The following is a 55,332-nucleotide window of genomic DNA, read 5'->3' as shown; positions in this document are numbered from 1 at the left end:
CGAGGGTGCCCGGGAGACCGCGCGCGACGCCGCGTACGCCGCGCTGTCGGGACGGATCCGCGTCGCCGACGGCGTCGAGCGCACGCCCGAGGCGGTCATCGACGACCTCCTCGACGAGGTGTGGCCGGCGGACGGGCCGCCCCCGCAGGACGAGTCCGCCGACCCTTGAAGGACCCCCGGCGAGGCCGGCGAGGGCGGAGGTGGAGGCCCGCCGGAGTCCCCGGCGGGCACCGACGCCCCGTCCTCGCCACGCCGCGACCGCTCGGGCGCCGGCCGGCGCCGGCAGACCGGCCGGCGGGAGATGGCCGCCCGGCACGACTCCTTCGAGGAGGTCAGCCCGGAGGTCGGCGAGCTCGACAAGGAGGCCTTCGCCGCGCTGATGGCCGAGGACGCCGACGCCGCGGCCGCGCTGCTCACCGACCTCGCCGCGGCCACCGACCGCGAGCTGCGGATGGCGGCCCAGCGGCTCGCCACGCGGGTGTTCGTGCAGGTGGGCCGGGTGGGACGCGCGCGGACGCGCGGCACGCGGCGGCTGGTGCCCGACCGGCGCGGCGACGGCGACCTGGACCTCGACCGCACGCTGGACCGCTGGGACCTCGGGACGCCGCTGGCCGAGGGAGACCTGGTGACGCGCCGGTGGACCGGTCACCGCCGCACGGTGTGCCTCGCCGTCGACACGTCGGGGTCGATGACCGGCCTGGGCGTGGCGATCGCGGCGGTGGCCGCGGCCGGCGTCGTCCTCACCGGCGACGAGAAGCTGCGCACCAGCCTGCTCACCTTCGGCCGGGAGGTCGACGTCGTGCAGCGGCCGGGTCAGCGACGCGCCGCCGAGGACGTCGTGACGCACCTGATCGGCCTGCGCGGGCACGGGACGACCGACCTCGCCGCCGCGCTGCGGGCCGCGCGGCTGCAGCTGGCGTCCGAGGTGGCCGACGAGCGGGTGGTCGTGCTGCTCTCGGACTGCCTGCACACCACCGGCGACCCGCCCGAGACCGCGCTGGCCGGGATCGACCGGCTGGACGTGCTCTGCCCGCTGCCCACCCCCGAGGCGGAGGAGGTGGCCCGCGCCCTGGCCGCCCGCGGCGGGGGGACGGCGCAGATGGTGCGCACGCTGCGCGACCTCGGCCCCGCCCTCACCCGCCTGCTGGGCTGAGCCCCCGGCCGTGGGGCAGGGTGGCCGCATGGTGCTGGGACTCCACACGCCGATCGTGCAGGCGCCCATGGCAGGTGGGCCGTCCACGCCGGCGCTGGCCGCGGCGGTCTCCGCGGCCGGCGGCCTGGGCTTCCTCGCCGCCGGCTACCGGACACCGCAGGCCGTGCGGGAGGAGGTCCGCGCGACCCGGGAGCTGACCGGGGAGCGCTTCGGCGTCAACGTCTTCCTGCCGGGGCCGCCCGGCGACGACGAGGCGGTGCGCCGCTACGCCGGGCAGCTGCGGGCCGAGGCCGAGCGGTGGGGCGTGGAGCTCGGGGAGCCGCGCGCGGACGACGACGCGTGGGAGGCGAAGGTCGCCGTCCTCGCCGAGGAGCGGGTGCCCGTCGTGTCGTTCACCTTCGGCCTGCCGCGGCCGGACGTCGTCTCGGCGCTGCACGACGCCGGCACCACCGTGCTGGTCACCGTGACCACGCCCGAGGAGGCGGTCGCCGCCGCCGGGACCGGCGCGGACGCGCTCGTCGTCCAGGGCGTCGAGGCCGGCGGTCACCGGGGCGGCCTCCGCGACGAGGACGGCGTGGGCGAGTACGGGCTGCTCGTGCTGCTGCGCCTCGCCGCCCGGGCCGTGGACCTGCCGCTGGTCGCCGCCGGCGGGGTCGTGGACGGCGCCTCGGTGGCCGCGGTGCTGGTGGCCGGGGCGGAGGCGGCGCAGCTCGGGACGGCGTTCCTCGGCTGCCCCGAGGCCGGCACGAGCCCGGTGCACCGCGCGGCGCTGGCCGCGGGCGGGGAGACGGCGCTGACCCGGGCGTTCAGCGGCCGCCGCGCCCGCGGCCTGGTCAACCGCTTCCTCGCCGAGCACGGCCCGACCGCTCCGGCCGCCTATCCGCAGGTCCACCACCTGACGACGCCGCTGCGCGCCGCCGCCCGGTCGGCCGGGGACGCCGACGCGATCAACCTGTGGGCCGGGCAGGGGCACCGGCTGGTCGAGCCGCTGCCCGCCGGCGAGCAGGTGCGCCGCCTCGCCGACGACGCCCGGGAGGCGCTGACCCGCGCCGTCCGCTGACACCACACAGCCGGCCGACCGTGCCGGAGCACACGACCCACGACCGAGGAGCCGCCCGTGTCCGCCACGACCGCCTACCGCGCCGCCCGCGACCAGCTGCTCGCCCTGCGCGGGGACCCCGACCGGGCCGCCGCGGAGTTCCGCTGGCCGGCGATCGACGGGCCGTTCAACTGGGCGGTCGACTGGTTCGACGAGATCGCCCGGGGCGTCGAGCGGCCCGGGCTGGTGATCGCGCAGGACGACGGCAGCGAGGGCAGCTGGACCTTCGACGGGCTCGCCCGCCGCTCGGACCAGGTGGCCGCGTGGCTGCGCGAGCGGGGTGTGCAGCGCGGTGACCGCGTCGTCCTCATGCTCGGCAACCGGGTCGAGCTGTGGGAGTCGATGCTCGCCGTCATGAAGCTCGGCGCGGTGATCATGCCGACCACGACGGCCCTGCCGCCCGCGGACCTCGCCGACCGCATCGGCCGCACCGGCGCCCGGCACGTGCTCGCCGACGTCGCCGAGACCGCGAAGTACGCCGACGTCCCCGGCGACTACGGACGGATCGCCGTGGGCGGCGAGGCCCCCGGCTGGGCGCCCTACGCCGACGCGGCCGGCGCTCCCGACCGGCCGCTGGGCTCCCCCGGGACGGGGCCGGGCGACCCGCTGCTCCTGTACTTCACCAGCGGCACCACCAGCCGGCCCAAGCTGGTCGAGCACACCCAGGTCAGCTACCCGGTCGGCCACCTGTCGACGATGTACTGGCAGGGCCTGCAGCCCGGCGACCGGCACCTCAACATCAGCTCCCCGGGCTGGGCCAAGCACGCGTGGAGCTGCTTCTTCGCCCCGTGGGCGGCCGAGGCGACCGTCCACCTGCTCGACTACCGGCGCTTCGACCCCGCGGTGCTGCTCGGCCGCATCCGCGACGCCGGCATCACCACCTTCTGTGCTCCGCCCACGGTGTGGCGGATGCTCATCCAGGCCGACCTGTCCGGCGGGCCGGGGCAGCTGCGGGAGGTGCTGGCCGCCGGCGAGCCGCTCAACCCCGAGGTCATCGAGCAGGTCCGCCGGCAGTGGGGGCTGACCCTGCGCGACGGCTACGGCCAGACCGAGACGACGGCGTCGGTGGGCAACCCGCCCGGTGCCGAGGTGCGGCCGGGCTCGATGGGCCGGCCGCTGCCGGGCGTGCCGGTGGTGCTGGTCGACCCGGTCACCGGCGAGCAGGGCGACGACGGCGAGATCTGCCTGGACCTCTCGCAGCGGCCGGTGAGCCTGATGACCGGCTACCAGGGCGACCCCGAGCGGGCGGCCGAGGCGATGGCCGGCGGGTACTACCACACCGGCGACGTCGCGACCCGGGACGCCGACGGCTACATCACGTACGTCGGGCGCACCGACGACGTGTTCAAGGCCAGCGACTACAAGATCAGCCCGTTCGAGCTGGAGAGCGTGCTCATCGAGCACCCGGCGGTCGTGGAGGCCGCCGTCGTCCCGGTGCCCGACCCGGTGCGGCTGGCGGTGCCCAAGGCCTACGTGACGCTGGCACCGGGCTGGGAGCCGGGGCCGGAGACGGCGCTGGCGGTGCTGCGGCACGCGCGCGAGCGGCTGGCGCCCTTCCTGCGGGTACGGCGGGTGGAGTTCGCGGAGCTGCCCAAGACCATCTCGGGCAAGATCCGCCGGGTCGAGCTGCGGCAGCGCGAGGAGCAGGCCGCCCCGCGGGGCACCGGCACCGACTGGGCCGACACCGACTTCCCGGAGCTGCGCGGCAGCTGACGTCCCCGTGCCCGCCGGCCGAGCGCCGGCGGGCACGGGGAACGGGTCAGCGGTCGGAGTCGGAGTAGATGACCATCCCGCGGATGTTCTTGCCGTCGCGCATGTCCTGGTAGCCCTGGTTGATGTCCTCGAGCTTGTACTTCGTGGTGGCGAGCTCGTCGAGCTTGAGCTGGCCCTCCTGGTAGAGGGCGAGCAGCTCGGGGATCGCCGCCCGCGGGGCCAGGCCGCCGAAGATCGCGCCCTGCAGGTCCTTCTGCAGCAGCGTGAGCTCGAAGAGGCTGAGCTTGACGTCGGTGTTGGCGGCGTTGCCCATGCCGGTGACGACGGCGCGGCCGCCCTTGCCGGTCAGGGTGAGCGCGGCCTGGATGTCCTCGCCCTGGATGTCGCCGACGGTGATGATCGTCTTCTCGGCCATCCGGCCCCAGGTCAGCTCGTTGACCTTCTCGGTGGCCTCCTCGGCCGACTCGAAGACGTGCGTGGCGCCCATCTCCATCGCCCACTCGCGCTTGCGCGCCACCGGGTCGATGACCATGACCCGCTTGGCCCCGGCCGCCGCGGCGCCCTGGACGGCGTTCATGCCGACGCCGCCGGCGCCCATCACGACGACGTTCTCCCCGGGCCGGACGTCGGCGACCTTGGTGGCCGAGCCCCAGCCGGTGGTGACGCCGCAGCCGACCAGCGCGGCGATCTCCAGCGGGATGTCCGGCTCGATCTTCACGACCGACGCCTGGTGCACCGTGATGTAGGGCGAGAACGTGCCCAGCAGGCACATGGGGATGACGTCCTGGCCGCGGGCCTGGATGCGGTAGCTGCCGTCGGAGATCGACGTGCCGGCCAGCAGGCTGGCCCCGAGGTCGCAGAGGTTCTGCATCCCCTTCGAACACGGCGGGCACTGCCCGCAGGCGGGGATGAACGCGGTGACGACGTGGTCGCCCTCCTGCAGCCCCGTGACGCCCGGACCGACCTTGGTGACGACGCCGGAACCCTCGTGCCCGCCGATCACCGGGTAGAAGGCGACCGGCGTGCCGCCGGTGACGAGGTGCTCGTCGCTGTGGCACAGCCCGGAGGCGGCCACCTGGACCTGGACCTCGCCCTCCTTCGGGTCACCCAGCTCGATCTCCTCGATCGACCACTCCTCGCCAACGCCCCACAGGATCGCGCCCTTGGTCTTCACCCGGTGTCCTCTCGGTCCAGCCCGCCGACTCTGGCGGGCAGCCTGGTACGCACTCTCCCCTGGAGTGTGCGCCGGGCCACAGACTCAGTGCGGCACGGGGTGCCGTCAAGGGACCGCAACGGTGTGCAACGCGCCGTGACGTCACCGCCCGTCGACGGTCACCGCGGTGAAGGGGAGGTGCGGTTCCACCCAGGGGAAGACGACGAACAGCAGCAGCGCGGCCACGGCCAGCGCGAGCAGCAGCGACAACCCCGAGCGGGTCACCGTCCCCCCGGGCAGGCGCCGCCAGATCCACCGGTACACGCGGTCCCTCCTCAGCCCTCGGTCAGGGCCGGCGGCCCGTCGGGTGCCTGCGCGCGGGGAACGCCCGGGCCGTCGAGGACGGCGTGCACGACCAGCCGCTGCCGCGCCGAGTACCGCGGGTGGCAGGTGGTGAGCGTCAGGTAGGCGCCGGTGGGCGCGGCGTCGGCGGCGCCGCCGGGCGTCGGTGCGATGACCTCGACGTCGGCCGGCGACACGATCTGCCGGCCGGGGACGCCGTGGGGGTCCTGGCCGTCGGCGAGCACGCGGTAGGTGAACCACCCGTCGGCCACCTCGACGACGATCGGGTCACCGGGCTGCATCCGGTCCAGGTCCAGGAAGGGCGAGCCGCGGCCCACCCGGTGCCCGGCGAGGGCGACGTTGCCCTGCTGGCCGGGCATCGCCGTCCCGGCGTAGTGGCCCGGGCCCTGCGACAGCTGTTCCTCACTGGTCCCCTCGAGGACGACGCGCGACCAGTCCTCGCCCAGCCGCGGCACGTGCAGGACGGCGAACGGCTGCCCGACCGGCACCTCGGCGGGCGACGTCGGGACGCCGGCGGCCGGCTGCTGCGCGGACCACTCCGTCTCCAGTCGGTCGGCGAGCCGGTCCTGGTCGCGGGCGCTGGACAGGTCGGTGATCCACAGCTCGTAGACGACGAACAGCAGCAGCACGACGCCGGCGGTGACCAGCGTCTGCCCCAGGCCGCTGACGAGCGTGCGCCAGCGGCCCCCGCCCGTCCGGCCGTACCGGTGCCACTCGGAGGGTGCGGCGTCGGAGGGTGCGGTGTCGGCGGGTGCCGCGTCGGTCGATGGCATGGCGGGACCACGATGCCAGTCGCGGACGGCGGCGGTCGGCGACACTGGACGGCGTGTCGTCGCAGCCGGTGGTCCCCCCGGTGGTGGTGGTCGGCGCCGGACCCGTCGGCGCGACCGCCGCGCTGCTCCTCGCCCGGCGCGGGCTGCCCGTGCTCCTGCTCGACCGGCGGCCGCACCCCTCCGGGCTGCCGCGGGCGGTGCACCTCGACGACGAGGCGCTGCGGGCGCTGGCCGACGCCGGCGTCGTCGAGGAGTTCCTCGCGGTGAGCCGGCCCATGGCGGGGCTGCGGCTGCTCGACGCGCGGCACCGCACCCTCGCCGAGTTCCGCCGCACCGGGGGCGCCGGGCGGCACGGCTGGCCGCAGGCGTCGATGTTCCACCAGCCCGACCTCGAGCGGCTGCTGCGTGCCGCGATCGACCGCACCCCGGGCATCGAGGTGTGCGGGGGCGAGGAGATCGTGGGACTGGCGGACGCGGACCGGTCCGTCACGGTGACGGTGGTCGAGCGGGCCACCGGGCGCCGCCGCGACGTCGTCGCCTCGGCCGTCCTCGGCTGCGACGGGGCGAACAGCACCGTGCGCGGCCTGATCGGCGCGCGCATGCGCGACCTCGGCCGGCCCGACCGGTGGCTCGTGGTCGACCTGCGCACGCGGGTCCCGCTGCCGGTCTGGCCCGGCGTGCACCAGGTGTGCGACCCGGACCGCGCGGCGACGTTCATGCCGGTCAGCGGCGACCGGTACCGCTTCGAGACGCGGCTGCGGACGGGGGAGGACGCCGCGGACCTGACCGGCCCGGCGCTGACCGAGCTGCTGGCGCCGTTCGGGGCGCAGGACGCCGAGGTCGTCCGCGCGGCCGAGTACGTGCACCGCGCGCAGGTGACCGACCGCTGGCGGCGTGGCCGGGTGCTGGTGGCCGGCGACGCCGCCCACCTCACCCCGCCGTTCGTCGGGCAGGGCCTGGCACTGGGTCTGCGCGACGTGCACCAGCTCGCCTGGAAGGTCGCCGCCGTCGTGACCGGCGCGGCCGGCGAGGACCTCCTCGACACCCACGGGGCCGAGCGGGGCCCGCACGCCCGGGCGCTGGTCCGGCTCGCGGCCCTGGTCGGGCGGCTGATGACCGGCGGGGGAGCCGGCGCGGTGCCGGTGCGCCGGGCGGCGCTCACCGCCGTCGCGCGGGTCCCGGCGCTGGCCGCCTACGCCACCGAGAGCCGGACGCCGCCGCTGCGCCCCGGGCCGCTGGTCGACCGGCGCGGCAGGGCCGGGCGCCGGCTGGCCGGGACGCTCGTGCCGCGTGCCCGGGTCCGTGCCGGCGGGCAGGAGTGCCGGATCGACGACGTCCTCGGCTCGGGCACCGCGGTCGTGGCGTCGGCGGGACCGGGGTGCGTCGCCGTGACCACCGGCGGGCGGCGCACCGAGGTGGAGGACGTCGACGGCGCGCTGACCTGCTGGTTGAGGGAGGCGGGGGCACGCTTCGCCGTCGTCCGGCCCGACCGGGTGGTACGCGCGGCCGGCTGAGGCGCATCCCCGCGCGCCGGGCTGGGTAGCGGACCGGTCATGCAGATCGACAAGGCACAGATCCTCCAGCTGCTGCAGTCCCAGGGCGACGACGCCAAGGCGCAGCAGGCCGACCAGGAACTGCCCGGAACGGTCGACACCGACCAGCACGCCGGGATCCTGCAGAAGCTCGGACTCGACCCGATGGACCTGATCAAGATGCTCGGCGGTGGCGGAGGTGGCCAGGGCGGCGGCCTCGGCGGCGCCATCGGCGGCATCCTCGGCCGCTAGACGCCGGGCCCGCAGCCGCGCCGTGTGCACACGGCGCGGCTGGGGCGGCGTCCGGGGCGCCGTGGGTGCACACGTCGCTAGCGGCCGCCCTCCGCCACCCGCTTGATCGCCGCGAGGGTGGCCGGGATGCCCTCGTGCGCCGCCCGGATCCGCAGCTGCACCTGGTGCGGCGCGTCGTCGCCGTAGCGCTCCTCCATGAAGGCCAGGCCGTCGGGCAGGAACTGCCAGGTCTCGGTCAGCCGGGTGCCGCCGTCGACCTGCTCCAGCAGGTAGCCCCACCGCGCCCGCGAGCCGCCGACCAGCCAGGCGAACTCCCGGCCGCGGTCGGCCACGTCGACCCGGCTGCGCGTCTCCCACGTCCGCTCCGGCGTGACGTTGCGGCCGGTGAACCAGTCGCCCACCTGCCCGGTCGCCCCCTCGTCCCACCAGCAGGCGACGCACACCGGGCTCCACTCGCCGGTGCGGGTCACGTCGCTGACCAGGTCGTAGAGCTCCGCGGGGGAGACGGCGACGACGACGGAGTCCGAGTGCGTCAGGTCATCCACGTCCGGGAGTGTGCCGTCTCCCGCCGTGGCGCATGCTGACCGGCGATGACCAGCACGAGCACCGCCTACGACGTCGCCGCCGTCCGTGCGGACTTCCCCGCCCTGCGCGCCGGCGCCGCCCACTTCGACGGCCCCGGCGGCTCGCAGGTGCCGCGCCAGGTCGCCGAGGCGGTGGCCACCACGCTGACCGCGCCGATCGCCAACCGCGGCCGGCTGACCGAGGCCGAGCGCAACGCCGACGACGTCGTCCTGGGCGCCCGCGCCGCCGTCGCCGACCTGGTCGGGGGCGATCCCGGCGGCGTGGTGTTCGGCCGCTCCATGACGCAGCTGACCTACGACCTCTCCCGCGCGCTCGCGGCCGGCTGGGGTCCCGGCGACGAGGTCGTCGTCACCCGGCTGGACCACGACGCCAACGTGCGCCCCTGGGTGCAGGCCGCGGCCGCCCGCGGGGCCACGGTCCGCTGGGCCGACCTCGACCCGGCCACCGGCGAACTGACCCCCGAGGCGCTCGCGGGCGTGCTGTCCGACCGCACCCGGCTGGTCGCGGTCACCGGCGCCTCCAACCTGATCGGCACCCGCCCCGACGTCCCGGCGCTCACCGCGCTGGCGCACGGGGCCGGCGCGCTCGCCTACGTCGACGGCGTGCACCTCACCGCGCACGCGCCGGTCGACGTCGCGGCGCTCGGCGCGGACCTCTACGCCTGCTCGCCGTACAAGTTCCTCGGCCCCCACCTGGGCTGCGTCGTCGCCGCGCCGTCGCTGCTGGAGACGCTGCACCCGGACAAGCTGCTGCCCTCCACCGACGCCGTCCCCGAGCGCTTCGAGCTCGGCACGCTGCCCTACGAGATGCTCGCCGGGACCACCGCGGCGGTCGACTACCTGGCGGCGCTGGGCGGGGCCGGTGGTGAGGGCGACCGGCGGGCGCGGCTGCTCGCGGGCATGGCCGCCGTCGAGGCGCACGAGGACCGGCTGCGCGAACGGGTCGAGGAGGGCGTCGCGGAGCTGCCCGGCGTCACGCTGTGGTCGCGCGCCCGGCACCGCACGCCGACGCTGCTGCTCACCTGGGCCGACCGTCCCGCCGCCGAGGTCTCCCGCGCGCTGGCCGGGCGCGGCGTCAACGCCCCCGCCGGCAGCTTCTACGCGATCGAGGCCTCGCGGGCGCTCGGCCTCGGCGACACCGGCGGTCTGCGGGTGGGCCTGGCGCCCTACAGCGACGACGACGACGTCGACCGCCTGGTCGAGGGCCTGCGCGCCGCGACCGCCCAGGCATAGGAAGCTATCCGCACGGATCGCGGCCCGGGACGTGCGCATAGCCTCCTATGCTGCGTCGGGGTCAGCGCAGGTCGGGGAAGCCCTCCGCGAGCTGGGTGAACGCCGTCCGCAGCGCCTCGGCCAGCGAGCCGCCCTCGCCCGAGAGCCACACCTCGAAGGCGGTGGTGGCCGCCGCGCGGGTGGTGGCGGCCACCAGCCGGGGGAGCAGCGCGGAGGGGTCCTGCCCGCGGCGCCGCGCGACGTAGCGCGCCACGACCTCGTCGACGTCGGCGTAGCGCACCTGCGAGTGCGCCTGCAGCGCCGGCTCGGTGAGGATCAGCCGCATCCGCTGGCGCAGCACCGGCAGGTCGGCCTCGGCGTAGTCGTTGACCTCGACGTAGGCACCGAAGACGGCCGGCAGCACCGCGACGTCGTCCCCGGCCGCGTCGAGCAGGGCGGCCAGCCGGGACACGTGGCCGGCGAAGTCCCCCCACACGGCGTCGGCCTTGCTGCCCACGTGCCGGAAGAACGTGCGCCGGCTGGTGCCCGCGACGGCGGCGATCTCCTCGATGGTCACCTGCTCGAAGCCCTGGGCGCCGAAGAGCTCCAGGGCCGCCCGCTCGATCCGGGCGCGGGTGCCCGCCCGCCCGCCCCCCACGCGCAGCGGGACGGGGGAGGGGGTCCCGGGCGGGACGTCCGCGGCCGACGACGAGCTCACGGCTCCATCCTGGCCCACCCGGCCGGGGAGGTCAGCCCCCGGCCACGTGCGGGGGAACCGGCCCTCGCTTGCCGGTGGCACTCGGTGTCTCTAACGTCCCCCGCATCCCGTTCCGCCGCTCCCCGGAGGTCCGCATGCCCGAGACGACCGCCTCGACCGAGACGCAGGCCGAGACCCAGGCCGAGACCCAGACCGTCGCCGAGGAGGCCCTGTCCGAGGAGGGCATGGTCGAGGAGTCCCTCGTCGAGGAGGTCTCCATCGACGGCATGTGCGGCGTCTACTGAGCGCACCCGCCGTGGACCCGACCGCTCCGGCCGCGGATGACTCCGTCCCGGCCGCGTCCGACCCGGCTGCCTTCGACCCGGCGCTGCCCTGGCGGCGCGCCCGGTCGGTGGCCCTGCGGCCGGAGCCGTTCGGGGCGCTCGTCTACCACTTCGGCAACCGGAAGCTGTCCTTCCTCAAGTCGAAGACGCTGGTCACCGTCGTGGAGACGCTGGCCGATCACCCCAGTGCCGACGCGACCCTCGTCGCGTGCGGCGTCCCCGGGGCGCAGCGGCCCGCCTACGTCAAGGCGCTGGCCGACCTCGCCCGCTCGCAGATGATCGAACGCCGGGAGCCCTCCGCATGACCGCCGTGATCCCGCAGCGCCCCGTCGGTGGGCGGCTGGTCGACCAGTTCGAGTACGGCCTGGACGCTCCCATCTGCCTCACCTGGGAGCTCACCTACGCCTGCAACCTGGCGTGCGTGCACTGCCTGTCCTCCTCGGGCCGGCGCGACCCGCGCGAGCTGACCACCGCCGAGGCCGAGGGCGTCATCGACGAGCTGCAGCGGATGCAGGTCTTCTACGTCAACGTCGGCGGCGGCGAGCCCACCGTCCGGCCGGACTTCTGGCACCTGCTCGACTACGCCATCGGTCACGACGTCGGCGTCAAGTTCTCCACCAACGGCGTCAAGCTGAACCGGGAGCGGGCCGCCCAGCTGGCGGCCACCGACTACGTCGACGTGCAGATCTCCCTCGACGGCGCCACCGCCGAGGTCAACGACCGGGTCCGCGGCACCGGCTCGTTCGCCACCGCCGTCACGGCCCTGGAGAACCTCGCCGAGGCCGGGATGAAGGACTTCAAGGTCTCCGTGGTGGTGACGCGGGAGAACGTCGGCCAGCTCGACGAGTTCCGGGCGCTGACCGACCGCTACGGCGCCCAGCTTCGGATCACCCGCTTCCGTCCCTCGGGTCGCGGGGCCGACGTCTGGGACCAGCTGCACCCCACCCAGGCCCAGCAGCGCGAGCTCTACTCGTGGCTGCTGGCCAACGGCGACCGGGTGCTCACCGGCGACTCGTTCTTCCACCTGTCGGCCTACGGCGAGGCGCTGCCGGGCCTGAACCTCTGCGGCGCCGGTCGCGTGGTCTGCCTGATCGACCCGGTCGGCGACGTCTACGCCTGCCCGTTCGCCATCCACGAGCAGTTCCTCGCCGGCAACGTGCGCGGCGAGGGCGGCTTCCAGCGGGTGTGGCAGCAGTCGGACCTGTTCCAGGAGCTGCGCAGCCCGCAGACCGGCGGCGCGTGCACGAAGTGCGCGCACTTCGACGCCTGCCGCGGCGGCTGCATGGCGGCGAAGTTCTTCACCGGCCTGCCGCTGGACGGGCCCGACCCCGAGTGCGTGCAGGGCTACGGCGAGTCCGCCCTGGCCGCGCGCGACCTCGACCTGGTCAAGCCCAAGAGCCACCTCGACCACTCGCACACCGGCCCGGTGCGCGGCCAGCCGACGCTGCTGGGCATGCCGGCCATCCCCGCGCTGCCCACACCCACACCGCCCGCCCGGATCTGCGACGAGTCGCCGCTCGCGGGCGTCCCGCTCGCCTGACCCCTCAGCGGGTCGGGGCCACCAGGGACGGCCCCGACCCGTCGGGCAGCAGGCCCGGGGTGAGGTCGGCGAGGGTCATGGTCGCGAACAGGGCGACGAGGACGGCGAGAGTGAGCACGGGGCACCTCCGGTTGACGTGCCCCCAGCCTGACCGCCGTCCCTGACCGGTCCCGGGGACCTGCCTGGGAGTCGGCTGGACGCCCGCGGGGGGTACGGCGGACGCGCTCGCCGCCGCATCCCGGGGCGTCACGGCAGGTCGACGACGTCCTTCTCGCCGGTGCTCGGCTGGCTCCCGGTGGCCTTGGCCTTGACGAAGCTCAGCGCCGTCGCCAGGCGGTTGCCCGGGCTGTCCCAGTACTCCGCGGTGTCGCCGTCGACCTTGACCAGCACCACGGACGGGTCCTCGGGACCCTGGGGCAGCCACGCCTCGACGCCGCTGTTCCACAGCTCCTTCTTCTTCGCCACGTCGTCGACCACCCGGGCGGTCCCGGTCAGGGAGACCCACGTGCCGCCGGAGCCCATGCCGACGTTGACCTGCGGCGAGGCGGAGATGTGCGCCAGCCACGGGGCGTCGTGCTCGGCGAAGAACCAGAGGTCGCCGTCGAACTCGACCTCCTGCAGCGACATGGGGCGGCTGGTCAGCCGGCCGTCGGGCATGGTCGTGGTGAGGAAGCCGAACTTCTGGCCCTTGATGAGCTCGGCGACCTTGCGGGTGGCTTCCGGGGAGTCGGTGGTCATGTCCCTGCCCTTCCCCGTTTCCGCCGGGGAACACGGGCGGCGACGCGTGTCGGGACGGGAAGGGTGTCCGTGGACACGGCGGTGCGCCGGAATGGACCGGCACCGGGGCGGCTTCGCCATCGACGTGACGACCATCCAGGACCGGCCGACCGCGCCGACCGCGACGACCGACCGGCCCGGGACGGCCCGCACCGCCCTCACCCTCGGCGCCTTCGTGGCGCTCGGCCCGCTGACCGTGGACATGTACCTGCCGGCCCTGCCGACCATCGCAGACGACCTGCGGGCCAGCGCGGCGACGGTGCAGCTCACCCTCACCGGCACCCTCGTCGGCCTCGCGCTCGGCCAGCTGGTCCTCGGCCCGCTCTCCGATGCCCTCGGCCGCAGGCGGCCCCTGCTGGCCGGGACGGCGCTGCACGTCGTCGCCTCGCTGCTGGTGCTCGTCGCGCCGTCGATCGAGGTGCTCGGGCTGCTGCGCTTCCTGCAGGGCGTGGGGACGGCGGCCGGGGCGGTGGTCGCCCTCGCCGTCGTGCGCGACCTGTTCCAGGGGCGCGCGGCGGCGACCATGCTGTCGCGGCTCTTCCTCGTCCTCGGGGCGGCGCCGGTGCTCGCGCCGACCATCGGGGGCGAGGTCCTGCGGATCACCTCCTGGCGCGGCGTCTTCGTGGTGCTGGGCGCCTACGGGCTGCTGCTGCTCGCCGTCGGCTGGTTCGCCGTCCGCGAGACCCTGCCGCCGGAGCGCCGGCGCAGCAGCGGCCTCGCCGGGACGCTGCGCAGCTACCGGGCGCTGTTCCGCGACCGCGCCTACGTCGGCCTCGTCCTGGTCGCGGGCCTGACCATGGCCGGGCTGTTCAGCTACGTCTCGGGCTCCTCGTTCGTCTTCCAGGACCAGTTCGGCCTCGACGAGCAGCAGTTCGGCCTGATCTTCGGCGCCGGCGCCATCTGGCTGATCGGGGCCACCCAGCTCAACCCGGTCGTCCTGCGCTGGTTCTCCCCGGCCCAGGTGCTCGTGGCCGGCGTCGTCCTCGGCGCGCTGGCCGGCGCGGTCCTGCTCGCGCTCGCCGGCACCGGGACCGGCGGGCTGTGGGCGGTCGCGCTGTCGCTGTGGGCGGTGCTGTTCGCCTGCGGGCTGGCGCTGCCCAACGCCCCCGCGCTGGCGCTGTCCCGGCACGGCGAGGCCGCCGGGACCGCCGCGGCGCTGCTCGGCGCCGTGCAGTTCGGGGTCGGCGCGGCGGTCGCCCCGCTGGTCGGTGTCCTCGGCAACGACGCGGTCGCCATGGGTGCGGTCGTCGTCGGCGCGCTGGTGATCGCGCTCGCCGTCCTGGTGTTCGTCGTCCGGCCGTGGCAGCTGCCCGTGGATGACGAGGCCACCGACGAGGTCACCGCCGCGGTCGCTGCCTGAGCCCGGGCGGCAGGAACGGCCATTCCTGCCGCCTAGGCTGACCGCGTGCCCGACCTGGCCGGCGCCGCGTGGCCGGAGCTGCCCGAGCGGCCGCTGCTGACCGTCCCGCTCGGCTCGGTCGAGCAGCACGGGCACCACCTGCCGTCCGCCACGGACACGGTGGTGGCCGAGGCGGTCACCCGGGCCGCCGACCTCGACGCCGTGCTGGCCCCCGCGCTCGCGTACGGCGCCAGCGGCGAGCACGAGGACTTCCCCGGCACCGTCTCGATCGGCACCGAGGCGCTGATCACGCTGCTGGTCGAGTACGGGCGCTCGGCGTGCCGCTGGGCCGGCCGGCTGCTCGTGGTCAACGGGCACGGCGGCAACCTCGACGCGCTGCGCCGGGCGGTGCCCCTGCTGCGCACCGAGGGCCGCGACGCCGCCTGGTTCCCCTGCGGCGTCCCCGGCGGCGACGCGCACGCCGGGCGCACCGAGACCTCGCTGCTGTTGCACGTGGAACCGAGGTCGGTGCGGACCGACCGGTCCGTCCCGGGTGTGACGACGCCGATCTCCGACCTGCTGCCCCGGCTGCGCGCCGGGGGCGTGCGGGCGGTGAGCCCCACCGGCGTGCTCGGCGACCCGGCCGGCGCGTCCGCGGAGGAGGGTGCCCGGCTGCTCGCCGACCTCGCCGCCCGGCTGGCGGCGGCCGTGGCCCGCTGGGACGTCGGCGACGACGGGCGGCTGCGCTGAGCCGCGTCGGGAGCACCAGGATGGCGGGGAACGCGATCGGGGAGGAGACGTCGATGACCCAGCAGCCGGCCGTCGATCAGGGCGCGGGCGCCGCGGCGCCCGCGCGGGGCGCCGTCGAGACCAACGGCATCAACGTCATCGCCGAGGAGGAGCGCCGCGGGCGGCCGCGCTCGCTGTTCTGGCCGTGGTTCGGCGCCAACGTCAGCGTGCTCGGCCTGGCCTACGGGTCGTTCCTGCTCGGGTTCGGCATCTCCGCGGCGCAGGCGCTGGTGGCCGGCGTCGTCGGGATCGTCGTGTCGTTCCTGCTCTGCGGGCTGGTCGCGATCGCCGGCAAGCGCGGCTCGGCACCCACGCTGGTGCTCAGCCGCGCCGCGTTCGGCGTCCACGGCAACCGGGTGCCGGCGGCGCTGTCGTGGATCCTCACCGTCGGCTGGGAGACGGTGCTGGTCTCGCTGGCGACGCTGGCCACGGCCACGGTGTTCGGCCAGCTCGGCTGGAGCGGCGGGACGGCGACGCAGGTGGTCGCGCTGCTCGTCGTCGCGGCCCTGGTGGTGGCCGGCGGCGTCCTCGGCTTCGACGCGATCATGCGGATGCAGGCGGTCATCACGGTGGTCGGCGGTGTGCTCACCGTCGTCTACGTCGTCCTGGTGGCCGGCGACGTCCGGTGGTCGGCCGTGACCGACGTCCCGTCCGGCTCGACGGCGGCCGTCGTCGGCGCGCTGGTCCTGGCGATGACCGGCTACGGCTTCGGCTGGGTCAACGCCGCCGCCGACTACTCCCGCTACCTGCCGCGTGCCGCGTCCACCCGCGGCGTCGTCGGCTGGACGACGTTCGGCGGCGCGCTGGCCCCCGTCGTCCTGCTGGGCACCGGCCTGTTGCTGGCGGCCTCGGACCCGGAACTGTCCGGTGCGATCGCCGGGGACCCGATCGGCGCGCTCGCCGCCCTGCTCCCGACCTGGTTCCTCGTGCCGTTCGTCGTCGTCGCGGTCCTCGGCCTGGTGGGCGGCGCGCTGCTGGACATCTACTCGTCCGGCCTGTCGCTCCTGGCAGCCGGCATCCGGGTGCCCCGCCCGGTCGCGGCGGGCATCGACGGCGCGCTGATGGTGCTGGGCGCGATCTGGGTGGTCTTCTTCGCCGCCGGCGGCTTCTTCGTGCAGTTCCAGGGCTTCCTGATCACCCTGGGCGTCCCGATCGCGGCCTGGTGCGGCATCTTCCTCGCCGACCTCGCGCTGCGCCGCCGGTCCTACGCCGAGGCCGACCTGTACGACGCGCGCGGCCGCTACGGCGCCGTCCCGCCGGTGCCGCTGCTGCTCCTGGGAGCCGGGACGGTGCTCGGCTGGGGACTGGTCACCAACACCCTGGCCGGCTGGCTGGACTGGCAGGGCTACCTGCTCGGGCCGCTGGGCCTCGGCGGCCGGGAGGGCGACTGGGCGTTCGCCAACCTCGGCGTCCTGGCCGCCTTCCTCGTGGGGCTGATCGGCACCCTGGCGCTGCGCCGCACGGCCGTGCGGGCGCAGGAGGCCCTGAGGACGCAGGAGGCCGCCCCGGCGGTCCCGTGACGGCCTCCGGTGGTGCGCTGAGCGTTCAGCCCTGCAGGGCCTCGGCGAACAGCGGGACCGCGTTCTCCAGGGCGTACTCGGTACCGAGGACCGAGCCGCTGGAGAAGGCGTTGGCCAGCGTCTCGTCGTCGAGCAGGACCGCGGAGCCCTGCTGCACCGAGCCCAGCGTCTGCCACAGCGGGTTGCCGGTGATCTGCGACGGGTCGACGAAGATCGGGAAGACGACGGTCAGCGGCGCGTCGAGCAGCGAGACCTGCTCGTCGGAGACCGGCACGAAGAAGCTCTCCGTGGCGAGGTCCTGGATCGCCTGCTCGTTGATGAAGCCGAGGGTCTCCATGAAGTCGACGCGGGTGTCGCCGCGGACGTAGGCGCCGAAGCCCTCGGAGGAGAAGGCGCCGACGCCGACCTCGGTGCCGTCGAACTCCGGGTGGGCCGCGGCGGCGTCGGAGAAGCGCTGCTCGAGGTCGCTGCGCAGCAGCTCGGCCTCGTCGGTCCGGCCCAGCGCCTGGCCCACCAGGTCGAGCTGCTGCTGCCAGGTGGTCAGGTAGGGGTCCACGCCCTCGGGCTGGCCGATCGTCGGGGCGATGGCGCTGAGGAAGTCGTAGCGCTCCTGGGTGGCGGGGGAGCGGGTGTCGAGGATCAGGTCGGGCTCCAGCGCGGCGATCGCCTCGAGGCTGGGCTCGAGCGTCTCGATGACCTCCGGCGCCTCGTCGTAGAGGCCCTCGGCCCACGGCCCCACACCCTCGCCGCCGAAGGCCAGCCAGTCGCTCGCGCCGACCGGCTGCACGCCGAGCGCGAGCGCCGTCTCCGCGTCCGACCAGCCGAGGGCCACCACGCGCTGCGGCTCCTCGTCGACCTCGACGTCGCCGAACGCGGTGCTGACGGTGACCGGGAAGTCCCCGCTGCCGCCGCCGGCGGGCGAGGACGACGACGCGCCGGCCGCCGCCCCGGCGTCGTCGGCGCCGCACGCGGCCAGCGCCCCGGCGGTGGTGAGGGCGGCGGCGACCAGGGCGGTGCGCCGGAGCAGGGGACGGGACATGACGGTTCTCCTCGGACAGGTCAGGGAAGGCTCACCTAACCACGGTGGACTGGAGGCGGACCCGGCCGGTTCCCCCGCTAGGGTCCGGACGTGACGCACCTCCCCGGCTGGCTCGTCGTCGTGGACATGCAGCGGGTGTTCGGCGACCCGGACTCCCCGTGGACGGCGCCCCGCTTCGAGGAGGTCCGCCCGCGCGTCCGGCGCCTGGTGGACGCCTTCGGCGAGCGGGTCGTCCTCACCCGCTTCGTGGCGCCGCGGGAGCCCGCCGGCGCCTGGGTCGGCTACTACCAGCAGTACCCGTTCGCCCTGCAGCCGCCGGACGCCCCGCTCTACGACCTGGTCGACGACCCGGGCGCCGCGCGCGTGCTGACGGCGACCACGTTCGGCAAGTGGGGCCCGGAGCTGGCGGAGGCGGTCGGCGCCGGGCCGCTGACCGTGGCCGGCGTGGCCACCGACTGCTGCGTCGTCTCCACGGTGCTGCCGGCCGCCGACGCCGGCGTGCCCGTGCGGGTGGTCGCCGACGCCTGCGCCGGCAGCAGCGACGACGACCACGGCAAGGCGCTGGACCTCATGGGTCTCTACGCGCCGCTGGTGGAGGTCACCACCACCGACGCCGTGCTGGCCGGGTGAGGGTCCCGCTCCCGCCGGAGGCCCGGCTGCCCGACGGCTGGGCGGTGCACCTCGACCCGCGCACCCGCCGGCTCGAGGGCGGGGCGGCGCTGCTCGGCGGCTCGCCGCTGCGCCTGCTGCGGCTGGCCCCGCGGGCCCGCGACCTGCTCGCCGGCGACCGCCTCGCCGTCACGAGCCCGGCGACGGCGGCGCTCGCCGCCCGGCTGCAGGACGCCGGGGTCGCCGTCCCCGAGCCCGCCGGCCCGGCGCCCGGCCCCGGTGACGTCACCGTCGTCGTCCCGGTGCGCGACCGCACCGTCGGCGTCGTCCGGTTGCTGGCGGCGCTGCGCGCCGACCCGGACACCGCGGGGGTGCGGGTGCTCGTCGTCGACGACGGGTCGGCCGACGCCCCGGCGCTGGCGACGGCCGCCGCCGCGGGCGGTGCCGAGGTGCTCCGGCACGACCGCTCGCGAGGCCCCGCCGCGGCGCGCAACACCGGGCTGCGCGCCGCGACGACGGAGGCCGTGGCCTTCCTGGACTCCGACTGCGTGCCGCGGCCGGGCTGGCTGGGCGCGCTGCTGCCGCACCTCGCCGACCCGCGGCTGGCCGTCGTCGCCCCGCGGATCACCGCCCTGCCGGCCGCACACCCGGGCTGGGTGACGCCCTACGAGACGGCGGTCAGCGCCCTGGACATGGGGCCGCACCCGGGACCGGTCGCACCCCTGTCGGGCCTGTCCTACCTGCCCAGCGCCGCCCTGCTGGTCCGGCGGACCGCGCTGGGGGAGGGCTTCGACGCCGGCATGCGGGTGGCCGAGGACGTCGACCTGGTGTGGCGGCTGGCCGCCGCGAGGTGGCGCGTGCGCTACGAGCCGGCCGCGCGCGTCGACCACGAGCACCCGTCGTCCACGGTCGCCTGGCTGCGCCGGCGGGCCGTCTACGGCACCGGCGCGGCACCGCTGGCGGCCCGGCACGGCCGCGCCGTCGCGCCGGTGGTGGTCAGCCCGTGGTCGGCGGCCGCGCTGGTCCTGGCGGCGGGCGGCGGCCGGGCGGGGCGGGTGCTGGCGGTGGCCGTGCTCGGCGACGCGACGGTCCGCCTGGCACGCCGGCTCGCCGGCCCGGGCCGCCGCGCCCCCGCCGGACTGGCCGCCGTGCTCGTGCTGCGCGGCACCGCAGCGGCCGGCCGCACGCTCGCCCGCTCGGCCACCCGGCACCACTGGCCGCTCACCGCCGTCGCGGCGCTGGTCTCCCGCCGTGCCCGGTGGGCCGCGCTCGCCGTCGCCACCGCCGACGCCGTCCTCGCGTGGTGGCCGCACCGGGCGGAGGTGGGCCCGCTGCGCTTCGCCGTCGCGCGCCGGCTGGAGGACCTCGCCTACGGCGCCGGGCTGTGGGCGGGCGCCCTGTGCAGGCGCGACCCGTCGGCGCTGCTGCCGGCCTCGCCACCCCGCGTCTGACCTGCGGCCCCGCGCGTGGCGCGATCCTGCGACGCGGGTCACCATGGGCAGACCATGACTCTCAGCCCGGGGAGAACGCCGTGACCGGCGTCAGCCCGTGGCTCGCGCTGCCCGACGGCGCCCCGACGCCCGGGCTGACCCGCCGGTTGCGGGCGGCGCACGAGACGCTGGTGACCCGCGGGGATCCGCCGCCGCGGCCGGACGTGCGGTCTGTGGTCTGGGACTCCTGGCGGCGCAGCCTGGGCAGCGGCGTCGACCCCGACGGCCAGGGGCCGCCGGTCGACCTGCTCGACGACGACCTGGCCGCCTACCGCGCCGCGCACCCGCTCGGGGCGGTGCTCCCGGTGATCCGCCGGCTGCTCGTGGAGGACGCCGAGGCCGACCGGATGATCGTCGCGGTCACCGACGCCGACGGCCGGATGCTGTGGGTGGAGGGCGACCGCCGGCTGCGTGCGCTGGCCGAGACCATGAACTTCGTGGCCGGCGCCCGGTGGTCGGAGGAGGTCGCCGGCACCAACGCCCCGGGGACGGCGCTGGCGGTCGACCACCCGGTGCAGATCTACGGCAGCGAGCACTACCGCCGCCCGGTGCAGCCGTGGAGCTGCTCGGCCGCGCCGGTGCACCACCCGGTCACCGGCGTGCTCCTGGGCGCCATCGACGTCACCGGCGGCGACCACGTGGCCAGCCCGCACGTGTTCACGCTCGTCCGCGCCACCGTGGCCGCCGTCGAGTCGGAGCTGCGCTGGCTGCACCGCGAGGAGCAGCGCGACGCCGCCCGCGGCCCCCGTCCCGCGCCGGCGCGCCCGGTCGCGCCGCTGCTGGAGGTGCTCGGCCGGGAGCGCGCCCGGCTCACGCGTCCCGCCGGCGCGGTGGAGCTGTCGCTGCGTCACTCCGAGCTGCTGCTCCTGCTCGCCGAGGCCGCCGCCGCGGGGGAGGGGCGCAGCGCCGAGCAGCTGGCCGCCGAGTGCCACGCCGGCGACACCGCCGCGGTCACCGTGCGCGCCGAGCTGTCCCGGCTGCGCCGGCTGGTCGGCGACGACCTCGTGGGCTCGCGCCCCTACCGGCTGCTGCGCCCGCTGCAGACCGATCTCGAGCGGGTCCGCCGGCTGCTCGACCGCGGTGCGGTCGCCGCCGCGCTCGACGCCTACCCCGGCCCGGTGCTGCCGCGCTCGACCGCGCCGGGCGTCGCCGCGGCCCGCCGCCGCACCGGCGCCGCGCTGCGGGCCGCCGTCCTGAACAGCCGCCGGCCCCAGCTGCTGCTGCGCTGGATCGCGCTGCCCGAGGCCCGCGACGACGCCGTCGCCTGGCAGGCCTGCCTCGAGGCCCTGCCCGCCGGGTCCCCGCGGCGCGGCGCGGTCGCCGCCCACCTGCTGGCCCTCCGGCGGGCGTCCCGCACCTGACCCCCCGAGCGGCAGGAGTGGCCATTCCTGCCGCGTCCGGAATACGGCACGGCCGCGGGCTCCTTGGCACGGCTACGTGAGTGCCCGCACCGCCGTCCCCCCGGCTCCCGCGACCGCGACCCTGGCCACCCCGCGCGTGGCCGTCGCCCTCGTCGCGCTCGCGCTGGGCGGGTTCGCGATCGGCACCACCGAGTTCGTCACGATGGGCCTGCTGCCCGACATCGCCGGCGGCGTCGGGGTGGACATCCCGACGGCGGGTCACGTCATCTCCGCCTACGCCCTCGGCGTCGTCGTCGGCGCGCCGGTGATCGCCGCGCTCGGCGCCCGGCTGCCGCGCCGCGCCCTCCTCGTCGGGCTGATGGCCGCCTTCCTCGCCGGCAACGCGCTCAGTGCGCTGGCGCCGGGCTCGACCACGCTGCTGCTCGCCCGGTTCGTCAGCGGCCTGCCCCACGGCGCCTACTTCGGCGTCGCCTCGCTGGTCGCCGCGTCGCTCGTCCCGGACTCGCTTCGGGGCCGGGCCGTGAGCACGGTGATGCTCGGCCTGGCGGTGGCCAACGTCGCCGGCGTCCCCGCCGCCACCTGGCTGGGGCAGACGATGGGCTGGCGGTCGGCCTACTGGGCGGTGGTCGTGCTCGCCGCGCTCACCGTCGCGGCCGTGCTCGCCGTCGTCCCCTCCTCCCGTGGCGACCGGGGCGCCACCGTGCGCTCCGAGCTCGGCGCGCTGCGCCGGCCGCAGGTGCTGCTCACCCTGGCGGTGGCCACGATCGGCTTCGGCGGCATGTTCGCCGTCTACAGCTACATCGCTCCCCTCACCACCGAGGTCACCGGCCTCTCCCGCGGCGCCGTGCCGTGGGTGCTGCTCGTCTTCGGCGTCGGCGGGGTCGCCGGCACCGCGCTGGGCGGCCGGCTCGCCGACGTCGCGCTGTTCCGGTCGCTCGTCGGCGCGCTGGTCGCCGTCACCGTGCTGCTCGCCCTGGTCGGGCCGGCGGCGCGCACGGGTCCCACGCTCCTGATGGGCGTCTTCCTGCTCTCGGTCAGCACGTCCGTGCTCGTCGTGTGCCTGCAGCTGCGGCTGATGGAGGTGGCCGGGGAGGCGCAGATGCTCGGCGCCGCGCTCAACCACTCGGCGCTCAACGCCGCCAACGCGCTCGGTGCCTGGCTGGGCGGCGTGGTCATCGCCGCCGGGCTGGGCTACACCGCACCCAGCCTGGTCGGCGTCGGGCTGGGGGTCCCCGGCCTGGTCGCCCTCCTCGCCAGCGCGCTGCTCCGCCGGCGCGAGCTGCGCGCCGTCCCCGCCTGAGCGACGCCGCCCGGGCTGCTGCAACGGGGGTGCAACCTCCGCCCTGCGGTCCCGACCCGCCGATCCCCAGCCGCAACTGCGGAGCTCTGGGGCACCATCGGCCGCTGGTGCGGGACCGGTGTCGCCCGTGTCACAGGTAAGCGTGGCCTAAGTCACTCCGCCGTTGACAGACTCCGCCGCAAGAGCGCCCGCGACACCGGGCGCACTCGCCCCCTGCAACGGAGCGGAGGATCCATGACCCAGGTCAGCATGAGGGTCGACGGAGTGAGCTACACCGACGAGGTCGAACCCCGGACCCTGCTGGTCCACCACCTGCGCGAGGCGCTCGGCAAGGTGGGCACGGTCGTCGGCTGCGACACCAGCAACTGCGGCGCGTGCACGGTCCACCTCGACGGGCAGGCCGTGAAGTCCTGCACCGTCTTCGCCGTCCAGGCCGACGGCGCGGAGGTCACCACGATCGAGGGCATCGGCAGCCAGGGCGACCTGCACCCGGTGCAGAAGGCCTTCCACGAGATGCACGGGCTCCAGTGCGGCTTCTGCACGCCCGGGATGATCATGGCCTCGATCGACCTGCTCAAGGAGAACCCGAACCCGAGCGAGACCGAGGTCCGCGAGGGCATCGAGGGCAACCTCTGCCGGTGCACCGGCTACCAGAACATCGTCCGCGCGGTGCAGCAGGCCGCCGGCGAGATGTCCGGCTCCTCCGACACCCTGGGAGCGCAGGCGTGACCGAGCTCGCGAGGTCAGCAGAGGGCACAGCACCGTCGGGCATCGCGCCGACGAGCGCCAGCGAGGAGGCACGATGACCGTCACCGAGGACCCGGCGACCGCCGAGGTCGCGCCGGAGCGCGAGGTCGGCAAGGCCCGCCGCCGCAAGGAGGACGCCCGCCTCATCACCGGGCGCACCACGTGGACCGACAACATGGTCCTGCCCGGGATGCTGCACATGTCGGTCGTCCGCAGTCCCGTGGCGCACGGCAAGATCACCAACGTCGACGTCAGCGCCGCGCAGCAGGCGCCGGGCGTCGTCGCCGTCCTGACCGGCCGCGACCTCGCCGAGGAGCAGGGCTCCATCCCCTGCGCCTGGCCGGTCACCGCCGACATGGTCAACCCCGGCCACCCCTCGATCGCCGTCGACGAGGTCAACCACGTCGGCGAGGCCGTCGCCGTCATCGTCGCCCGCTCGAGGTCCGCGGCCGCCGACGCGATCGAGCTGGTCGACGTCGACTACGACCTGCTGCCGCCGGTCCTCGACATGGAGGAGGCGGTCAAGCACGAGGCCGACCTCTGCCACGACCACATCGACTCCAACACCAGCTACCACTTCGTCTTCGACGCCGGTGAGGCCGGCACGGGCGGCGACACCGAGCAGGCGTTCGCCGACGCCGACGTCGTGGTCAGCCGGCGGTTCGTCAACCAGCGGCTCATCCCGGCGTTCATGGAGCCGCGCTCGGTCGTCGTCCAGCCGCAGGGCGACAACTTCACGATGTGGTCGGCCACCCAGATCCCGCACGTGCTGCGCGTGATGCTGGCGATGGTCACCGGCATCCCGGAGCACAAGCTGCGCGTCGTCGCCCCCGACGTCGGCGGCGGCTTCGGCGGCAAGCTGCAGGTCAACCCCGAGGAGGTCATCGCGCTGCTCGTCGCGCGGCGCCTCGGCAAGCCGGTCAAGTGGACCGAGACCCGCAGCGAGTCGCTCATGGCCGCCCACCACGGCCGCGACCAGATCCAGTACGTCGACATCGCCTCCACCCGGGAGGGCGACGTCCAGGGCCTGCGCGTGCGGATCCTCGCCGACATGGGCGCCTACCTGCGGCTGATCACGCCGGGCGTACCGGCCCTGGGCGCCTTCATGTTCCCGGGCATCTACAAGTTCCCGGCCTACCGCTTCGAGTGCGACGGCGTCTTCACCAACAAGGTCCCCACCGACGCCTACCGCGGCGCCGGCCGGCCCGAGGCCACCTTCGCCGTCGAGCGGATCATGGACGAGCTCGCCGTCGAGCTGGGCATGGACCCGCTGGAGGTGCGGCGGAGGAACTGGATCCAGTCGCAGGAGTTCCCGTTCACCACGGTGGCGGGCCTGGAGTACGACAGCGGCGACTACGACACCGCCACGCAGCAGGCGCTGGACCTGCTCGGCTACCCCGAGCTCCGCGAGGAGCAGCGCCGCCGCCGCGAGTCGAACGACCCGGTGCAGCTGGGCATCGGCTTCTCCACCTTCACCGAGATGTGCGGACTGGCGCCCTCGCGGGTGCTCGGCTCGCTGTCCTACGGCGCGGGCGGCTGGGAGTCGGCGTCGATCCGGATGCTGCCCACCGGGAAGGTCGAGGTCGTCACCGGCTCGACGCCGCACGGCCAGGGCCACGAGACGGCGTGGAGCCAGCTGGTCGCCGACCAGCTCGGCGTGCCGTTCGAGGACATCGAGGTCCTGCACGGCGACACCGCCGTCGCCCCGAAGGGCATGGACACCTACGGCTCGCGCTCGCTGGTCGTCGGCGGCACCGCGGTGGTCAAGGCCGCCGACAAGGTGGTCGCCAAGGCCCGCAAGGTCGCCGCGCACCTGCTGGAGGCCAACGAGGACGACCTGGACTTCTCGGGCGGGAAGTTCACCGTCCGCGGGACGCCGGGGACGGCGCTGTCGATCCAGGAGATCGCGCTGGCCGTGTTCGCGGCGCACGACTACCCCGAGGACGTCGAGCCGTCGATCGACGCGGACGCGACCTTCGACCCGGTGAACTTCTCCTTCCCCCACGGCACGCACGTGTGCGCCATGGAGGTCGACACCGAGACCGGGTTCGTGAAGATCCGCAAGTACGCCTGCGTCGACGACGTCGGCACGATCGTCAACCCGCTCATCGTCGAGGGGCAGGTGCACGGCGGCCTGGCCCAGGGCATCGCGCAGGCGCTGTACGAGGAGGCCGTCTACGACGCCGACGGCAACCTCACCACCGGCAGCTTCGTGGACTACCTGGTCCCCTCGGCCGCCGACCTGCCGCACTTCGACACGGGCAACACCGTGCACGTGGCGCCGGGCAACCCGATCGGCGCGAAGGGCGTGGGCGAGGCCGGGTGCATCGCCAGCACGCCGGCGGTGGTCAACGCCGCGCTCGACGCCGTCCGGCACCTCGGGGTGCAGGACATCCGGATGCCGCTGACCCCGGAGCGGGTCTGGCGGGCCATCCACCAGGGCGGCGACGGCGGCGACCGGGCCACGGCCGGGTCCAACGCCTACGGCGGCGCCCAGACCGAGACCACCGCCGGTGTCTCGACCCCGCAGTCGTCCCTCGGAGGTGACCGGTGATCTGCCGACACGACGAAGGAGTGGAGCGATGATCCCCGCTGCGTTCGAGTACGCCCGGCCCACCAGCGTCGACGAGGCCCTGCAGGCGGTCGCGGAGGGCGGTGAGGACGTCAAGATCATGGCCGGCGGGCAGTCGCTCATCCCGGTCATGCGGCTGCGCCTGGCCGCGCCGTCGACCGTCGTCGACCTCGGCCGGGTCGCCGAGATGCGAGGCGTGCGGGACGACGGCGACGCGCTGGTCATCGGCGCCATGACCACGCACGCCGAGGTCATCACCGACCCGCTCGTCGCCCAGCACGCCAAGCTCATCGCCGAGGCGACGGAGACGGTGGCCGACCGGCAGACACGCCGGCGGGGCACCTTCGGCGGCGCGCTGGCGCACGCCGACCCGGCCGGTGACCTGCCGGCGGTGGCGCTCGCCCTGGACGCCGAGATGGTCGTCGCGGGGCCGAACGGCCGCCGGACGGTGCCCGCCTCGGAGTTCTTCGTCGACTACCTGACGACGACCCTGGACGAGGGCGAGATCCTCGTCGAGATCCGGGTGCCCAAGCTGGCCGGCGACTGGGGCGTGCGCTACGAGAAGTTCAACCGCGTGGCGCAGGCGTGGTCGATCGTCGCGGTCGCCGCGGCGGTCCGGCGCGAGAACGGGCACATCGCCGAGGCGCGGATCGGGCTGACCAACATGGGCCCGACCCCGCTGCGGGCGTCGGCCACCGAGGCCGCCCTCAACGGCGCCGCGGCGTCCCCGGACGCGGTGGCCGCGGCGGCGCGGTCGGCGGCCGAGGGCACCAGCCCGAGCAGCGACCTCAACGCCCAGGCCGACTACCGCGAGCACCTCGCACAGGTGCTGACCCGCCGGGCGGTCACGGCCGCCGCCGGGTTGTAGCTTGACGAAGGACCCCTTGCACCCCAGCACTCGCAAGCTCGCGCTGGGTCCCTGCAAGGGGGCCGTTCCAGTACGTCACGAGGCTCGGGTCGGTGCCCTGGACGGGGTCGCGCCCGGCACACGCCCGTCCCCTCGGCCGGCCCGCCCTCCCGGGCGGACCGGCCGAGGTCCGTTCCCACCCCGGAGGTCGCACCGTGCAGCTGGAGAACTCCTTCACCGTCCCCGTGCCCGTCGACGAGGCCTGGCGGGTGCTGCTCGACATCGAGCGGATCGCCCCCTGCATGCCCGGCGCCGCACTGGACTCGGTCACCGGTGACGACTTCACCGGCCGGGTCAAGGTCAAGCTCGGCCCGATCAACCTGACGTACCAGGGCAAGGCGTCGTTCGTCGAGAAGGACGAGGCCGCCCACCGCGCCGTCATCGACGCCCGCGGCAAGGACCAGCGGGGCAACGGGACGGCCGCGGCCATGATCACCGCGAGGCTGCAGGGCGAGGGTTCGTCCACGCGGGTCGACGTCCTCACCGACCTCAACATCACCGGCCGCCCGGCCCAGTTCGGCCGCGGTGTGATGACCGACGTCGGCAACAAGCTGCTCGGCCAGTTCGCCGACAAGCTCGCCGCCCAGCTGGGCGAGGGCGACGCGCAGGGCGACGCCGAGCGTGCCGACAGCGCCGCGGCCTCGGCTGCCGCCACCGCCACCGGGGTCGCGGAGGAGGTCGCGGCGTCGGTGGAGCAGGTGCCCGGCGACAACGTCGTCGCGGAGAAGGTGCGCCAGGCCGGCACGGCGGCGAGGAAGGCCGCCGCGTCGGCCACCGACTCCGCCTCGGGCAAGCCCGCCAAGAAGCAGGCCGCCAAGAAGGCCGCCGCGGCCGCCCCGCCGCCCACGGAGACCGCGCCGATCACCGCGCCGATCGCCGTCACGGGTGCCACCGACACCGTCTCGATCACCGCCGTGGGCAGCGGGGCCCCGGCGGCGTCGGACACCGCGCCGGCCGCCTCGGACACCGCCCCGGCGGCGTCGGACACCGCCCCGGCCGCTCCGGACACCGCCCCGGTCGCCGCCGCGGGCCGGGCGCCGAGCGCGCCGCCGTCGGGCAACACCGCGCCGCCGAGCCGTCCCGCCACCGGCGCCCCGCCGCGCAGCACGCCGACCGGCACGGCGGAGACGGTGCGCAGGCAGCCCGTGGCCGAGCCCGAGCCGATCGACCTGCTCGAGGTGGCCGGCGGTGCCGCCCTCGCCCGCTACGCGGCGCCCGCGGCCGGGGTCGGCGCGGTCCTTCTGCTGCTCGTGCTGGCCGTCCGGCGGCGCCGCCGTCGCTGAGGTCACCTGCTGAGCAGGTCCTCCAGCCAGGCCAGCGCGGCGGCGGCCACCGCGTCGGGCGCCTTCTTCAGCGAGTGGTCGCCGGGCACCGCGAGGACCGACGCCGCCGCCAGGCCGTCCAGCGCGGCGACGACCTCCGCGGGCCGGCCGAAGGCGTCGGTCCCGCCCTGGACGACGGCCAGCGGCGCGCCGGCGCCGGTGAGCTCGGCGGCGCGGCTGCGCTCGGGGCGGCCCGGCGGGTGCAGCGGGAAGGCCAGCGCCAGCACGCCGTCGGCGCCCTGCGCGGTCGCCGTCCGGCAGGCCACGCGGGCGCCGGCGCTGCGGCCGCCGAGGACGAGGGGCCGGGCCAGCGCGCCGCCGGTGCGCAGCGCGTCGAGGACGGCGGTCCAGGCGAGGTCCAGACGGGGCGGGGCGGGCGCGATGCGTCCGCCGGCCACCCGCCACGGCTGCTCGACCCGCAGCACCCGCCAGTCGGCCGCGGCTGCCGATCCCGTGACGGCGACGAGGTCCGTCGAGCCGACGCCACCCCCCGCGCCGTGGCCCAGCACCAGCGTGCCGCGGGCGCCGTCGACCGGGCCGTCGGCGTGCACCGCCGCCGGGCCGAGAGGGGTGCTGACGAGCGCCGGCGAGCTCACCGCGCCAGGAGGGCGTCGACCGCGCTCGCCAGGTCCGGCGCGACGACGGACGGCGCGGGCAGGCCGGGTGGGTAGACGCGCTCGGTGCGCGGGAACCACGCCCCGGTCAGCCCGGCCCGCTCGGCGCCCAGCACGTCCCAGCCGTGCGCGGCGACCAGCGCCATGCGGTCGGGGGCGACGCCGCACGCGCCGGCGGCCCACAGGTAGGCCTCGCGCGAGGGCTTCCAGGCGCGCACCGACTCGCTGGTCAGCGTCCGCTCCACCAGCGGCGTGATCCCGCCGCGCTCCAGCCCCGCCTCGGCCACGCCGGGGGAGCCGTGCGAGAGCGTCACGACGCGCACGCCCGCCGTCGCCAGCCTGCGCAGCGCGGGCTCGACGTCGGGGTGCGGGGACAGCTCGAGGAAGGCGTCGGCCACCCGCGCGCGGTCGCCGTCGGACAGGTCGGTGAGCTGGGCGAGCGCGGACTCGAAGGCCGCGCGGAAGGACAGCCAGACGCCGGCGACGGTGGCCGCGGCGCCGGTGTGCAGGGTCCGGCCGAAGACGGTGGCCAGCAGGGAGGCCGGCTGCCCGTGCTCGGCGAGTGCCGCGCCGACGGGGGACAGGTCGAGCAGCGTCTCGTTGACGTCGAAGGCGACGACCTCGGGGCGGCTCACGCGGGGCGGTCGCCGGTCCCGCGGACCTCCTGTGCCCGGCTTGCGGTGGTCCGGCGGCGGCGGCGGTGGTGGCGGATGTCCTTCACCCGCTTGTAGACCAGGTAGCCCACGCCGAGGACGACGACGGCGACGACGACGTAGTCGAGGTAGTGCAGGTTCGCCTCGATGAAGTCGCGGGCCAGCCAGCCGAGGGTCACCAGGACGGTGTTCCAGATCAGGCTGCCGGCCGCGGAGAACAGGACGAACTGGCCGAACGGCATGCGCACGACGCCGGCGGGCACCGAGATGAAGCTGCGCACGATCGGCACCATGCGGCCGAAGAACACCGCCGAGCGCCCGTGCTTCTCGAACCAGGCGAAGGTCTTGTCGACGTCGGCGGTCTCGACCAGCGGCAGCCGGTCGAGGAAGGCGTGCGAGCGGCGGGGACCGAGCGCCCGGCCGATGTAGTAGAAGAAGATCGCGCCGAGGATCGAGCCGATGGTCGCGCAGCCGACGACCGCCACGAACGCCCACGGGCTGTCGATGAGGACCCCGGCCGCACCGAGGACCGCCTCGCTCGGGATCGGCGGGATCACCGTCTCGAGCAGGATGCTGAAGCCGACGCCGATCGGGCCCAGCGAGTCCACGAGGGAGAGCAGCCAGGCGGTGAGCCCGCCCTGGTCGGACGAGGCGGCGGCCAGGAAGGACATGGCTCCCACGGTACGGGCGGCCCCTGTGCGCTGCCTGCACGTCGCCCGGACGGCCGGGGCGGATGGGGCTAGCGTGCCGCCATGCGTCAGCGCCTCACCGCCCGGGCCGTCGTCGTGGGGGACCGGGCGGGCACCGTCGTCCCGGACGCCGTCGTGGACGTCGAGGACGGGCGGATCTCGTGGGCCGGGCCCGCCGCCGACGCCCCGCCGGCCGGGGACGCCGAGGTCGTGGCGCTGCCCGGTCTGCTCACGCCGGGGCTGGTGAACGCCCACTCGCACGCGCCGATGGTGCTGTTCCGCGGCCAGGGCGAGGGGCTGCCGCTGGACCGCTGGCTGCGCGAGGTGATGTGGCCGCGGGAGGCACGGCTGACCGACGACGACGTCGAGGTCGCCATGACCGCCGCCTCGGCGGAGATGCTGCGCGGCGGGGTCACCACCAGCGTCGAGATGTACTTCGCGCCGGCGCGGATCGCCGCGGCGGTCGGGGCCACCGGCGCCCGCGCGGTGATCGCCGCGCCGATGGTGCCGCTGCCGGGCATGCCTCCGCTGGAGGAGCAGATGGCCGCCGCGGTCGACCTGGCCGCCGGTGCCGACGACGAGGGCACCGTCGAGTACGGCCTGGGCCCGCACGCGGCCTACACCGTCCCGCTGCCCCTGCTGCGCCGCGCCGCCGAGCTCTGCCGCGAGCACGGGCTGCTGCTGCACCTGCACGTGGCCGAGACCGCCGGCGAGGGCGCCGACCTGCTCGCCGCGCACGGCCTGTCGGTGCCCTCGCTGCTGGCCGCGCACGACGTCCTGGGTGGGCGCGTGCTGGCCGCGCACTGCGTGCACATGGACGACGGCGACCTGGAGCTGTGGGCCGAGTACGACGTCGCCGTCGCGCACTGCCCGGCCAGCAACGCCAAGCTCGCCAGCGGGATCGCGCGGGTGCGGGACATGCTCGATCGCGGCATCCGGCTGGGGCTGGGCACCGACGGGCCGGCCTCCAACGACGGGCTGGACCTGCTCGCCGACGTGCGCCTGGCGGCGGGGCTGGCCCGGCTGCGCGAGTCCTCGGCCACCGCGCTGACCGCCGCGGAGGCGTTCTGGCTGGCCACGGGCGGGGCCGCCGCGGCGATCGGCCGCCCGGACCTGGGACAGGTCGAGGCCGGCCGGCGGGCCGACCTGGTGCACGTCGACACCCGCGACCTCGGCTTCGAGCCGGTCGGGGACGACGCCGACCTGCTCACCCACCTCGTCTGGTCCGGCGCCTCGCGGCTGGTCCGCGACGTGTGGGTGGGCGGCCGGCAGGTGGTCGCCGACGGCGCGGTGACCACCGTCGACGCCGGAGCGCTGCGCACCGAGGTCGCCGAGCGCGCGGCCCGGCTGGCCGGCTGACGGCGCCCGCTCAGGCCTGCGGGTCGGGGCCGGTCCAGGTGTAGAGGTGGCCGTCGACGACGACGGTCACCCAGCCCTCGCACAGCAGCGCCTGCTCGCCGGTGAGGTCGGGCCACGGGCCGCCGCCGTCCCAGGGCATGCCGGGCTGCGGCAGGGGCGTGCAGGCCGCGGGCAGGCGCGTGTCGGAGGCCAGCGCCATGTCCGCGCGCACGCTGCCGTCGTCGTCGCCGCCGACCACGAGTCGAGCCGGCGGTTCGGCTACGAGTACGAGCGCGAGCAGCAGGTCCTCGCCGCCGCCGGCCTCACCGCCGGGCTCCTGGGATCTTCAACCGACCAGTTGACAAGGGTCGGAGACCGTCCTACCGTCTTGTTCAACCAGCAGGTTGACGAAGGAGGCCGACGGTGGCGGCAGACCCGCTCTCCCGGGTGTTCGCGGCGCTGGCCGACCCGACCCGGCGCGACATGGTCGCCCGGCTCGCGGTCGGTGACGCAACGGTCGGCGAGCTCGCCGCCCCGTACGACGTGACCGTGCAGGCGGTCTCCAAGCACCTGCGGGTGCTCGAGGACGCCGGCCTGGTCAGCCGGAGCCGGGAGGCCCAGCGCCGTCCGGTCCACCTGGAGGCGGAGGTGTTCGACCTGATGACCAAGTGGATCGAGCGCTACCGGCGCCAGGCCGAGGAGCGCTACCGCCGCCTCGACGACGTCCTCCGGTCCATGCCGGACGATGTCTCCCCCATCCACCCCGCCAGCGACGCCCCACCCACCGCACAGGAGGAGAGCCCGTCATGAGCACCGCCACCCGTGAGACCCGCATCGAGGCCGACCCCGAGGTCCCGCTCATCCGCATCACCCGCGAGTTCGACGCGGCGCCGAGCAGGGTGTTCCGCGCGCACACCGACCCGGACCTGGTCGTGCAGTGGCTCGGCCCGCGGGGGCTGGAGATGCGGATCGACCACTACGACTGCCGGCCCGGCGGCTCGTACCGCTACGTGCACAGCGACGCGAACGGCGAGTACGCCTTCCGCGGCTGCTTCCACGACGTCCGCCCGGACGAGCTGATCGTGCAGACCTTCACGTTCGAGGGCATGCCCGACGGCGTCGCGCTGGAGAAGCTCGTCCTGGAGGACCTCGGTGACGGCCGCACCCGGTTGACGACCACCTCGCTGTGCGACTCCTTCGCCGACCGCGACGCGATGCTCGCCAGCGGGATGGAGGTCGGCGTCGTGCAGGGCTACGAGCGGCTCGACGAGGTGCTGGCCCGCTGAGCGCGCCTGCACGAGGTGCCGGCGCGCTGGGTCAGGCGCGCAGCGAGATCGTCTCCCCGCGCGAGACGGTCCGCAGCTCCCCGGGCACCCGCCGCTCGGCGACCTCGCGCACGAAGTCGCCGAGCGGCGAGGCGAACCGGTCGTAGTCGTCGTAGTGCACGGGCACGGTGACCGGCGGCTTCAGCAGCTCCACCAGGTCGGCGCCCTGCCGGCCGTCCATGGTGACGGTGATCCCGAGCGCCTTCGTCCCGCCGAGGTGCGCGATCACGGTGTCCAGCGGGCCGCAGCGCTGCAGCACCTCGCCCAGCCACGGGCGGTAGAGCGTGTCCCCGGTGACGTAGCCCCGCCAGGTCACGTCGCCGCCGCGGAACAGCTCCAGCACGCTGCCCATCACCGGCGGCAGCACCTTCGCCAGCGGTCCGGGGCCGTGCACGCCGGGCACCGAGGTGATCCGCAGCGTCTCGCCGTCCCCGCCGATCTCGTGCACCTGCCAGGGGCGCAGGTCCGCCGTGGCCCGGAACCCGCGGGAGGACAGCGCCCGCGCCGCGGCCTGGGTGGTGACGACGGGCGTCTCGCGGTCGATGGTCGCGTAGGCGATGCGGTCCCAGTGGTCGCCGTGCAGGTGCGAGAGCAGGACGGCGTCGAGGTCGGGCAGGTCGTCGGGCAGGATCGCCGGGTCGGTCAGGCGCTTGGTCCACAGCCCCTTGCCGAGGTAGACGCGCTGCCCCCGCCCGATGAAGTTCGGGTCGGTGAGCAGCGTGAAGCCGCCCAGCCGCAGCAGCGTCGTCGCGTTGCCGCCGAACGTGAGGGTGACGTCGTCCCCGGGACCGGCCATGGCGCGGCGCTACCCGTCAGCCGTCGGTCTGCAACCCCGGCAGGCGGTGCTGGTGCTGCCGAGCGGCCAGCCCCGCGTCGGTGAGGACGGCGTCGGTGGCCCTGCGGTCGGACTCCGACGGCGTCCGCTCGACCAGGCCGCGCCCGCTCATCCGCTCCAGGTGGTGGGACAGCCGGCTGCGCTCCCAGGCGGTGCGGGTCGCGAGGTCGGCCGGCCGCGGCATCCGGGTGAACACCCGGTCCCCGGTTCGACGGCGACGCCGGGGCTGCCGGGCCTGGCCCCCGACGCGGCGGCGGCCGACGCGCTGGTCGAGGGGATGGCGGCCGGCATCCCGCTGCGCCGGCTGGCCCGCCCCGAGGAGATCGCGGCCGGTGCGCTCTTCCTCGCGTCGGACCAGAGCAGTTCCATGACCGGGAACGAACTCGTGCTCGACGGCGGCCAGGACCAGGTCTGAGCCGCACCCGCACCGCACCCGCACCGCCTTCGCACCGCACGACCCGAGGAGGACCCGATGAGCCAGATCGACCCGAACGTCCCGCCCAGCGGCAGCGGGTGCGTCGAGTGCGACGCCACCGGTGGCTGGTGGTTCCACCTGCGCCGCTGCGCCGCCTGCGGCCACGTGGGCTGCTGCGACTCCTCGCCGTCCCAGCACGCCTCCGCGCACGCCGCGGACACCGGGCACCGGATCGCGCAGAGCTACGAGCCCGGCGAGGACTGGTCCTGGGACTACGCCGCCGAGCAGTTCGGCGAGGGCCTGCAGCTCGCACCGCCGACCTCGCACCCGATCGCCCAGCCGGCACCGGGGCCGGCCGGGCGGGTGCCCGCCGACTGGCAGCGTCACCTGCACTGAGCGGTCAGGCCCGCCGGCGCACGAGGGCGACCACGGTGCCGGTGACCAGGGTCAGCAGCAGCGGGTGGGCGTAGGCGAACACCTCGAGGCCGTCGCCCCACCCCGAGGACCGGTAGCGCCCGACCACGACGGCGGCCGCGGCGAACTGCGGCACGACCAGCGCCGCGGTCGCGGCGGCCGCCGTCGCCGCGCGGGTCCGTGCGACGACGGCGGGCACCGGCACGAGGAGGAAGGCCAGCCACCACCAGGGGCTGATGAACTCGGTCTGATACGAGCTGCCGCCCAGGGGGACCACGCCCCGCGCGAGGGCGAGCGCCAGGGCGGCGATCCCGGCCGACACCGCGAGGACCACCACGACGACGGCGAGAGCGGCGGCGAGGTCGCGGCGGGACGCGCGCACGGAGGTCAGGGGCACGCGCGGATCGTGGCAGGCGCGGGGAGGGGGACTGGTAGACAGGGGCGATGGTGCAGCCCCGGGACGTCGACGAGTCCTTCCTCGCCCTGCCCCTGTCCGCGCTCACCGAGGCGGCGCTGACCCGCGCGGTCGACCTCGGCTGCGAGCACGCCGACCTCCGGGTGGAGCGCATCCGCACCCAGTCGATCAGCCTGCGCGACGCCCGGCTCGAGGCGCTGGCCGACGGCGAGGACCTCGGCCTGGCCGTCCGCGTGGTGCACGAGGGCACCTGGGGGTTCGCCGCCGGCGTCGTCCTCACCGCGGCCGAGGCGGTGCGGCTGGCCGAGCAGGCGGTCGCCGTCGCGAAGGTGTCGGCGGCGGTCGCCAGCGACCGGGTCGAGCTCGCGCCCGAGGCGCCGCACGAGGGCAGCTGGGTGTCGGCCTACGAGGTCGACCCGTTCGACGTGCCCGACGCGGACAAGACGACGCTGCTCACCGAGCTGTCCGAGCGCCTGATGGCCGCCGACGGCGTGGAGCACGTGCAGTCGGGCTGCATGCACGTCAAGGAGCAGAAGTACTACGCCGACACCGCCGGCACCCGGACCCGCCAGCAGCGGGTGCGCATCTCCCCGGAGTTCACCGCGCTCACCGTCGACCGGTCGACGGGTGCCTTCGAGAGCATGCGGACGCTCGCGCCGCCGGTGGGCCGCGGCTGGGAGTACCTCACCGACGGGCGGTACGACTGGGACGGCGAGCTGGCGCAGGTCCCCGAGCTGCTGCGGGAGAAGACGAAGGCGCCGTCGGTCGAGCCGGGCCGGTACGACCTGGTCGTCGACCCGTCCAACCTGTGGCTGACCATCCACGAGTCGGTCGGGCACGCCACCGAGCTGGACCGGGCGCTGGGCTACGAGGCCGCCTACGCCGGCACGTCGTTCGCCACGGTCGACGGCCTCGGGAGCCTGCGGTACGGCTCGGAGCTCATGCACGTCACCGGTGACCGCACGGTCGAGCACGGCCTGTCGACCATCGGCTGGGACGACGAGGGCGTCGAGGCCCAGCAGTGGGACATCGTCCGCGACGGCGTGCTGGTGGGCTACCAGGTCGACCGCAACACCGCGCGCCTCGGCGGGATGGCCCGGTCCAACGGCTGCGCGTTCGCCGACTCCCCACGGCACGTGCCGGTGCAGCGCATGGCCAACGTGTCGCTGCAGCCGGCACCGGACGGCCCCGACCTCGACGGGCTGATCGGCGGGGTGGAGCGCGGCATCTACGTCGTCGGCGACAAGAGCTGGTCGATCGACATGCAGCGCTACAACTTCCAGTTCACCGGCCAGCGCTTCCACCGGATCGAGGGCGGGAAGCTGGCCGGTCAGCTGCGCGACGTCGCCTACCAGGCCACGACGACGGACTTCTGGGGCTCGATGCGCGCCGTCGGCGGGCCCTCGACCCACCGCCTCGGCGGGGCGTTCAACTGCGGCAAGGCCCAGCCCGGGCAGGTCGCGCCGGTGAGCCACGGCTGCCCGGCGGCGCTCTTCGAGGGCGTCACCATCCTCAACACGGTGCAGGAGGGCGGGCGATGACCCACCACAGCGCGCAGCAGCTCGTGGAGAAGGCGCTGGCGGCCTCGGCCGCCGACGGGTGCGTCGTCTACGTCGTCGAGAGCACCGAGGCCAACCTGCGGTGGGCGTCGAACAGCCTGACCACGAACGGGGCGATGCGCTCGCGTCAGGTCGTCGTCGTCTCGTTCGTCGACGGCGGGTCGGGCATGGCCACAGGGACGGTCGCGCGGACCGGCACGCCCGACGTCGCCGCGCTCGTCGCGGCCAGCGAGCAGGCCGCCCGTGACGCCGGACCGGCCGAGGACGCCGTGCCGCTGGTGTCGGAGGCGCCGCCGGGCGCGGGGGACTGGGACGCGGACCCCGCCGAGACCTCCATCGAGGTGTTCGCCGACTTCGCGCCGGCCCTCGGTGCGGCCTTCGGCGCCGCCCGCGACCGGGGCGACCTGCTGTTCGGCTACGCCGAGCACTCCCTGACGACGACGTACCTGGGCACCTCGACCGGCCTGCGGCTGCGCACCGACCAGCCCGCCGGCCGCGTGGAGCTCAACGGCAAGAGCACCGACTACTCGCGGTCGGTGTGGGCCGGCGTCGGGACCCGCGACTTCCGCGACGTGTCGGTGGCCGACCTCGCCGCCGACGTCGAGCGCAAGCTCGGCTGGTCGCAGCGGCGCGTCGACCTGCCGGCCGGCCGCTACGAGACGCTGTTGCCACCGTCGGCGGTGAGCGACCTGATGATCTACGCGTACTGGACGATGGAGGCCCGCGACGCCGACGAGGGCCGCAACGTCTACGCGCGCAAGGGTGGCGGCAACCGCATCGGCGACCGGCTGTCCGAGCTGCCGCTGACGCTGCGCAGCGACCCCGCCGCACCGGGGCTGGAGACCGCGCCGTTCCAGGTGGTGGGCAGCTCGTCGGGCTCGGCCAGCGTGTTCGACAACGGCATGGCCACGCCCGCCGTCGACTGGATCTCCGGCGGGGTGCTCACCAACCTGATCCGGCCGCGCGCCTGGGCCCTCAAGACCACGGCGCCCGCGGTGGCCGCCGTCGACAACCTGTTGCTCGAGGAGCCGACGGCGACCGCCACGCAGGACGAGATGGTGGCCGCCACCGAGCGCGGGCTGCTGCTGACCACGCTCTGGTACATCCGCGAGGTCGACCCGCAGACCCTGCTACTGACCGGCCTGACCCGCGACGGCGTCTTCCTCGTCGAGGGCGGCGAGGTGACCGGCGCGGTGAACAACTTCCGGTGGAACGAGTCGCCGGTGGACTTGCTCGGCCGCATCAACGAGGTCGGGCGCACCGAGCGGACGCTGCCGCGCGAGTGGAACGACTGGTTCACCCGCGCCGCCATGCCCCCGGTGCGCGTGCCGGACTTCAACATGAGCTCGGTGTCCCCGGCCAGCTGACGGGCGCGGGCAGGCCCTGGTAGCGACGGTGCTCCTGCGGTGTCCCGCTCGCTCCTGCGGTCCTGCAGCGCCGCAGGACCACGCGCGACACCGCAGGAGCGTGCCGGTCACCCCGCACTCCTGGCCGGTGACCGTCCCTGGGGTCGGCCGCGTCCTGGTCCGGGGTCCGCGTCGTCGAGCCGCACCCGTGGCGGTCCTCCGGTCGCTACCCTTCCGGGCGGCCCGCAGAGGCCGGGGGACGGCGGGGGTGTCGTGGATCTACCGGTGGGCGCACGCATCGGCGGCTACGAGGTCGTGCGCCGACTCGGCGCCGGCGGCATGGGGTCGGTGTACCTCGCCCGCCACCCGAACCTGCCGAAGGACGTCGCGCTCAAGGTGCTCGGTCCCGCGTACGCAGCCAGCCCCGAGTTCCGTGCCCGCTTCGCGCGCGAGGCGGAGCTCCTCAGCCGGCTCGACCACCCGAACGTCGCCGGGGTGCGCGACCGCGGTGAGGACCAGGGCGTCGTCTTCATGGTCATGGACCTCGTGCCAGGACCAGACCTCGACGCCGTCCTCGCCGCGCAGGGGCCACTCCGCCCCGAGCGGGCGGTCGCCGTCGTGGAAGGGGTCGCGGCCGGCCTCGACCACGCGCACGACCAGGGTCTGGTGCACCGGGACGTCAAGCCGGCGAACGTCCTCCTCCGGGACGAGGGGACGCCGTCGGAGCGGGCCGTCGTCACCGACTTCGGCATCGCCCGCGACCTCGCCGCCGCCGGTCTGACGCGGACCGGGGAGGCGGTGCTCACCTACGCCTACGCCGCGCCGGAGCAACTGTCGGGTGTGCCGGTGGACCGGCGGGTGGACGTGTACGCGCTGGGCGCGGTCCTGTTCGAGCTGCTGACGGGCCGCCGAGCGTTCGACGCGGCCGATCCGCTCGTCCTGACCTACGCCGCACTGCACGGCCCGGTGCCCGACCCGCGTGGTCTCCGTCCCGGCCTGCCGCCGGCTCTGGCCGAGGTGTGCGTGCGCGCCATGGCCAAGGACCCCGGCGCGCGCTTCGCGACGGCGGGGGCGCTCGCCGCCGCCGCTCGGGCGGCCCTGCAGCGGGCGCCCGAGACCATCGTCGGGACGACCCCCGCGCCTCCGCCGCCGGATCCTGCTGCCGGTACCTCGCCCGAGCCCGCCCGGGCGCTCCCGTCCGGGGTGCGCGGGCGGGAGTTCGCCGCCGAAGCTGGGCGGGAGCGCCCCCGGCGTCGCCGGAGGGCGGCGGTGCTCGCCGCCCTCGCGCTGGTACTGGCCGCCGCCGGGGGCATCGGCTGGGTCGTGTGGTCCGGCTCCGACGGAGCGTCCGGGACCGGTACCGGCGCATCGCCGACGGCGTCCGTCGGCACCTCCGCCGGAGGAGGCGACGGCGCGAGCGGGGAGACGGCGGGAGGTGGGCCCGCGGCTCCACCTCCGGCACCTGCGGTCGGGACGTGCCTGGACGCCGGCGGAGCGGCGACCTCGTGCGACGTCGCGCACGCGGCGGAGGTCATCGCCACCGACGGCACCTGCGACGCCGAGGTGCTGCTCGCCCACCTGGGCGGGGTGGCCGGTGAGGACGTGCTCCGCAGCTCGGTGGCACCGGTGACACGGACGGTCGGCGGGGCGCCGGTCTGCGTCGTCGACGTGCCGGCGGACGCCTCTCCCGGCCCGGCGCGGGACGTGCTCCTCGGGAGCACGGACGACGCCTGGCGGCGCTGCGGTGACCGGGCCGGCCGTGAGGTGTCCTGCGGCGCCCCCCACACGACCGAGGTGGTCGCCGAGGCCGCCGCGGGGGAGACCCTCGACTGCCGCGCCCGCGCAGGCGCCTACCTCGGCCGTCCCTTCGACCAGGTCGACGCGGAACTGCGGTTCCTCCCGGAGGACACCGGCTGCGTCGTGGAGGTGCGAGGAGAGAACGTGCTGGTCGGGTCGCTGCGGGGGCTCGGCGCCGACGCGCTGCCGATCGAGGCGGCGGGCTGACGGGCGACCGCCGGGGCAGCTCGGCCGCGGTCAGAGCACCAGGTCAGCTCACCTCGGCGTCGGTGAGGACTGCGGTGACCGCGCCGCTGCAGTCGGGGTCGCGGTCGTCGAGGGCCAGCTGGATCTTGAGCGCGTTGACGCCGGTGACCGGGATGCTGAAGTCCTGCACCTGGTTGAACGGCACGTTCCGGACCTCGACCTGCTCGTTGTTGGCGAGGACCTGCACGGTGAGCTCCTGGTCGGAGCTGCGCGAGTCGTCGGCCTGCGCGACGGAGAACTCGAGGGTGTCGAAGTTGTTGCCGAGGCGCAGTTCCAGCCCGTCCTCGGCATTGGCGCCATAGCAGGTGGACACCTCGTTCGCGATGCCCTGGACGTCCTGCTGGCCCGCGACGTCGTAGCGCTGCTCCTCCCAGGAGGAGGCCGGGGAGAAGAAGTCGCGCAGGGTGAGGCGGCGGCCGGCGTCGTCGGTACCCAGAGGACCTCCCGTCGTGCTGGTGGCGCCGGTGGTCGACGCGGTGGACGGCGTCGTGGTGGACGCGGTCGTGGTCGCCGCCGTGGTGCTCGCCGCAGGCTCCTCGGTGGTGGTCGGCGCTGGACTGCTCGTGTCCGCCGCGAAGGAGGACGTCCCTCCGCCGCAGGCGCCCGTCGCCGCCACGCCTGTCGCCGCCAGCGCCGCGCCCAGCGTGCGGATGAACCCGATCCGTCCAGTCACGTGTGCCCCCGTCAGCCCGGTTGATCCGGCGAGAGAGTAGGGCACCGCGGGCCCTCGGTCGTGCGGCGTGTGCCCGAGTGCTGCCGTTCCGTTATGACCGCGCTCGAGCCGTGCGGTCGCCACCCGGCGCAGGGTCACGCGTGGGGCGCCTGTGACTCCAGATCTGAAACGCGCATCCGTACCGCACGGCATCTCCACTCGAACACGGTTCTCGGACTACTTTTCCGGCCAACCGCAGCAGACCCCCGCGGACGGGGGCGTCGAGGGGAGCAGGCCATGACCCGCACGCAGAAGCCCGCCGTCTTCCAGGTGGGCCAGATCTGGGACGACGGACGGACGGTCGTCGTCTCCGGGTGGGGCATCGGGCTGTGCGCCTCCTCCTGCCCCTGTCACCGCTCGCCGATGAACGGGCACCTCGCCATCGACGAGGACCAGTCCGGCGGCACCCTCGGCCTGCGCTGCTTCCACGAGGACGGTTGCGACTGCTGCGAGCCGTGGACCGCCGACGAGCTGTCCTCGGTGGTGCGTGACCTGGAGAGCATGGCCGGCCTCGACGCCCAGGAGCCGCTCGCCGGCTGAGGGTCCTCGGCGCAGGGCGACACATCCCGCGGGGCGGGCACCGTTCGGTGCCCGCCCCGCGGGGTACCCGGCCGCTCATGCTGGGACGAGCGGCGATGCGCGGTGCACTGGCGGGACTCGCCGGCACCGCGGCGATGACACTGGCGGAGAAGGTCGAGCAGCAGGTGACCGGCCGCCCGGACTCCTACGTGCCGGCCCGCACGCTCACCGCGCTGGTCACGCGACGCCGTCCACCGGGATCCGAGCGGCCGTTCCTCCGCAACCACCTCATGCACTGGGGTACCGGTGCGACGGTCGGCGCGCTGCGCGGCATCTGGAGCGCCAGCGGCCTGCGCGGCTGGCGGGCCTCGGCCTGGCACACCTCCGTCCGGCTGGCCACCGACCAGACCCTGGAGAACGCGACCGGCGTCGGTGCCCCTCCGTGGACCTGGTCGCGCCAGGACCAGGTCGTCGACGTCGCGGGCAAGGCCGTCTACTCGTTCGTCACCGGCGCGGTCGCCGACGCGCTGGTGCCACTGGCACCCGACCGCCGCGGCCGCTACTGACGCGACCCGCTGCTGACGCATCCCGGTACCGACAGGACCACCCCCGCGACGGGGTGCCTGGGGCGCTCGGGACGAGCGTGACGCGTGGGATCCCACGCGTCACGGACGTCCGCGCGCCGCCCATCCTCCTCGGTGATCACCTCCCTACGGTCCGTACGGACATCCAGGGACGTCGCCGTCGGGCGGCAGGGGGAGGGCGATCGTGCTGCGCAACCGGACGTCGGGACGCCGCTGGTCGGGTGCCGTCGTGGCGGCGGCCGGTCTCACCGCCGTCCTGCTGGCCCCCGTCCCCGCCTCCGCGGCGCCCTCGGACCCGCCGGCGACCGCCGAGGAGGCCGCGGAGCTCGTCGAGCGGACCGCCCAGCAGCTCACCGCCCTCGACGAGCAGGTGCACCAGGCCGAGCTCGCCGTCGCTGCGCAGCAGCAGGCCGCCGCCGCCGCCGACGCGGCCGCCGACGCCGCCGAGGCCACGCTGGCGCAGTACGCCCCCGCCATCCGCGCCATCGCGCAGAACGGCTACACCGGCAGTACCCAGTCCCGGGTGGCCGCCTTCCTGGGCAGCGAGTCCGCCGACGACCTCGTCGCGCAGATGACCATGCTGGACCTGATCGCCGACCACACCGACGGCGTCCTCGCCGAGGTGTCCGTCGCGCAGACCCAGGCCGAGCAGGCCCGCACCGACGCCGACGCCGCGGCCGCCGAGGCCGCCGCCGCGCTGGGCGCCCTGCACGAGCAGCAGGCGCAGGTGCAGGCGCAGGCCGACGAGTACGAGGCCGAGTTCGCCCGGCTGACGGCGGCCGAGCAGGTCCGGGTCACCACCGCGCTGGCCGGCCCCGTGCTCGAGGCGCCGTCGGCCGCGGTCGCGGCAGCCGCCGCTCCCGGCCCCGCCGCCGCGACCGCCGTCCAGACGGCGCTGGGGCAGATCGGCGACCCCTACGTGTGGGGCGCGTCGGGGCCCGACGGGTTCGACTGCTCGGGCCTGACCCAGTACGCCTACGCCGCCGCCGGCATCTCGCTGCCCCACTCCAGCAAGGCGCAGTCGACGATGGGGACCCCGGTCTCCCGTGCGGACCTCGTGCCGGGCGACATCGTCTACTTCTACTCACCGGTGAGCCACGTGGGCCTCTACATCGGCGACGGCAAGATGGTGCACGCCCGCACCTTCGGCCAGCCGGTCGCGGTGACCAGCGTCGACCAGGCCGGGTACCGCGGCGCCGTCCGCGTCGCCTGACCACGGACCCCGTCCCCCTCCACCACTCGCAGGCCCGCGGCGAGCGGCTGTAGGCGTCCGGCGCGCTGCGCACCTCCGCGCGTCGTACCGTTGCCCCCCGTGACCCGGGCACTGCCGCGAGAGGAACCCGCGCTGCGGCCCGGGGCGATCGGCTTCCTCGACTCCCTCGTCATCGGCCTGGCCGCGACCTCGCCGGCCTACTCGCTGGCCGCGGTCATCGGCCCCGTCGTCGCGCTGGTCGGGGTGCACGCGCCCGGCGTGATGCTGGCGTCGTTCGTCCCGATGGTGCTCATCGCCGGGGCGTTCGCCGCGCTCAACCGCGTCGACCCCGACTGCGGGACGACCTTCTCGTGGGTGACCCGCGCCTTCGGCCCGACGGCGGGCTGGATCGGCGGCTGGGCGATCACGATGACCGGGGTCCTGGTGGTCGGGTCGCTGGCCGAGGTCGGCGTCCGGTTCACCCTGCTCGTGCTGGGTCTCGACGCCCTGGCCGACTCCACGCCCGCGGTCGTCGCGCTCAGCGTGGTGCTCGTCGTCGTCATGTCGGCGATCTGCGTGCTGGGCACCGAGATCTCCGCGCGGCTGCAGAACGCGCTGATCCTCGCCCAGACCGTCGCGCTGCTCGTCTTCGCCGTCGTCGCGCTGGTGCGCGGGATCCGGGGCGACTCGCCGTTCGGCGGGCTGACGCCGTCGTGGGAGTGGCTGGACCCGTTCGGCTCCGGCGGCGCCGCGCTCACCGGCGGCCTGCTCCTGGGCGTCTTCGCCTACTGGGGCTGGGAGTCGGCGATCAACCTGACGGAGGAGACCACCGACTCGCGCACCGCGCCGGGACGCGCCGGCGTGCTCTCCACGGTCGTCCTGCTGCTCACCTACGTCGGCGTCGCGGTCGCCGTCGTCTCCTTCGCCGGGACGGCGTGGCTGGCGGACAACGCCGACGAGGAGGAGGCGGTGTTCGCCCTGCTGTCCACGCAGGCGCTGGGCGGCTGGGACTGGGTGGTGCTGGCCGCCGTCGCCACCTCGGCGATCGCCTCCACGCAGACGACGATCATCCCGGCCTCCCGCACCGGCCTGTCGATGGCGCGGCGGGTGGCGCTGCCGGCGCGCTTCGGGTCGGTGTCCGAGCGGTTCCGCACGCCGGACGTCTCCACCTGGTGGGTCGCCGGCGTGGCGGTCGCCTGGTACGTCGGCGTGCACCTGGTGAGCGAGAACGCGCTGTTCGACTCGATCACGGCGCTGTCGCTGCTCATCGCGCTGTACTACGCGCTGACCGGGCTGGCCTGCGCCTGGTACTTCCGCCGCCGCCTGGTGCGCAGCGTGCGCGACGCGCTGCTGCTGGGCGCCGGCCCGCTCGTCGGGGCCGGGATGCTGGCCTGGCTGCTGGTGCTCTCGGTCCGCGACCTCGCCGATCCGGAGAACAGCTACACCGGCCAGGCCTGGTTCGGCCTCGGGCCGCCGCTGGTGATCGGCGTCGGCATCATGCTGACCGGCATCGTGCTGATGCTGCTGTGGCGGTGGCGCGACGCCCGCTTCTGGTGCGAGCGGCCCGGCGTGGCCCCCGAGGACACCGACCCCCTGGCCCCCTAGTGGAGTCGTCCGCCCTCCGCCAGCTTGGCGACGAGGGCGGCGATCCGCTTGGCCCGCGTGGCCGGGGTGGCCGCGGTGTGCACCCGCCAGAGGACGGCGTAGCGGTTGGTGCCGTCGAGCCCCGCGAACGCCTGCTGTGCGGCGGGCTCGGCGGCCAGCGCGGCGGCGAGGTCGTCGGGGACGGTGATGGTGGCGGGGCCGGCGTAGGCGCGGTCCCAGCGGCCGTCGGCCCGCGCCGCCTCGACCTGGGCGATCCCCGCGGGGCGCATCCGGCCGGCGGCGGTGAGCTCCCCGACAATGCCGACGTTCTTGCGTGACCACACGCTGCGCGGCCGCCGCGGGGTCACGCGGGTGAGCCACCAGTGCTCGTCCACGGAGTTGCTGCGGCCGTCGATCCAGCCGAAGCACAGCAGCGACTCGACCATCTCGTCCCGTGTCACCGACGGCACGCCGGCGCCCTTCTTGGCCAGCTTCACGTAGCAGCCGGGCGCGGTGGCGTGCTCGGCCTCCAGCCACTCCTCGAAGGCGGCCTGGTCGGGGAAGGCGAGCACCGGGAGGTCGGTCGGCAGCGTCACGCCGGGGATCCTCGCGGCGCGGCTCCCGGCGGTCCACCCCCGGTCCGGTCAAGGGTGCGGGCCGCTTCGACCCCAGCCTCCCCCTCGCATTCCGCATCGCCGCGCTCTTCGGCTGCCGGATCGAGGACGTCTTCACCCCGGATGCTGGGCAGGACCCACGGGCTGCGCCACACTCCCGGCATGGCAGTCCCGGAGGGTGACCTGAGCGCCGCGGCGGTCTACGTCGCCGACCTCGAACCGCGTCCGGGCGGGCGGGTCCGGCACTGGATCCGGGTCGCCGGCGCCTTCGCCGCGGAGCTCGTGCAGGGCCTGGTCCCCGCGCCGACGGTGCACGACGTGGTGGTGCGCCGTCGCGACGACGGGGCGGAGGTCCTCCGCGTGCCCAGCGAGGACCCCGGCGCGCCGGGGCGGATGCTGGGCGCGATCCGGGACGAGCTCGGGTCGGTGGACCCGGAGGAGTTCCTCGCCCGGTGGAGCGTCCGGACGCCCTGAGGGAGTCGCGCGGCGTCCCGCGCGCCGTGCGGGGGTGACCTGTGCTGGGGTGGAGCCGTGGCGGACAACTACATCGCGGAACTGCCCTTCGGTGCCCCGTCCATCGACGACGACGCCTTCGTCGCGCCGACGGCCGTGGTGGTCGGCGCGGTGACCATGGGACCCCGGTCCAGCATCTGGTACGGCGCGGTCGCCCGGGCCGACGGCGAGGTCATCGAGATCGGCCCCGAGTCGAACATCCAGGACGGCTGCACCCTGCACTCCGACCCCGGCTTCCCGCTGGTCGTCGGCCGCGGGGTGAGCGTGGGACACCGCGTCGTGCTGCACGGCGCCCGCGTCGACGACGACGTCCTCGTCGGCATGGGCAGCGTGGTGATGAACGGCGCGCACATCGGGTCGGGCTCCATCGTGGCCGCGGGGGCCGTCGTCACCCAGGGGACGGTCGTGCCGCCGGGCTCGCTGGTGGCCGGCGTCCCGGCGAGGGTGCTCCGGCAGGCCACCGAGGACGACCTCACCCACATCCGGCTCAACGCGCTGAGCTACACCGAGCGACTCGACGCGGCGCGCAGGGTGCGGCCGGTGGTGCGCCGCCCGCTGCCCTCGGCCGGCCACGTCCCCGGCGACTCGGCGGACTGAGCGCGCCGACGCGCGCGGAGGGCTCCTCGTCCCCAGCCGCTGCCCCGAGGTCCCGGAGCAGGGTGGCTCGGGTCCCGGGGACGCCGGCCCGTGCCCAGCTCTCCGCTGGTCCGTCCCCAGGTCTGCCATCCCCCCGTGGTCCGCAGGCCCCCGGAGGACTGCTGGGCATCCACATCGACATGCCCGCCGTCGTCCCCGCCGACGCGGGCTCCGGGTCACTGCGCAGGCCGGAGATCCCCGCACCGCGCGCCTGAGGTCCCGCCCTCGACGCCGAGACCTGCGAACTCGTGGCCATCGCGCGCTGAGGGCCACGAGATCGCAGGTCCGGCGCGGTTCAGACGGCGGCGGCGAGGCGGGCGACGGCGGTCCGGGCCTCCTCCAGGGACAGCGCCAGCGTCGCGTCGCCCACCGGCAGCTCCACGCGCACCACGGTGGGGTCGCCGGTGACCCCCGGCTGCGCCCACGTCCACAGGCCCTCCTCGGCCAGCGCGCGGGCGGCGGCGCGGAAGGCCTCCGGCGTCGTCGACAGCAGCAGGTGCAGCATCGGCGTCTCCGGCGGGTCGGGGACGACGCGCACGCCGGGCAGGTCGCGCACGGCGTCGGCCACCTCCCGCGCGCGCTCGAGGTAGGCGGGGAACAGCGGCAGCCGGCGGCGCAGGCAGGTCAGCGCCGAGGCCGCGCCGGGCCACAGGCCGAACAGCGTGCCGCCCATCCGCCCGCGCCACTCGCGGACCTCGGCGACGACGTCGGCCGGCCCGGCCACGGCGCACCCGGCCAGCGCGCCGATGCCCTTGTAGAAGCTGACGTAGACGGTGTCGAAGGGCGCCGCCACGTCGGACGGCGGGAGCTCGAAGCCGGCGGCGGCCTCCCAGAGGCGGGCGCCGTCGAGGTGGGCGACGGTGCCGTGGTCGTGCGCCCACGCCGCCTGCTCGACGACGTCGTCCCAGGACGGCAGCGGCCCCCCGAGGTCGCGCTGCGGCAGCTCCACCACCAGCGCCGCCGGCGTCTCGGCCACGTCGTCGAGGTCGGCGCGCAGCAGCATCCGGTGCCGGTCGCCGACCGGGCGCTCGACCAGGCCCTGCAGCCGCGCCAGCGCGCCGCCCTCGTGCCGGAACAGGTGGCACTCGGGGTGCCCGACCACGGTCTGCCGGCGGCTGCGCCCGGCGTGCACGCGCAGCACCGCCTGCTGGGCCATGGTGCCGCTGGGCAGGTAGACGGCGGCCGGCTTGCCCAGCACCTGCGCGACCTCCGCCTCCAGCTCGGCGACGACGCCGCCCGCGCCGTAGCGGTCCAGCCGGGTGTCCGGCGGGATGGTGGCCAGCAGGTCGGCGGCGCGCTGGGGGCCGTGGCCGGTCAGCGCGCGGTCGCAGGCCAGCCGCAGGGCGTCGAGGTCGGGGTCGCTCACAGGGCCAGTCTGTCGGGGTCCCGTGATCTCGCACGCCCGGCCCTGGGGACCGGGCGGGACCGCGCGATGGGGTCAGGAGTCGAGCAGCTCGCGCAGGAGCGTGCCCACGGCGCCGGCCTCGACGAGGAAGCCGTCGTGCCCGTACGGCGAGGACAGCACGTGCAGCGGCACACCGAGCGCGTCGGCCACCCGTTGCTGCAGCGCCAGCGGGTACAGCCGGTCGGAGTCGACGCCGGCCACCACCGCCCGCGCCGTCACCCGCGCCAGCGCGGCCTCCACCCCGCCCCGCCCGCGCCCGACGTCCCAGCTGTTCATCGCCTCGGTGAGCAGCACGTAGCTGCCGGCGTCGAAGCGGCGGGCCAGCTTGTCGGCGTGGTGGTCGAGGTAGGAGGCGACGGCGAACCGGCCGTCGTCCTGCACGACCTGGCCGAAGCGCTCCTCCAGCTCGAAGGCGCTGCGGTAGGTGAGGTGCGCGATCCGCCGGGCGACGCCGAGCCCGGCCACCGGCCCGGGCCCCGGCAGGTGGTCGCCGCCGGCCCACGCGGGGTCGGCGCGGATGGCGGCCTGCTGGGTGGTCTGCGTGCCGATCTGGTCGGCCGTGGCCGCCGCGCCCGAGGCGAGGAAGAACAGCCCGGCCACCCGGTCGGGCAGCGCCACCGCCCACTCCAGCGCCCGCATGCCGCCCATCGACCCGCCGACGACGGCGGCCCAGCGGCGCACGCCCAGCGTGTCGGCCAGCGCCGCCTCGACCAGCACCTGGTCGGCCACGGTCACCTCGGGGAACCGCGAGCCCCACGGCCGGCCGTCGGGTGCCGTCGACGACGGGCCGGTCGTCCCCTGGCAGCCGCCGAGGACGTTGGCGCAGACGACGAAGAAGCGGTCGGTGTCCAGGGCCGCGCCCGGGCCGACCAGCGACGCCCACCAGCCCGGCGTCGGGTGGCCGGGGCCGGCGGGGCCGGTGACGTGGCTGTCGCCGGTCAGCGCGTGCTCGACCAGCACCGCGTTGCCGCCGTCCGGGGTGAGGGTGCCCCAGGTCTCGTAGGCCACCCGGACGCCGGGCAGCACCCCGCCGCGCTCGAGCCGGACCGGTCCGTCCAGGTCCAGGAAGAGCCGGTCCCCGGCGGGGTCGCCGTCGCGCCACCCGCCGGTGCGCGGCGGGGTGCGGGACGCCGGGGCGTCCCACACCCCGCTCACGTCAGGCGCCCTTGGCGGCGCGGAACCCCGCCTCGAGGTCGGCGAGGATGTCCTCGATCCCCTCCAGGCCGGCGGCCAGGCGCACCAGGCCGGGGGTGACCCCGGTGGTCCGCTGCTCCTCGGGGGTCAGCTGCGAGTGCGTCGTCGAGGCGGGGTGGATCACCAGGCTGCGCACGTCGCCGATGTTGGCCACGTGGCTGTGCAGCTCCAGCGCCTCGACGAAGCGCTGGCCGGCCTCCTTGCCACCGCGGATCTCGAAGGCGAGGACGGCGCCGGCGCCGCGCGGGGCGTAGCGCTGCTGGGCGGCGTGCCACGGCGAGGACGGCAGGCCGGCGTAGTGCACCGACTCGACCTCGTCGTGCGCCTCGAGGAACTCCGCTACCCGCTGGGCGTTGGCCACGTGCCGCTCCATGCGCAGCGACAGCGTCTCGATGCCCTGCACGACCAACCAGGCGTTGAACGGGCTGATCGCCGGCCCGAGGTCGCGCAGCAGCTGCACGCGGGCCTTGAGGGCGAACGCCGGCGCACCGAGGTCGGCGTAGACGACGCCGTGGTACGTCGGGTCCGGCGTGGTGAAGCCGGGGAACTTCCCGCGGGTCCAGTCGAAGTTGCCGCCGTCGACGATGACCCCGGCGATCGCGGTGCCGTGGCCGCCGAGGTACTTCGTGGCCGAGTGCACGACGACGTCGGCGCCGTGCTCGAGCGGGCGCACGAGGTACGGCGTGGCGACGGTGTTGTCGACGATCAGCGGCACGCCGTTGCGGTGCGCAGCTTCCGACACCGCGGAGATGTCCAGGACGTCGCCCTTGGGGTTGCCGATCGACTCGGCGTAGAAGGCCTTGGTGTTCTCGCGGACCAGTGACTGCCAGTTCTCCGGGTCGTCGGGGTCCTCGACGAAGGAGACCTCGACGCCGAGCTTGGGCAGCGAGTGGTGCAGCAGGTTGTAGGTGCCGCCGTACAGCGAGGCCGAGGCGACGACGTGGCTGCCGGCCTCGGCGACGTTGAGGATCGCCAGGGTCTCGGCGGCCTGGCCGCTGGCCACGGCGAGCGCCGCGACGCCGCCCTCGAGCGAGGCCACGCGCTGCTCGAGCGCGTCCTGCGTCGGGTTCATGATCCGCGTGTAGATGTTGCCCATCTCCGCCAGCGCGAACAGGTCGGCGGCGTGCTGGGTGTCGCGGAACTGGTAGCTGGTGGTGGCGTAGATCGGCAGGGCGCGGGCCCCGGTGGTCGGGTCGGGGCTGGCCCCGGCGTGGATCTGCCGGGTCTCGAAGCTCCAGCTCTGCGGGTCGGTCACGGCGCCGTCTCCTCTCGCTCGCGGAGACCCCGCGGCGCACGGAGGGCTCCGTCTTGCCGTGCGGCGGACGCCACCCGGCCGGCTCTTCCCCTGGGAGCACCTCGGACGGAGAGAGGTTGCCGGGCAGCCAGCCAGGTACTTGACGCTGCCTCTCGTGAGCCTGCCGCGACCCTAGCGGGAGCCCCGGCCCGGGATCAGGCGGGGGTGAGCCGGGCGAGCACCTGGTCGAGCGCCACCTGGGCGCCCGCGGCGACCAGCAGCTCGACGACGCCGTCGACCGGGGCGCGCAGCGTGTGCTCCATCTTCATCGCCTCGACGACGACGACCGGGTCGCCGGCGCGCACGGCCCGCCCCTCGGCCGCCGGGACCGCGATCACGGTGCCGGGCATCGGGCTGGTCAGCTCGGGGGCGTGCGCGCCGGCGATGTCGGGCCGCAGCAGCACCCGCCGGGCCCGCCGCAGCGGCCAGTCCGCGCCCTCGGCGTGCACGAACAGCGTCTCGCCGTCGTCGGCCACCAGGCAGCGGGAGCGGACGCCGGCGCGCACGAGCACGACGCCGTCGTCCTCGGCCGCGCAGGCGAGCAGGCCGGCATCCTCGCCGTCGACCGTGGCGGACGCGGCCGCGGGGGTGCCGGTGAGGGTGACCGTGCGCGGCTGCCCGCCCACCTCCAGCCGGACGACGAACGGCGCGGGCCCGGACCCGGCGCGGAAGCCGGTGGGCGCGCTCCACGGGTCGGCCGGGTCGGCGGCGGCCCACGTCGCCAGCCACACGGACGCGGCGGCGGCGAGCAGCGCGGTGTCGGGCACCGGCGCCGGCTCCCAGCCCGTGGCGAACCGGTCGAGCAGTGCGGTGTCGAGGTGCCCGGCCCGCACGTCGGGCTCGGCGAGGAGCGCCCGGACGAAGCCGACGTTCGTGGTCACGCCGAGCACCGCGGTGCCGGCCAGCGCGCGGTCCAGCGCGGCCAGGGCGGTGGCGCGGTCGGGACCGGAGGCGACCACCTTGGCCAGCATCGGGTCGTAGTCCGAGCCGACGACGGTGCCGGCGGCGATCCCGCTGTCCACGCGGGCGCCGGCGGGCTCGGCCAGCGCCAGCACCCGCCCGCCGGTGGGCAGGAAACCGCGGCCGGGGTCCTCGGCGTAGACCCGTGCCTCGACGGCCCAGCCGGTCAGCGCGACGTCGTCCTGGGCGAAGGCGAGCGGCTCCCCGGCCGCCACCCGCAGCTGCTGCTCGACCAGGTCCAGGCCGGTGACGACCTCGGTGACCGGGTGCTCGACCTGCAGCCGGGTGTTCATCTCCATGAAGAAGAACTCGTCGGGCCGGTCGGCGGAGACGATGAACTCGACGGTGCCGGCGCCGGTGTAGCCGACGCTGCGAGCGGTGGCGCAGGCCGCCGCGCCGATGCGGGCGCGGGTGGCGGCGTCGAGCAGCGGGGACGGCGCCTCTTCGACCACCTTCTGGTGCCGCCGCTGCAGGCTGCACTCGCGCTCGCCGAGGTGGACGACGGTGCCGTGCGTGTCGGCGAGCACCTGCACCTCGACGTGCCGGGGCCGCTGCACGAACCGCTCGAGGAACAGCGTGTCGTCGCCGAACGAGGCCCGGGCTTCCCGGCGGGCGCCGGCGAGGGCCGCGGGCAGGCCGGCGGCGTCCTCGACCACGCGCATGCCCTTGCCGCCGCCACCGGCCGAGGGCTTGACCAGCACGGGGAAGCCGATGCCCGGTGCCGCGGCCACCAGGTCGTCGTCGGTGAGACCGGGCTCGGCGATGCCCGGGACGACGGGCACGCCGGAGGCATGGACCGTCTTCTTGGCGGTGATCTTGTCGCCCATCACCCGGATCGCCTCGGCCGGCGGGCCGACGAACACGACGCCGGCGTCGGCCAGTGCGGCGGCCAGGGCGGGGTTCTCCGAGAGGAAGCCGTAGCCGGGGTGCACGGCCTGCGCGCCGGTGGCCCGGCACGCCTCGACGACGCGCTCCACCGACAGGTAGCTCTCCGCGGCCGCGGCGGGCCCCAGGCGGTAGGCGACGTCGGCGGCGCGGACGTGCGGCGCGCCGGCGTCGGGGTCGCTGTAGACGGCGACGGAGCGGATGCCGAGGCGGCGCAGCGTGCGGACCACCCGGACGGCGATCTCGCCCCGGTTGGCGACGAGGACGGTGTCGAACACGGCGGTCACATCCGGAAGACGCCGTAGGCGACGTCGTCGAGGGGTGCCTGGGCGCACGCGGACAGCGCCAGGCCGAGGACGGTGCGGGTGTCGGCGGGGTCGAGGACGCCGTCGTCCCAGAGCCGCGCCGTCGAGTAGTAGGGGTTGCCCTGGGCCTCGTACCGGTCGCGGACCGGCGCCTTGAACGCCTCTTCCTCCTCCGCGGGCCAGTCGGTGCCGCGGGCGGCGAGGCCGTCGCGGCGGACGGTGGCCAGCACCGAGGCGGCCTGCTCGCCGCCCATCACCGAGATGCGGGCGTTGGGCCACATCCACAGGAAGCGGGGGGAGTAGGCCCGGCCGCACATCGAGTAGTTGCCCGCGCCGTAGGAGCCGCCGATCACCACGGTGAGCTTGGGTACCCGGGCGCAGGCGACGGCGGTGACCATCTTGGCGCCGTGCTTGGCGATGCCCCCGGCCTCGTAGTCGCGGCCGACCATGAAGCCGGTGATGTTCTGCAGGAACACCAGGGGGATCCGCCGCTGGTCGCACAGCTGGACGAAGTGCGCGCCCTTGAGCGCGGACTCGCCGAACAGCACGCCGTTGTTGGCCACGATGCCCACCGGGTGCCCGTGCAGCCGGGCGAAGGTGGTCACCAGCGTCGGCCCGTACAGCGCCTTGAACTCCTGGTGCTCCCCGCCGTCGACGAGCGTGGTGATGACGTCGCGGACGTCGTAGGGCGTGCGCGGGTCGACCGGCACCAGGTCGTAGAGGTCGGTCTGCGGGCGGACGGCGTCGCGCGGCGGGGCGAGCTCCCAGGCCGGCGGTGCGGGCGGGGCCAGCGTCGCGACGATGCGGCGCACGATCTCCAGCGCGTGTTCGTCGTCGTCGGCGAGGTGGTCGGTGACGCCGGAGACGCGGCTGTGCAGGTCGCCGCCGCCGAGGTCCTCGGCGGTGACCACCTCGCCGGTCGCCGCCTTCACCAGCGGCGGCCCGCCCAGGAAGATCGTGCCCTGCTCGCGGACGATGACCGACTCGTCGGCCATCGCCGGCACGTAGGCGCCGCCGGCGGTGCAGGAGCCGAGGACGGCGGCGACCTGCGGGATGCCGCGGGCGCTCATCGTGGCCTGGTTGAAGAAGATCCGGCCGAAGTGCTCGCGGTCGGGGAAGACCTCGTCCTGCATCGGCAGGAACGCCCCGCCGGAGTCGACGAGGTAGACGCACGGCAGCCGGTTCTGCAGCGCCACCTCCTGGGCGCGCAGGTGCTTCTTCACGGTGATCGGGTAGTAGGTGCCGCCCTTGACCGTGGCGTCGTTGACGACGAGGACGCACGGCCGGCCGGCGACGCGGCCGATCCCGGTGATGATCCCGGCGCCGGGGGAGTCGCCGTCGTACATGCCCTCGGCGGCCAGCGGCGAGAGCTCGAGGAAGGGGCTGCCGGGGTCGAGCAGGTGGGCCACGCGGTCGCGGGGGAGCAGCTTGCCCCGCTCGACGTGCCGGGCCCGCGATGCCTCCGACCCGCCGAGCGCCCGCTGCCGGAGCCGCTCGGCCAGCTCGGCGACCAGGTCCTCGTGGTGGGCGCGCGGCGACTGCGGCGCGGCGACCGCCATGTGTGCCTCCGGGTGAGCTGTGGGGATGCCCAGACGTTAACGGGCGTTCACATCGGCTGTCCACGCGCCGGTCAGCCCGTGGGGGTGCTCCCCGTGGTCGGGGCGGGGGCCTCGCTGGTCGCCGGCGCCTCGCCGGTCGTCGGTGCGGGCTCGCCGGGCTCGGTCTCGCTGGGCTCGGTCGTCCGCGAGCCGGTCGGGAGGGACGGCGGCGTGGTCGTCGGGTCCGTCGGCAGGTCCGTCGTCGTCGGCGCCGTGGTCTCCTCCGGCGTCGTCGGGACCGGCTCGGTGGTGCCCGGGGCCTCGGTGGTCGTCGCCGGCGCGGGTGCCGGGGTGCTCACCTGGGTCGTGCCGCCGGCGGGGTCGGTGGCCGGGTCCGCCGGCCGCACGTAGAGGTAGAGCACCCCGAGGCCGACGAAGAGCAGCACCAGCACCAGGGTGGAGGTGCGTGCGCGGCCGATGTGCCCGGGCGTGCGGCGGAAGAGGCCGGACAGGCCGAAGCGACCGCGGGCCGCCGGGTCGCCGCCGGTGCCCTCGGGATCGGTCCGCGGGGCGCCGGGGACGGTCACTGCTGCGCCCCCTGCCGGGCCGGCGCGGGAGCCGGCGCCGGCGCCGGCTCCGGACCGGGGGTGAGGTTGAGGCCGGCGCGGGCGAACGCCAGCACGATGCGGGCCCGCAGGTCGCGGCCCACCTCGAACTGCCGGCCCGGCAGCGTGCGGGCGACCACGCGCACGTTCACCTGCTCGAGGTCGATGCTCTCGACGCCCATCACGCTGGGCTCGTCGAGCAGCAGGCGGCGCAGGTCCTCGTCGGCGAAGGCCTGCCGGTTCACCTCGCGGAGGACCTCGTTGACCCGGTTGACGTCGGCCGTCGTCGGCACGGGGACGTCGACGACGGCGCGCGCCCAGTCGCGGGAGAGGTTGACGACCTTGACGATCTGCCCGTTCGGGACGGTGACGACCTCGCCGTCGGCCGAGCGCAGCCGGGTCACCCGCAGCGTGACGTCCTCCACGGTGCCGTCGGCCGGGTCGCCGCCGCCGACGACGGCGATCGACACGACGTCGCCGAAGCCGTACTGCCGCTCGGCGATGAGGAAGAAGCCGGCCAGGACGTCACCGACGATGCGCTGGGCACCGAAGCCCAGCCCGACGCCGAGGACGGTGGCCGGCGCGACCAGGCCGGTGACCGGGACGCCGAGGCGGTCGAGCACGTAGAACACCGTCACCGCGTAGACCAGGACGATCAGCGCCCAGGTGATCACCTGGGTCAGCGAGTGGCGGTGCTTGGCGGCCTCCGACCGCACCAGCACGTCGCCGCCGGTGGAGCGGGCGTCGATGCGGTCGGTGATCCGTTTGCCGACCCAGGTGATGAAGCGGGCGACCAGGATCGAGCCGAGGACGATCAGCACGATCTCCAGGCCGCGGCCGGCGAGCCAGTCGAGCAGGGCGGTCAGTGGCGCCATGGCGGCTGCGGTCCTCCTGATCTCCTCGTCCCGCCGTCCACCCTGGTCCGGAGCGGCAGGAATGGCCATTTCTGCCGCTCCGGC

Annotated in this window: 59 protein-coding genes and 1 riboswitch (2 of these 60 only partly in view); of the genes, 35 read left to right on the top strand and 24 right to left on the bottom strand. The window is 75.6% G+C overall.

Going from position 1 to position 55,332, the window contains the following annotated elements:
* The 4 genes from BM414_RS10155 to BM414_RS10140 form a co-directional block, all read left to right on the top strand.
* Positions 1-169, top strand: partial view of an AAA family ATPase gene (locus BM414_RS10155; RefSeq protein ID WP_093579302.1) — the 3' portion only. Its footprint begins 719 nt before the window's first position; 169 of the gene's 888 nt are visible here — the last part of the coding sequence; its start codon lies beyond the left edge, outside the window; the stop codon is at positions 167-169.
* Positions 170-301: 132 nt separating this feature from the next.
* Positions 302-1,153, top strand: a complete 852-nt coding sequence (locus BM414_RS10150) for a VWA domain-containing protein (protein ID WP_093579301.1) — start codon at positions 302-304, stop codon at positions 1,151-1,153.
* Positions 1,154-1,181: 28 nt separating this feature from the next.
* Entirely contained in the window at positions 1,182-2,213 is a 1,032-nt protein-coding gene (locus tag BM414_RS10145) for a nitronate monooxygenase (RefSeq protein ID WP_093579300.1), read from the top strand.
* 57 nt (positions 2,214-2,270) lie between these two features.
* Positions 2,271-3,965: an AMP-binding protein gene (locus tag BM414_RS10140; protein WP_093579299.1), complete on the top strand. Its 1,695-nt coding sequence runs from the start codon at positions 2,271-2,273 to the stop codon at positions 3,963-3,965.
* Positions 3,966-4,011: 46 nt separating this feature from the next.
* Here the strand turns inward: BM414_RS10140 and BM414_RS10135 are convergent, their stop codons facing one another.
* The 3 genes from BM414_RS10135 to BM414_RS10125 all read right to left on the bottom strand — a co-directional run bounded on the left by BM414_RS10135 (position 4,012) and on the right by BM414_RS10125 (position 6,254).
* Positions 4,012-5,139 (bottom strand): NDMA-dependent alcohol dehydrogenase, encoded by a 1,128-nt coding sequence (locus BM414_RS10135; protein WP_093579298.1) that lies wholly within the window; start codon positions 5,137-5,139, stop codon positions 4,012-4,014.
* Between the two features lie 141 nt (positions 5,140-5,280).
* Complete coding sequence (locus BM414_RS29295; protein WP_093579297.1) at positions 5,281-5,442, bottom strand: hypothetical protein; 162 nt, start codon at positions 5,440-5,442, stop codon at positions 5,281-5,283.
* An 11-nt stretch (positions 5,443-5,453) separates the two neighbouring features.
* A complete protein-coding gene (locus BM414_RS10125) occupies positions 5,454-6,254 on the bottom strand; it encodes a class E sortase (protein ID WP_093579296.1) in 801 nt (266 codons plus the stop codon).
* A 53-nt stretch (positions 6,255-6,307) separates the two neighbouring features.
* Here BM414_RS10125 and BM414_RS10120 point away from each other — a divergent pair, with 53 nt between their 5' ends.
* Complete coding sequence (locus BM414_RS10120; RefSeq protein WP_245784615.1) at positions 6,308-7,768, top strand: bifunctional 3-(3-hydroxy-phenyl)propionate/3-hydroxycinnamic acid hydroxylase; 1,461 nt, start codon at positions 6,308-6,310, stop codon at positions 7,766-7,768.
* A gap of 39 nt (positions 7,769-7,807) precedes the next feature.
* Complete coding sequence (locus BM414_RS10115) at positions 7,808-8,038, top strand: hypothetical protein (RefSeq protein ID WP_093579294.1); 231 nt, start codon at positions 7,808-7,810, stop codon at positions 8,036-8,038.
* Positions 8,039-8,115: 77 nt separating this feature from the next.
* Here the strand turns inward: BM414_RS10115 and BM414_RS10110 are convergent, their stop codons facing one another.
* Entirely contained in the window at positions 8,116-8,583 is a 468-nt protein-coding gene (locus BM414_RS10110; RefSeq protein WP_093579293.1) for an SRPBCC family protein, read from the bottom strand.
* Positions 8,584-8,628: 45 nt separating this feature from the next.
* On the opposite strand from BM414_RS10110, the gene BM414_RS10105 reads away from it, so the two are divergent.
* Positions 8,629-9,855, top strand: a complete 1,227-nt coding sequence (locus BM414_RS10105) for a cysteine desulfurase-like protein (RefSeq protein WP_093579292.1) — start codon at positions 8,629-8,631, stop codon at positions 9,853-9,855.
* Positions 9,856-9,916: 61 nt separating this feature from the next.
* Here BM414_RS10105 and mftR read toward each other — a convergent pair whose 3' ends face one another.
* Positions 9,917-10,552 (bottom strand): mycofactocin system transcriptional regulator, encoded by a 636-nt coding sequence (gene mftR / locus BM414_RS10100; protein WP_245784614.1) that lies wholly within the window; start codon positions 10,550-10,552, stop codon positions 9,917-9,919.
* Positions 10,553-10,686: 134 nt separating this feature from the next.
* Here mftR and mftA point away from each other — a divergent pair, with 134 nt between their 5' ends.
* From mftA to mftC, 3 genes are read left to right on the top strand one after another with little or no spacing between them, the layout of a single operon-like run.
* Entirely contained in the window at positions 10,687-10,836 is a 150-nt protein-coding gene (gene mftA, locus BM414_RS10095; protein ID WP_093579291.1) for a mycofactocin precursor MftA, read from the top strand.
* Positions 10,837-10,847: 11 nt separating this feature from the next.
* Entirely contained in the window at positions 10,848-11,180 is a 333-nt protein-coding gene (gene mftB / locus BM414_RS10090) for a mycofactocin biosynthesis chaperone MftB (RefSeq protein WP_217644646.1), read from the top strand.
* Positions 11,177-12,415: a mycofactocin radical SAM maturase gene (mftC, locus tag BM414_RS10085; RefSeq protein WP_093579290.1), complete on the top strand. Its 1,239-nt coding sequence runs from the start codon at positions 11,177-11,179 to the stop codon at positions 12,413-12,415. The genes mftB and mftC overlap by 4 nt, the downstream gene beginning before the upstream one ends.
* A 246-nt stretch (positions 12,416-12,661) precedes the next feature.
* Here the strand turns inward: mftC and BM414_RS10080 are convergent, their stop codons facing one another.
* On the bottom strand, positions 12,662-13,153 hold the full coding sequence (locus BM414_RS10080) for a pyridoxamine 5'-phosphate oxidase family protein (RefSeq protein ID WP_093579289.1): 492 nt from the start codon (positions 13,151-13,153) through the stop codon (positions 12,662-12,664).
* Between the two features lie 91 nt (positions 13,154-13,244).
* Here BM414_RS10080 and BM414_RS10075 point away from each other — a divergent pair, with 91 nt between their 5' ends.
* The 3 genes from BM414_RS10075 to BM414_RS10065 are packed head-to-tail and all read left to right on the top strand — an operon-like array spanning position 13,245 to position 16,840.
* Positions 13,245-14,552 carry a multidrug effflux MFS transporter gene (locus BM414_RS10075; protein ID WP_093579288.1) on the top strand — a complete coding sequence of 436 codons (1,308 nt, stop codon included), beginning with the start codon at positions 13,245-13,247 and terminating at the stop codon, positions 14,550-14,552.
* A 45-nt stretch (positions 14,553-14,597) separates the two neighbouring features.
* Positions 14,598-15,281: a mycofactocin biosynthesis peptidyl-dipeptidase MftE gene (mftE, locus tag BM414_RS10070; protein ID WP_093579287.1), complete on the top strand. Its 684-nt coding sequence runs from the start codon at positions 14,598-14,600 to the stop codon at positions 15,279-15,281.
* Positions 15,282-15,334: 53 nt separating this feature from the next.
* Complete coding sequence (locus BM414_RS10065) at positions 15,335-16,840, top strand: purine-cytosine permease family protein (RefSeq protein ID WP_093579371.1); 1,506 nt, start codon at positions 15,335-15,337, stop codon at positions 16,838-16,840.
* A 25-nt stretch (positions 16,841-16,865) separates the two neighbouring features.
* On the opposite strand, the gene BM414_RS10060 is transcribed toward BM414_RS10065, so the two are convergent.
* Positions 16,866-17,879: an iron-siderophore ABC transporter substrate-binding protein gene (locus BM414_RS10060; protein WP_093579286.1), complete on the bottom strand. Its 1,014-nt coding sequence runs from the start codon at positions 17,877-17,879 to the stop codon at positions 16,866-16,868.
* A gap of 90 nt (positions 17,880-17,969) precedes the next feature.
* Here BM414_RS10060 and BM414_RS10055 point away from each other — a divergent pair, with 90 nt between their 5' ends.
* The 8 genes from BM414_RS10055 to BM414_RS10020 all read left to right on the top strand — a co-directional run bounded on the left by BM414_RS10055 (position 17,970) and on the right by BM414_RS10020 (position 28,148).
* Positions 17,970-18,509: a cysteine hydrolase family protein gene (locus BM414_RS10055; RefSeq protein WP_093579285.1), complete on the top strand. Its 540-nt coding sequence runs from the start codon at positions 17,970-17,972 to the stop codon at positions 18,507-18,509.
* Complete coding sequence (gene mftF, locus BM414_RS10050) at positions 18,506-19,939, top strand: mycofactocin biosynthesis glycosyltransferase MftF (RefSeq protein WP_093579284.1); 1,434 nt, start codon at positions 18,506-18,508, stop codon at positions 19,937-19,939. Before BM414_RS10055 ends, mftF begins: the two co-directional genes overlap by 4 nt.
* 80 nt (positions 19,940-20,019) lie before the next feature.
* Positions 20,020-21,339: a GAF domain-containing protein gene (locus BM414_RS10045; RefSeq protein ID WP_093579283.1), complete on the top strand. Its 1,320-nt coding sequence runs from the start codon at positions 20,020-20,022 to the stop codon at positions 21,337-21,339.
* Positions 21,340-21,415: 76 nt separating this feature from the next.
* Positions 21,416-22,639 (top strand): MFS transporter, encoded by a 1,224-nt coding sequence (locus tag BM414_RS10040; protein ID WP_093579282.1) that lies wholly within the window; start codon positions 21,416-21,418, stop codon positions 22,637-22,639.
* 234 nt (positions 22,640-22,873) lie between these two features.
* Complete coding sequence (locus BM414_RS10035; RefSeq protein ID WP_093579281.1) at positions 22,874-23,368, top strand: (2Fe-2S)-binding protein; 495 nt, start codon at positions 22,874-22,876, stop codon at positions 23,366-23,368.
* A gap of 73 nt (positions 23,369-23,441) precedes the next feature.
* On the top strand, positions 23,442-25,940 hold the full coding sequence (locus BM414_RS10030; RefSeq protein ID WP_093579280.1) for a xanthine dehydrogenase family protein molybdopterin-binding subunit: 2,499 nt from the start codon (positions 23,442-23,444) through the stop codon (positions 25,938-25,940).
* Between the two features lie 28 nt (positions 25,941-25,968).
* The gene (locus BM414_RS10025; protein WP_093579279.1) at positions 25,969-26,826 is read left to right on the top strand and encodes an FAD binding domain-containing protein; all 858 of its coding nucleotides are present in this window, start codon (positions 25,969-25,971) and stop codon (positions 26,824-26,826) included.
* A 194-nt stretch (positions 26,827-27,020) separates the two neighbouring features.
* Positions 27,021-28,148, top strand: coding sequence for an SRPBCC family protein (locus tag BM414_RS10020; RefSeq protein ID WP_093579278.1), 1,128 nt, complete (start codon positions 27,021-27,023; stop codon positions 28,146-28,148).
* A gap of 2 nt (positions 28,149-28,150) precedes the next feature.
* Here BM414_RS10020 and BM414_RS10015 read toward each other — a convergent pair whose 3' ends face one another.
* Genes BM414_RS10015 through BM414_RS10005 form a run of 3 tightly spaced genes read right to left on the bottom strand, consistent with a single transcriptional unit; the run spans position 28,151 to position 30,125 of the window.
* Positions 28,151-28,783 (bottom strand): alpha/beta hydrolase family protein, encoded by a 633-nt coding sequence (locus BM414_RS10015; RefSeq protein ID WP_093579277.1) that lies wholly within the window; start codon positions 28,781-28,783, stop codon positions 28,151-28,153.
* Entirely contained in the window at positions 28,780-29,436 is a 657-nt protein-coding gene (locus BM414_RS10010; protein WP_093579276.1) for an HAD-IA family hydrolase, read from the bottom strand. Before BM414_RS10010 ends, BM414_RS10015 begins: the two co-directional genes overlap by 4 nt.
* Positions 29,433-30,125 carry a DedA family protein gene (locus BM414_RS10005; RefSeq protein WP_093579275.1) on the bottom strand — a complete coding sequence of 231 codons (693 nt, stop codon included), beginning with the start codon at positions 30,123-30,125 and terminating at the stop codon, positions 29,433-29,435. Before BM414_RS10005 ends, BM414_RS10010 begins: the two co-directional genes overlap by 4 nt.
* Before the next feature lie 81 nt (positions 30,126-30,206).
* Between BM414_RS10005 and BM414_RS10000 the strand changes: the two genes are divergently transcribed.
* Complete coding sequence (locus tag BM414_RS10000) at positions 30,207-31,502, top strand: amidohydrolase family protein (RefSeq protein WP_093579274.1); 1,296 nt, start codon at positions 30,207-30,209, stop codon at positions 31,500-31,502.
* Between the two features lie 10 nt (positions 31,503-31,512).
* Here the strand turns inward: BM414_RS10000 and BM414_RS09995 are convergent, their stop codons facing one another.
* Positions 31,513-31,740, bottom strand: coding sequence for a hypothetical protein (locus tag BM414_RS09995; RefSeq protein ID WP_093579273.1), 228 nt, complete (start codon positions 31,738-31,740; stop codon positions 31,513-31,515).
* A gap of 164 nt (positions 31,741-31,904) precedes the next feature.
* On the opposite strand from BM414_RS09995, the gene BM414_RS09990 reads away from it, so the two are divergent.
* Both BM414_RS09990 and BM414_RS09985 read left to right on the top strand, forming a co-directional pair.
* Entirely contained in the window at positions 31,905-32,291 is a 387-nt protein-coding gene (locus BM414_RS09990) for an ArsR/SmtB family transcription factor (RefSeq protein ID WP_093579272.1), read from the top strand.
* On the top strand, positions 32,288-32,767 hold the full coding sequence (locus tag BM414_RS09985; protein WP_093579271.1) for an SRPBCC family protein: 480 nt from the start codon (positions 32,288-32,290) through the stop codon (positions 32,765-32,767). The genes BM414_RS09990 and BM414_RS09985 overlap by 4 nt, the downstream gene beginning before the upstream one ends.
* 31 nt (positions 32,768-32,798) lie before the next feature.
* Here the strand turns inward: BM414_RS09985 and BM414_RS09980 are convergent, their stop codons facing one another.
* Both BM414_RS09980 and BM414_RS30185 read right to left on the bottom strand, forming a co-directional pair.
* Positions 32,799-33,602 carry an MBL fold metallo-hydrolase gene (locus tag BM414_RS09980; RefSeq protein WP_093579270.1) on the bottom strand — a complete coding sequence of 268 codons (804 nt, stop codon included), beginning with the start codon at positions 33,600-33,602 and terminating at the stop codon, positions 32,799-32,801.
* Between the two features lie 16 nt (positions 33,603-33,618).
* Positions 33,619-33,837: a MarR family winged helix-turn-helix transcriptional regulator gene (locus tag BM414_RS30185; RefSeq protein WP_217644645.1), complete on the bottom strand. Its 219-nt coding sequence runs from the start codon at positions 33,835-33,837 to the stop codon at positions 33,619-33,621.
* An 81-nt stretch (positions 33,838-33,918) separates the two neighbouring features.
* On the opposite strand from BM414_RS30185, the gene BM414_RS30180 reads away from it, so the two are divergent.
* Together BM414_RS30180 and BM414_RS09970 are read left to right on the top strand one after the other, a co-directional pair.
* Positions 33,919-34,056: an SDR family oxidoreductase gene (locus tag BM414_RS30180; protein ID WP_217644644.1), complete on the top strand. Its 138-nt coding sequence runs from the start codon at positions 33,919-33,921 to the stop codon at positions 34,054-34,056.
* A gap of 57 nt (positions 34,057-34,113) precedes the next feature.
* Positions 34,114-34,452: a UBP-type zinc finger domain-containing protein gene (locus tag BM414_RS09970; RefSeq protein WP_093579269.1), complete on the top strand. Its 339-nt coding sequence runs from the start codon at positions 34,114-34,116 to the stop codon at positions 34,450-34,452.
* Between the two features lie 4 nt (positions 34,453-34,456).
* Here BM414_RS09970 and BM414_RS09965 read toward each other — a convergent pair whose 3' ends face one another.
* Entirely contained in the window at positions 34,457-34,867 is a 411-nt protein-coding gene (locus tag BM414_RS09965; RefSeq protein WP_093579268.1) for a hypothetical protein, read from the bottom strand.
* A gap of 47 nt (positions 34,868-34,914) precedes the next feature.
* Between BM414_RS09965 and BM414_RS09960 the strand changes: the two genes are divergently transcribed.
* From BM414_RS09960 to BM414_RS09950, 3 genes are all read left to right on the top strand, one after another.
* The gene (locus tag BM414_RS09960) at positions 34,915-36,426 is read left to right on the top strand and encodes a TldD/PmbA family protein (RefSeq protein WP_093579267.1); all 1,512 of its coding nucleotides are present in this window, start codon (positions 34,915-34,917) and stop codon (positions 36,424-36,426) included.
* On the top strand, positions 36,423-37,811 hold the full coding sequence (locus tag BM414_RS09955) for a metallopeptidase TldD-related protein (RefSeq protein ID WP_093579266.1): 1,389 nt from the start codon (positions 36,423-36,425) through the stop codon (positions 37,809-37,811). Before BM414_RS09960 ends, BM414_RS09955 begins: the two co-directional genes overlap by 4 nt.
* A gap of 264 nt (positions 37,812-38,075) precedes the next feature.
* Entirely contained in the window at positions 38,076-39,794 is a 1,719-nt protein-coding gene (locus BM414_RS09950; protein ID WP_093579265.1) for a serine/threonine-protein kinase, read from the top strand.
* A gap of 43 nt (positions 39,795-39,837) precedes the next feature.
* On the opposite strand, the gene BM414_RS09945 is transcribed toward BM414_RS09950, so the two are convergent.
* On the bottom strand, positions 39,838-40,506 hold the full coding sequence (locus BM414_RS09945) for a hypothetical protein (RefSeq protein ID WP_093579264.1): 669 nt from the start codon (positions 40,504-40,506) through the stop codon (positions 39,838-39,840).
* 276 nt (positions 40,507-40,782) lie between these two features.
* Here BM414_RS09945 and BM414_RS09940 point away from each other — a divergent pair, with 276 nt between their 5' ends.
* From BM414_RS09940 to BM414_RS09925, 4 genes are all read left to right on the top strand, one after another.
* Positions 40,783-41,085, top strand: coding sequence for a hypothetical protein (locus tag BM414_RS09940; protein ID WP_093579263.1), 303 nt, complete (start codon positions 40,783-40,785; stop codon positions 41,083-41,085).
* 95 nt (positions 41,086-41,180) lie between these two features.
* Positions 41,181-41,630 carry a hypothetical protein gene (locus BM414_RS09935; RefSeq protein WP_245784613.1) on the top strand — a complete coding sequence of 150 codons (450 nt, stop codon included), beginning with the start codon at positions 41,181-41,183 and terminating at the stop codon, positions 41,628-41,630.
* Between the two features lie 202 nt (positions 41,631-41,832).
* Entirely contained in the window at positions 41,833-42,861 is a 1,029-nt protein-coding gene (locus BM414_RS09930) for a C40 family peptidase (protein WP_093579262.1), read from the top strand.
* 99 nt (positions 42,862-42,960) lie between these two features.
* Positions 42,961-44,445, top strand: a complete 1,485-nt coding sequence (locus tag BM414_RS09925) for an APC family permease (protein WP_093579261.1) — start codon at positions 42,961-42,963, stop codon at positions 44,443-44,445.
* Here the strand turns inward: BM414_RS09925 and BM414_RS09920 are convergent.
* A complete protein-coding gene (locus BM414_RS09920) occupies positions 44,442-45,020 on the bottom strand; it encodes a YdeI/OmpD-associated family protein (RefSeq protein WP_093579260.1) in 579 nt (192 codons plus the stop codon). The two genes, BM414_RS09925 and BM414_RS09920, sit on opposite strands and share 4 nt — an antisense overlap.
* A 180-nt stretch (positions 45,021-45,200) precedes the next feature.
* Between BM414_RS09920 and BM414_RS09915 the strand changes: the two genes are divergently transcribed.
* Entirely contained in the window at positions 45,201-45,512 is a 312-nt protein-coding gene (locus BM414_RS09915; RefSeq protein WP_139245774.1) for a hypothetical protein, read from the top strand.
* A 57-nt stretch (positions 45,513-45,569) separates the two neighbouring features.
* Entirely contained in the window at positions 45,570-46,148 is a 579-nt protein-coding gene (locus tag BM414_RS09910; protein ID WP_217644643.1) for a gamma carbonic anhydrase family protein, read from the top strand.
* Between the two features lie 334 nt (positions 46,149-46,482).
* Here BM414_RS09910 and BM414_RS09905 read toward each other — a convergent pair whose 3' ends face one another.
* The 8 genes from BM414_RS09905 to BM414_RS09870 all read right to left on the bottom strand — a co-directional run.
* A complete protein-coding gene (locus BM414_RS09905) occupies positions 46,483-47,553 on the bottom strand; it encodes a threonine aldolase family protein (protein WP_093579258.1) in 1,071 nt (356 codons plus the stop codon).
* A 72-nt stretch (positions 47,554-47,625) separates the two neighbouring features.
* On the bottom strand, positions 47,626-48,747 hold the full coding sequence (gene metX, locus BM414_RS09900) for a homoserine O-acetyltransferase MetX (protein ID WP_245784612.1): 1,122 nt from the start codon (positions 48,745-48,747) through the stop codon (positions 47,626-47,628).
* 1 nt (position 48,748) lies between these two features.
* Positions 48,749-50,041 (bottom strand): bifunctional o-acetylhomoserine/o-acetylserine sulfhydrylase, encoded by a 1,293-nt coding sequence (locus tag BM414_RS09895; protein WP_093579256.1) that lies wholly within the window; start codon positions 50,039-50,041, stop codon positions 48,749-48,751.
* A gap of 44 nt (positions 50,042-50,085) precedes the next feature.
* A riboswitch (SAM riboswitch) is annotated at positions 50,086-50,201 on the bottom strand.
* 34 nt (positions 50,202-50,235) lie between these two features.
* On the bottom strand, positions 50,236-52,203 hold the full coding sequence (locus BM414_RS09890; protein ID WP_093579368.1) for an acetyl/propionyl/methylcrotonyl-CoA carboxylase subunit alpha: 1,968 nt from the start codon (positions 52,201-52,203) through the stop codon (positions 50,236-50,238).
* A 5-nt stretch (positions 52,204-52,208) separates the two neighbouring features.
* Entirely contained in the window at positions 52,209-53,789 is a 1,581-nt protein-coding gene (locus tag BM414_RS09885) for a carboxyl transferase domain-containing protein (protein WP_093579255.1), read from the bottom strand.
* A gap of 71 nt (positions 53,790-53,860) precedes the next feature.
* Positions 53,861-54,355, bottom strand: coding sequence for an Rv3103c transmembrane domain-containing protein (locus BM414_RS09880; RefSeq protein ID WP_093579254.1), 495 nt, complete (start codon positions 54,353-54,355; stop codon positions 53,861-53,863).
* A complete protein-coding gene (locus tag BM414_RS09875; protein WP_093579253.1) occupies positions 54,352-55,248 on the bottom strand; it encodes a mechanosensitive ion channel family protein in 897 nt (298 codons plus the stop codon). Before BM414_RS09875 ends, BM414_RS09880 begins: the two co-directional genes overlap by 4 nt.
* 83 nt (positions 55,249-55,331) lie before the next feature.
* A protein-coding gene (locus tag BM414_RS09870; RefSeq protein ID WP_093579252.1) for a thioesterase family protein crosses the window boundary here: on the bottom strand, position 55,332 shows a 1-nt sliver of it. The gene runs 782 nt beyond the window's last position; a 1-nt sliver of its 783-nt coding sequence is all that appears in the window; its start codon lies off the right edge, out of view; the stop codon is cut by the window's right edge — 1 of its three bases falls inside, at position 55,332.

This window comes from Geodermatophilus amargosae, assembly GCF_900116515.1.
Taxonomy (GTDB): domain Bacteria; phylum Actinomycetota; class Actinomycetes; order Mycobacteriales; family Geodermatophilaceae; genus Geodermatophilus; species Geodermatophilus amargosae.
The sequence above is the reverse complement of the archived record's forward strand: the minus strand, read 5'-3'. Positions and strand labels throughout refer to the sequence as shown.

What these genes read in the sequence shown, in the direction of transcription:
- BM414_RS10150 (WP_093579301.1), top strand. Translation starts at nt 302, where the DNA reads ATGGCCGCCCGGCACGACTCCTTCGAGGAGGTCAGCCCGGAGGTCGGC.
- BM414_RS10145 (WP_093579300.1), top strand. Translation starts at nt 1,182, where the DNA reads ATGGTGCTGGGACTCCACACGCCGATCGTGCAGGCGCCCATGGCAGGT.
- BM414_RS10125 (WP_093579296.1), bottom strand. Translation starts at nt 6,254, where the DNA reads ATGCCATCGACCGACGCGGCACCCGCCGACACCGCACCCTCCGACGCC.
- BM414_RS10115 (WP_093579294.1), top strand. Translation starts at nt 7,808, where the DNA reads ATGCAGATCGACAAGGCACAGATCCTCCAGCTGCTGCAGTCCCAGGGC.
- BM414_RS10105 (WP_093579292.1), top strand. Translation starts at nt 8,629, where the DNA reads ATGACCAGCACGAGCACCGCCTACGACGTCGCCGCCGTCCGTGCGGAC.
- mftA (WP_093579291.1), top strand. Translation starts at nt 10,687, where the DNA reads ATGCCCGAGACGACCGCCTCGACCGAGACGCAGGCCGAGACCCAGGCC.
- mftC (WP_093579290.1), top strand. Translation starts at nt 11,177, where the DNA reads ATGACCGCCGTGATCCCGCAGCGCCCCGTCGGTGGGCGGCTGGTCGAC.
- BM414_RS10080 (WP_093579289.1), bottom strand. Translation starts at nt 13,153, where the DNA reads ATGACCACCGACTCCCCGGAAGCCACCCGCAAGGTCGCCGAGCTCATC.
- BM414_RS10075 (WP_093579288.1), top strand. Translation starts at nt 13,245, where the DNA reads ATGGACCGGCACCGGGGCGGCTTCGCCATCGACGTGACGACCATCCAG.
- BM414_RS10065 (WP_093579371.1), top strand. Translation starts at nt 15,335, where the DNA reads ATGACCCAGCAGCCGGCCGTCGATCAGGGCGCGGGCGCCGCGGCGCCC.
- BM414_RS10060 (WP_093579286.1), bottom strand. Translation starts at nt 17,879, where the DNA reads ATGTCCCGTCCCCTGCTCCGGCGCACCGCCCTGGTCGCCGCCGCCCTC.
- BM414_RS10035 (WP_093579281.1), top strand. Translation starts at nt 22,874, where the DNA reads ATGACCCAGGTCAGCATGAGGGTCGACGGAGTGAGCTACACCGACGAG.
- BM414_RS10030 (WP_093579280.1), top strand. Translation starts at nt 23,442, where the DNA reads ATGACCGTCACCGAGGACCCGGCGACCGCCGAGGTCGCGCCGGAGCGC.
- BM414_RS10025 (WP_093579279.1), top strand. Translation starts at nt 25,969, where the DNA reads ATGATCCCCGCTGCGTTCGAGTACGCCCGGCCCACCAGCGTCGACGAG.
- BM414_RS10005 (WP_093579275.1), bottom strand. Translation starts at nt 30,125, where the DNA reads ATGTCCTTCCTGGCCGCCGCCTCGTCCGACCAGGGCGGGCTCACCGCC.
- BM414_RS10000 (WP_093579274.1), top strand. Translation starts at nt 30,207, where the DNA reads ATGCGTCAGCGCCTCACCGCCCGGGCCGTCGTCGTGGGGGACCGGGCG.
- BM414_RS09985 (WP_093579271.1), top strand. Translation starts at nt 32,288, where the DNA reads ATGAGCACCGCCACCCGTGAGACCCGCATCGAGGCCGACCCCGAGGTC.
- BM414_RS09980 (WP_093579270.1), bottom strand. Translation starts at nt 33,602, where the DNA reads ATGGCCGGTCCCGGGGACGACGTCACCCTCACGTTCGGCGGCAACGCG.
- BM414_RS30180 (WP_217644644.1), top strand. Translation starts at nt 33,919, where the DNA reads ATGGCGGCCGGCATCCCGCTGCGCCGGCTGGCCCGCCCCGAGGAGATC.
- BM414_RS09970 (WP_093579269.1), top strand. Translation starts at nt 34,114, where the DNA reads ATGAGCCAGATCGACCCGAACGTCCCGCCCAGCGGCAGCGGGTGCGTC.
- BM414_RS09960 (WP_093579267.1), top strand. Translation starts at nt 34,915, where the DNA reads ATGGTGCAGCCCCGGGACGTCGACGAGTCCTTCCTCGCCCTGCCCCTG.
- BM414_RS09955 (WP_093579266.1), top strand. Translation starts at nt 36,423, where the DNA reads ATGACCCACCACAGCGCGCAGCAGCTCGTGGAGAAGGCGCTGGCGGCC.
- BM414_RS09940 (WP_093579263.1), top strand. Translation starts at nt 40,783, where the DNA reads ATGACCCGCACGCAGAAGCCCGCCGTCTTCCAGGTGGGCCAGATCTGG.
- BM414_RS09935 (WP_245784613.1), top strand. Translation starts at nt 41,181, where the DNA reads ATGCGCGGTGCACTGGCGGGACTCGCCGGCACCGCGGCGATGACACTG.
- BM414_RS09915 (WP_139245774.1), top strand. Translation starts at nt 45,201, where the DNA reads ATGGCAGTCCCGGAGGGTGACCTGAGCGCCGCGGCGGTCTACGTCGCC.
- BM414_RS09885 (WP_093579255.1), bottom strand. Translation starts at nt 53,789, where the DNA reads ATGGCGGTCGCCGCGCCGCAGTCGCCGCGCGCCCACCACGAGGACCTG.
- BM414_RS09875 (WP_093579253.1), bottom strand. Translation starts at nt 55,248, where the DNA reads ATGGCGCCACTGACCGCCCTGCTCGACTGGCTCGCCGGCCGCGGCCTG.